Origin of the sequence: Pleomorphomonas oryzae DSM 16300 (assembly GCF_000422965.1) — a bacterium.
Lineage (GTDB): Bacteria > Pseudomonadota > Alphaproteobacteria > Rhizobiales > Pleomorphomonadaceae > Pleomorphomonas > Pleomorphomonas oryzae.
Genome location: NZ_AUHB01000003.1, coordinates 1 through 56,955, shown reverse-complemented (window position 1 = coordinate 56,955; position 56,955 = coordinate 1). Strand labels below are relative to the sequence as shown.

Annotated in this window: 53 protein-coding genes; 16 read left to right on the top strand and 37 right to left on the bottom strand. The window is 62.9% G+C overall.

Annotation, left to right across the window (positions count from 1 at the left end; all coding sequences use genetic code 11):
* Positions 1-162: 162 nt before the first annotated feature.
* The 19 genes from G522_RS25725 to G522_RS0105400 form a co-directional block, all read right to left on the bottom strand.
* Positions 163-1,074, bottom strand: coding sequence for a lysophospholipid acyltransferase family protein (locus G522_RS25725; RefSeq protein ID WP_051228361.1), 912 nt, complete (start codon positions 1,072-1,074; stop codon positions 163-165).
* A gap of 268 nt (positions 1,075-1,342) precedes the next feature.
* The gene (locus G522_RS0105485; protein ID WP_051228360.1) at positions 1,343-2,620 is read right to left on the bottom strand and encodes a TadE/TadG family type IV pilus assembly protein; all 1,278 of its coding nucleotides are present in this window, start codon (positions 2,618-2,620) and stop codon (positions 1,343-1,345) included.
* Positions 2,621-2,739: 119 nt separating this feature from the next.
* A complete protein-coding gene (locus G522_RS0105480; RefSeq protein WP_051228419.1) occupies positions 2,740-4,356 on the bottom strand; it encodes a ribonuclease J in 1,617 nt (538 codons plus the stop codon).
* Positions 4,357-4,573: 217 nt separating this feature from the next.
* Positions 4,574-5,335: a biotin--[acetyl-CoA-carboxylase] ligase gene (locus tag G522_RS0105475; RefSeq protein WP_051228359.1), complete on the bottom strand. Its 762-nt coding sequence runs from the start codon at positions 5,333-5,335 to the stop codon at positions 4,574-4,576.
* Positions 5,336-5,348: 13 nt separating this feature from the next.
* Positions 5,349-6,785, bottom strand: a complete 1,437-nt coding sequence (gene nuoN / locus G522_RS0105470) for an NADH-quinone oxidoreductase subunit NuoN (protein ID WP_425414050.1) — start codon at positions 6,783-6,785, stop codon at positions 5,349-5,351.
* A gap of 4 nt (positions 6,786-6,789) precedes the next feature.
* The gene (locus G522_RS0105465; protein ID WP_026790170.1) at positions 6,790-8,310 is read right to left on the bottom strand and encodes an NADH-quinone oxidoreductase subunit M; all 1,521 of its coding nucleotides are present in this window, start codon (positions 8,308-8,310) and stop codon (positions 6,790-6,792) included.
* A 2-nt stretch (positions 8,311-8,312) separates the two neighbouring features.
* The gene (nuoL, locus tag G522_RS0105460) at positions 8,313-10,406 is read right to left on the bottom strand and encodes an NADH-quinone oxidoreductase subunit L (protein ID WP_026790169.1); all 2,094 of its coding nucleotides are present in this window, start codon (positions 10,404-10,406) and stop codon (positions 8,313-8,315) included.
* A gap of 8 nt (positions 10,407-10,414) precedes the next feature.
* Positions 10,415-10,723: an NADH-quinone oxidoreductase subunit NuoK gene (gene nuoK / locus G522_RS0105455; protein WP_026783452.1), complete on the bottom strand. Its 309-nt coding sequence runs from the start codon at positions 10,721-10,723 to the stop codon at positions 10,415-10,417.
* 46 nt (positions 10,724-10,769) lie between these two features.
* The gene (locus tag G522_RS0105450; RefSeq protein ID WP_026790168.1) at positions 10,770-11,381 is read right to left on the bottom strand and encodes an NADH-quinone oxidoreductase subunit J; all 612 of its coding nucleotides are present in this window, start codon (positions 11,379-11,381) and stop codon (positions 10,770-10,772) included.
* 72 nt (positions 11,382-11,453) lie between these two features.
* Positions 11,454-11,942, bottom strand: coding sequence for an NADH-quinone oxidoreductase subunit NuoI (gene nuoI, locus G522_RS0105445; protein WP_026790167.1), 489 nt, complete (start codon positions 11,940-11,942; stop codon positions 11,454-11,456).
* 72 nt (positions 11,943-12,014) lie between these two features.
* Positions 12,015-12,257: a hypothetical protein gene (locus G522_RS0105440; RefSeq protein WP_026790166.1), complete on the bottom strand. Its 243-nt coding sequence runs from the start codon at positions 12,255-12,257 to the stop codon at positions 12,015-12,017.
* Positions 12,258-12,268: 11 nt separating this feature from the next.
* Entirely contained in the window at positions 12,269-13,315 is a 1,047-nt protein-coding gene (nuoH, locus tag G522_RS0105435; RefSeq protein WP_026790165.1) for an NADH-quinone oxidoreductase subunit NuoH, read from the bottom strand.
* A 10-nt stretch (positions 13,316-13,325) separates the two neighbouring features.
* Positions 13,326-15,422, bottom strand: a complete 2,097-nt coding sequence (gene nuoG, locus G522_RS0105430; RefSeq protein ID WP_026790164.1) for an NADH-quinone oxidoreductase subunit NuoG — start codon at positions 15,420-15,422, stop codon at positions 13,326-13,328.
* A 75-nt stretch (positions 15,423-15,497) separates the two neighbouring features.
* On the bottom strand, positions 15,498-16,787 hold the full coding sequence (nuoF, locus tag G522_RS0105425) for an NADH-quinone oxidoreductase subunit NuoF (RefSeq protein WP_026790163.1): 1,290 nt from the start codon (positions 16,785-16,787) through the stop codon (positions 15,498-15,500).
* Positions 16,788-16,818: 31 nt separating this feature from the next.
* Positions 16,819-17,910 carry an NADH-quinone oxidoreductase subunit NuoE gene (gene nuoE / locus G522_RS0105420; protein WP_026790162.1) on the bottom strand — a complete coding sequence of 364 codons (1,092 nt, stop codon included), beginning with the start codon at positions 17,908-17,910 and terminating at the stop codon, positions 16,819-16,821.
* Positions 17,910-19,094: an NADH-quinone oxidoreductase subunit D gene (locus G522_RS0105415; protein WP_026790161.1), complete on the bottom strand. Its 1,185-nt coding sequence runs from the start codon at positions 19,092-19,094 to the stop codon at positions 17,910-17,912. The genes nuoE and G522_RS0105415 overlap by 1 nt, the downstream gene beginning before the upstream one ends.
* Positions 19,095-19,106: 12 nt before the next feature.
* On the bottom strand, positions 19,107-19,724 hold the full coding sequence (locus G522_RS0105410; RefSeq protein ID WP_026790160.1) for an NADH-quinone oxidoreductase subunit C: 618 nt from the start codon (positions 19,722-19,724) through the stop codon (positions 19,107-19,109).
* Between the two features lie 23 nt (positions 19,725-19,747).
* Positions 19,748-20,326 (bottom strand): NuoB/complex I 20 kDa subunit family protein, encoded by a 579-nt coding sequence (locus G522_RS0105405; RefSeq protein WP_026790159.1) that lies wholly within the window; start codon positions 20,324-20,326, stop codon positions 19,748-19,750.
* Complete coding sequence (locus G522_RS0105400; protein WP_026790158.1) at positions 20,317-20,682, bottom strand: NADH-quinone oxidoreductase subunit A; 366 nt, start codon at positions 20,680-20,682, stop codon at positions 20,317-20,319. Before G522_RS0105400 ends, G522_RS0105405 begins: the two co-directional genes overlap by 10 nt.
* Positions 20,683-20,940: 258 nt before the next feature.
* On the opposite strand from G522_RS0105400, the gene G522_RS0105395 reads away from it, so the two are divergent.
* From G522_RS0105395 to sseA, 6 genes are all read left to right on the top strand, one after another.
* The gene (locus G522_RS0105395; RefSeq protein WP_026790157.1) at positions 20,941-22,179 is read left to right on the top strand and encodes a threonine ammonia-lyase; all 1,239 of its coding nucleotides are present in this window, start codon (positions 20,941-20,943) and stop codon (positions 22,177-22,179) included.
* 78 nt (positions 22,180-22,257) lie between these two features.
* Positions 22,258-22,731, top strand: coding sequence for an RDD family protein (locus G522_RS0105390; RefSeq protein ID WP_051228418.1), 474 nt, complete (start codon positions 22,258-22,260; stop codon positions 22,729-22,731).
* 158 nt (positions 22,732-22,889) lie between these two features.
* Positions 22,890-23,663, top strand: coding sequence for an arginyltransferase (locus G522_RS0105385; protein WP_026790155.1), 774 nt, complete (start codon positions 22,890-22,892; stop codon positions 23,661-23,663).
* Positions 23,664-23,817: 154 nt separating this feature from the next.
* The gene (locus G522_RS0105380) at positions 23,818-24,849 is read left to right on the top strand and encodes a cysteine synthase A (RefSeq protein WP_026790154.1); all 1,032 of its coding nucleotides are present in this window, start codon (positions 23,818-23,820) and stop codon (positions 24,847-24,849) included.
* Positions 24,850-24,862: 13 nt separating this feature from the next.
* On the top strand, positions 24,863-25,597 hold the full coding sequence (locus G522_RS0105375; RefSeq protein WP_026790153.1) for an alanyl-tRNA editing protein: 735 nt from the start codon (positions 24,863-24,865) through the stop codon (positions 25,595-25,597).
* A 21-nt stretch (positions 25,598-25,618) separates the two neighbouring features.
* Complete coding sequence (gene sseA / locus G522_RS0105370; RefSeq protein WP_036838286.1) at positions 25,619-26,464, top strand: 3-mercaptopyruvate sulfurtransferase; 846 nt, start codon at positions 25,619-25,621, stop codon at positions 26,462-26,464.
* Here sseA and G522_RS25720 read toward each other — a convergent pair.
* Positions 26,404-27,120: a DUF502 domain-containing protein gene (locus G522_RS25720; RefSeq protein WP_084632855.1), complete on the bottom strand. Its 717-nt coding sequence runs from the start codon at positions 27,118-27,120 to the stop codon at positions 26,404-26,406. The two genes, sseA and G522_RS25720, sit on opposite strands and share 61 nt — an antisense overlap.
* 245 nt (positions 27,121-27,365) lie before the next feature.
* Between G522_RS25720 and G522_RS0105360 the strand changes: the two genes are divergently transcribed.
* On the top strand, positions 27,366-28,178 hold the full coding sequence (locus G522_RS0105360) for a hypothetical protein (protein WP_156886837.1): 813 nt from the start codon (positions 27,366-27,368) through the stop codon (positions 28,176-28,178).
* A 10-nt stretch (positions 28,179-28,188) separates the two neighbouring features.
* Here G522_RS0105360 and G522_RS0105355 read toward each other — a convergent pair whose 3' ends face one another.
* Positions 28,189-28,473, bottom strand: a complete 285-nt coding sequence (locus G522_RS0105355; RefSeq protein ID WP_156886836.1) for a hypothetical protein — start codon at positions 28,471-28,473, stop codon at positions 28,189-28,191.
* Positions 28,474-28,795: 322 nt separating this feature from the next.
* Here G522_RS0105355 and rimO point away from each other — a divergent pair, with 322 nt between their 5' ends.
* The gene (gene rimO, locus G522_RS0105350) at positions 28,796-30,130 is read left to right on the top strand and encodes a 30S ribosomal protein S12 methylthiotransferase RimO (RefSeq protein ID WP_026790149.1); all 1,335 of its coding nucleotides are present in this window, start codon (positions 28,796-28,798) and stop codon (positions 30,128-30,130) included.
* 83 nt (positions 30,131-30,213) lie between these two features.
* Positions 30,214-31,140: an EF-hand domain-containing protein gene (locus tag G522_RS0105345; protein ID WP_026790148.1), complete on the top strand. Its 927-nt coding sequence runs from the start codon at positions 30,214-30,216 to the stop codon at positions 31,138-31,140.
* Positions 31,141-31,231: 91 nt separating this feature from the next.
* Here G522_RS0105345 and G522_RS0105340 read toward each other — a convergent pair whose 3' ends face one another.
* From G522_RS0105340 to nrdR, 5 genes are read right to left on the bottom strand one after another with little or no spacing between them, the layout of a single operon-like run.
* The gene (locus tag G522_RS0105340; RefSeq protein ID WP_026790147.1) at positions 31,232-32,446 is read right to left on the bottom strand and encodes an ArgE/DapE family deacylase; all 1,215 of its coding nucleotides are present in this window, start codon (positions 32,444-32,446) and stop codon (positions 31,232-31,234) included.
* A complete protein-coding gene (locus tag G522_RS0105335; protein WP_245586598.1) occupies positions 32,443-33,717 on the bottom strand; it encodes an allantoate amidohydrolase in 1,275 nt (424 codons plus the stop codon). The genes G522_RS0105340 and G522_RS0105335 overlap by 4 nt, the downstream gene beginning before the upstream one ends.
* A complete protein-coding gene (gene uraD, locus G522_RS0105330) occupies positions 33,714-34,223 on the bottom strand; it encodes a 2-oxo-4-hydroxy-4-carboxy-5-ureidoimidazoline decarboxylase (protein WP_026790145.1) in 510 nt (169 codons plus the stop codon). Before uraD ends, G522_RS0105335 begins: the two co-directional genes overlap by 4 nt.
* A gap of 51 nt (positions 34,224-34,274) precedes the next feature.
* On the bottom strand, positions 34,275-35,468 hold the full coding sequence (ribD, locus tag G522_RS25715) for a bifunctional diaminohydroxyphosphoribosylaminopyrimidine deaminase/5-amino-6-(5-phosphoribosylamino)uracil reductase RibD (protein ID WP_051228358.1): 1,194 nt from the start codon (positions 35,466-35,468) through the stop codon (positions 34,275-34,277).
* Positions 35,469-35,475: 7 nt separating this feature from the next.
* Positions 35,476-35,934 (bottom strand): transcriptional regulator NrdR, encoded by a 459-nt coding sequence (gene nrdR / locus G522_RS0105320; protein WP_026790144.1) that lies wholly within the window; start codon positions 35,932-35,934, stop codon positions 35,476-35,478.
* Positions 35,935-35,991: 57 nt separating this feature from the next.
* On the opposite strand from nrdR, the gene G522_RS0105315 reads away from it, so the two are divergent.
* Positions 35,992-36,546 carry a GNAT family N-acetyltransferase gene (locus G522_RS0105315; RefSeq protein WP_026790143.1) on the top strand — a complete coding sequence of 185 codons (555 nt, stop codon included), beginning with the start codon at positions 35,992-35,994 and terminating at the stop codon, positions 36,544-36,546.
* A 50-nt stretch (positions 36,547-36,596) separates the two neighbouring features.
* Here G522_RS0105315 and wrbA read toward each other — a convergent pair whose 3' ends face one another.
* Complete coding sequence (gene wrbA, locus G522_RS0105310; protein ID WP_026790142.1) at positions 36,597-37,196, bottom strand: NAD(P)H:quinone oxidoreductase type IV; 600 nt, start codon at positions 37,194-37,196, stop codon at positions 36,597-36,599.
* A gap of 218 nt (positions 37,197-37,414) precedes the next feature.
* On the opposite strand from wrbA, the gene G522_RS0105305 reads away from it, so the two are divergent.
* Both G522_RS0105305 and G522_RS0105300 read left to right on the top strand, forming a co-directional pair.
* The gene (locus G522_RS0105305; RefSeq protein ID WP_026790141.1) at positions 37,415-38,443 is read left to right on the top strand and encodes an LLM class flavin-dependent oxidoreductase; all 1,029 of its coding nucleotides are present in this window, start codon (positions 37,415-37,417) and stop codon (positions 38,441-38,443) included.
* 135 nt (positions 38,444-38,578) lie between these two features.
* A complete protein-coding gene (locus G522_RS0105300; RefSeq protein WP_026790140.1) occupies positions 38,579-38,767 on the top strand; it encodes a hypothetical protein in 189 nt (62 codons plus the stop codon).
* Between the two features lie 87 nt (positions 38,768-38,854).
* Here the strand turns inward: G522_RS0105300 and G522_RS0105295 are convergent, their stop codons facing one another.
* The 9 genes from G522_RS0105295 to G522_RS0105255 form a co-directional block, all read right to left on the bottom strand.
* Positions 38,855-40,033: an NAD(P)/FAD-dependent oxidoreductase gene (locus G522_RS0105295; RefSeq protein WP_026790139.1), complete on the bottom strand. Its 1,179-nt coding sequence runs from the start codon at positions 40,031-40,033 to the stop codon at positions 38,855-38,857.
* 222 nt (positions 40,034-40,255) lie between these two features.
* Positions 40,256-41,800 carry a methionine--tRNA ligase gene (gene metG, locus G522_RS0105290; RefSeq protein WP_026790138.1) on the bottom strand — a complete coding sequence of 515 codons (1,545 nt, stop codon included), beginning with the start codon at positions 41,798-41,800 and terminating at the stop codon, positions 40,256-40,258.
* Between the two features lie 86 nt (positions 41,801-41,886).
* Positions 41,887-42,939 carry a DNA polymerase III subunit delta' gene (locus G522_RS0105285; RefSeq protein WP_051228357.1) on the bottom strand — a complete coding sequence of 351 codons (1,053 nt, stop codon included), beginning with the start codon at positions 42,937-42,939 and terminating at the stop codon, positions 41,887-41,889.
* Positions 42,929-43,588, bottom strand: coding sequence for a dTMP kinase (tmk, locus tag G522_RS0105280; protein ID WP_026790136.1), 660 nt, complete (start codon positions 43,586-43,588; stop codon positions 42,929-42,931). The genes G522_RS0105285 and tmk overlap by 11 nt, the downstream gene beginning before the upstream one ends.
* Complete coding sequence (locus G522_RS25710; RefSeq protein ID WP_051228356.1) at positions 43,569-44,786, bottom strand: D-alanyl-D-alanine carboxypeptidase family protein; 1,218 nt, start codon at positions 44,784-44,786, stop codon at positions 43,569-43,571. Before G522_RS25710 ends, tmk begins: the two co-directional genes overlap by 20 nt.
* A gap of 70 nt (positions 44,787-44,856) precedes the next feature.
* Entirely contained in the window at positions 44,857-46,299 is a 1,443-nt protein-coding gene (locus tag G522_RS28845) for a septal ring lytic transglycosylase RlpA family protein (protein ID WP_156886835.1), read from the bottom strand.
* A gap of 323 nt (positions 46,300-46,622) precedes the next feature.
* The gene (gene parC / locus G522_RS0105265; RefSeq protein ID WP_026790135.1) at positions 46,623-48,884 is read right to left on the bottom strand and encodes a DNA topoisomerase IV subunit A; all 2,262 of its coding nucleotides are present in this window, start codon (positions 48,882-48,884) and stop codon (positions 46,623-46,625) included.
* Between the two features lie 90 nt (positions 48,885-48,974).
* Positions 48,975-49,451, bottom strand: coding sequence for a Cys-tRNA(Pro) deacylase (gene ybaK, locus G522_RS0105260; RefSeq protein ID WP_026790134.1), 477 nt, complete (start codon positions 49,449-49,451; stop codon positions 48,975-48,977).
* Positions 49,452-49,482: 31 nt separating this feature from the next.
* Positions 49,483-50,274 (bottom strand): alpha/beta fold hydrolase, encoded by a 792-nt coding sequence (locus G522_RS0105255; protein ID WP_036838281.1) that lies wholly within the window; start codon positions 50,272-50,274, stop codon positions 49,483-49,485.
* 156 nt (positions 50,275-50,430) lie between these two features.
* Here G522_RS0105255 and G522_RS0105250 point away from each other — a divergent pair, with 156 nt between their 5' ends.
* Together G522_RS0105250 and G522_RS25700 are read left to right on the top strand one after the other, a co-directional pair.
* On the top strand, positions 50,431-50,937 hold the full coding sequence (locus G522_RS0105250; protein ID WP_026790132.1) for a hypothetical protein: 507 nt from the start codon (positions 50,431-50,433) through the stop codon (positions 50,935-50,937).
* Between the two features lies 1 nt (position 50,938).
* The gene (locus tag G522_RS25700) at positions 50,939-52,165 is read left to right on the top strand and encodes a DUF2325 domain-containing protein (RefSeq protein WP_051228354.1); all 1,227 of its coding nucleotides are present in this window, start codon (positions 50,939-50,941) and stop codon (positions 52,163-52,165) included.
* A gap of 35 nt (positions 52,166-52,200) precedes the next feature.
* On the opposite strand, the gene G522_RS0105240 is transcribed toward G522_RS25700, so the two are convergent.
* Entirely contained in the window at positions 52,201-53,211 is a 1,011-nt protein-coding gene (locus G522_RS0105240) for a LacI family DNA-binding transcriptional regulator (RefSeq protein WP_026790131.1), read from the bottom strand.
* Between the two features lie 462 nt (positions 53,212-53,673).
* Here G522_RS0105240 and adhE point away from each other — a divergent pair, with 462 nt between their 5' ends.
* Together adhE and G522_RS0105225 are read left to right on the top strand one after the other, a co-directional pair.
* Positions 53,674-56,355 (top strand): bifunctional acetaldehyde-CoA/alcohol dehydrogenase, encoded by a 2,682-nt coding sequence (adhE, locus tag G522_RS0105230; RefSeq protein WP_026790130.1) that lies wholly within the window; start codon positions 53,674-53,676, stop codon positions 56,353-56,355.
* 204 nt (positions 56,356-56,559) lie between these two features.
* A partial coding sequence (locus G522_RS0105225) for a glyceraldehyde 3-phosphate dehydrogenase NAD-binding domain-containing protein (RefSeq protein WP_026790129.1) occupies positions 56,560-56,955 on the top strand: 396 nt, incomplete at its 3' end.

Here is a 56,955-nt window from a genome sequence, read left to right as displayed (position 1 = left end):
GCACCTAACGGCCGCCGTGCTCTAGGCGAGGTCCGCCCATAGAAAACAGTGGCAGCGGCCTTCGGTTCCGGAGTTTGCCCAGCCAATGGGGCGTCAATCAGAAAAAAGGCGGCAAAAGCTTGTCAATTCAAAGATTTGACATGAATGGGAGGTGAACGGTCGTTAGCTTCGGGCCTCACCGGCGAGCACCGCTTCCGACCATCTGCGCGTCGCCCACATCCATTGACCCGGTTCGCTGCGGATCCAGTTCTCGAATGTGGCATGGAGTGCGCGCGTTCCTTCGGCCACGTCGGCGTCCGGGTCATCGCTGTGGGACAGGTCGATCCTTTCCCCTTCGATGCAGAAATGCGCACCATCCACACGCCGGCAACGCGCCGCGACCAACGGCAGATCCAGATGACGGGCGAGCGTGACCGGCAGCTTGGACAGAGAGGAAGGGCCGCCCAAAAAGGGTGCTTGAATGCCAGTACCGTCCGGAAGATCGGCCATCATGGCAACCGCCGCGCCACCACGGGCAATCGAGCGGAGGCGTAGGACCGAGCCTGCGCCTGCCGCGACCAGTCCCGCAGGGTAGGCTTTTTCTCGCCTGGACCGGAAATAGGCCTCGGAGAGCGGATTCCGGAGGGAGCGATAAACGCCGGCAATCGGCTTACCTACCATTGCGCATCCAATTGCCAACAGCTCCCAATTGCCCTGATGCAACGAGCAGAACACAATCCCTTTTGCCCCTATCGCTTGAAGATCGGCGGTCAGCTTGTCGCTCATTGCGACCCGCTCCGGCTGGAGGGCGACCTCGGGTAGCAGAAGACCTTCAGCAAAGGTGCGGCCAAGATTTTCCCACATTTGAGATAGGATTGAGCTGCGCTCGCCTTCAGTCAGGTCCGGCATTGCAAAAGCCAGATTCCGCTCGGCCCGAAGATGGCGCGGATTAAAGCGGGCAAACCAGCGCCAGAGTCGGCCCATCAGTGCCGATGCCAGATCGACTCCGAGAAGTTGCAGCAAAGCCACGACCAAGCGTAGCGCCACGTACTCGAGCCAAAAACCGGCTTGCGTTTTGGCCTTCTGGTAATCCAACGCGCCTGAGCCTCTCTACGCATACCGCCAAGAAAAAGAATGGCGGCGTTCGTTGCCTGAATCGTGCGATGAGCTGTTATCCCATTTCCCGCCCTCCCTCCACCCCGTAGCGCCCCTCAGGCGACGGATGTGTCGGTGATCACTCATTTATGACCGAGGTTCTGGCAAATAGTCAGCCGACAGCCCCCTATGAGGGTCGACACATGGGTGTTTGCTGTACCCACGACGCTCTGTCTGGTGATCCCGTGACCTCGTGCCGGTCGCAGCCTTACTGGGCGATGCGGAGGGCCGATAGTTTGTCGCCGATAGCGCCGAAGGCCGTGATGATGCCGCTGGCGCTTGATGCGTTAAAATAATCGTCTGGAGAGCTGGCGCAGTTCCTCAGCACGGAGGCATTTCCTGAAATGACCAGCACGGTATAGATTGTTACACCCGCCGCCTTGGCCGCCGTGCAAACCTTCGACATTCGATCATCGACCGCCGACGAACTTGCGCTACCATTGCCGTCGAAGCGGTTTTCCGTATTGTCCCCGTCCGACAACAGGATGATCGCATCCTGATACTCGTAGTTGGAATCCTTGGCTGGCGCGGCAATCGGTGACGTCAGTTGCAGCGACTGCCAGGCCCAGACCAAGCCGATCGTCTGGTTGGTCGACCCTTTCGAGGTCATGGCCGTTACCGCTGCCTTGAGGCTATTCCAGTTGTTGGTCATCGGCGTCAAAGCGGAGAGGCAGGAACCATACTGGTCGACAAAGAACTTTGTCTTGTAGTTGTTGGGGTCTGGTACCGAAACGGAAATATCGTAGTTGAGATTGGGATCCTTCTCGCGATCTCCTACACAACCGTTCCACCTGGATTTGTCTGTGCCGTATGGATAAAGCTTGTCGCCCACATTACATGTGCTGGAACTGGGGTTGACACAAGTTCCATTCCAGTAAAGCCAACTGGCGTCCTTATTGCCCGTGCCGACGTTGACATCCCGGTTGAAGGGAATGATCGAGACGTAGATGTCACCGCTCGTCGTCGATTGCGACTGCAGTTGGTCGAGCAAGTTGTTCGTCGCCGTCTTGAGCGCGGACAGTTTCCCTGAATAAGCCATGGACCCCGTGTTATCGAGTGCCAACGCCACCCGCAGTCGTTTCGACGACCAAGCTGACTTTGATTGAACCGCCAACGTTTGCGAAGAGACGCCGATGAGGTTGAGGAACGTCATGGGGACCGTTCCGCTCGCGGATGCGGCGATGACTGCACCGTTGGTCTGGGTGAATGTGGCGGAAACGCTCAAACTGCTGGCTTTTCCGGATGGGAAGTTGACGTTGAACACCTCCCCCGCCCTTGTGTTGAGCTGGGTAGCGGTCAGCTTGGGCGCTTCTGAGGAGAGAGCCAGCACCGTCGCGTCAAGGGAATGCTGCATGAGCTCGCGCGCATCTGCCAGTCGCGCGTAGTCTACAGCCGCCCCCACGCCAACCAATAACGGCACAAGACAAACGGCGAACGTCATCGCCACGTTGCCGTCACGGCTGACCAGAAACCGACGAATTCCCATGGCTCCTCCTGAACCCATAGGATACCGCCAGCTGGCCTAACAACAGATTGCACCGATATTTAGAATTTACGGCAATCTGTCGATCTTGGCGTGAATAGCGGAGCGTCCGCCCTTTGGCGTCACTCCACTCTCAGCACCGTCACCTCGGTGATCGGCTTCTTGCCCCAGCGTTCGTTGGCGGCGGCACGGATTGACCGGCGTACCGCTTCGGCAACCAGGTCTTCGTCCTTGCGGCGGTTTTTGGGGATGGACAGAAGACAGCCATCGACGGCGGCGGCCAGCACGTCCTCGAAATCCGCGCCCTTGTTGTCTGTCTCCGGTAGACCGAAGCAGTTGAGCCCATACTCGCCAAGGATGTCGCCACGCCCATTCATCAGCAATGTGCAGACCACGACGCCGGCAAAGCTCATCTTGCGACGTTCAACGACACCGGATCCCTCGGGATCCCGGACCAGACTGCCGTCCTTGACCAGAATGCCGAACGGCACGTGACCGATTGCCTTGGGCTCGTCACCGGGCAACAGACGCAGCATTTCGCCATTTTTGGTGAGCGTCACGTTGGGCACACCAGCCTCGCGCGCCAACCTTTCGTGAGCGGCCAAATGCATGGCCTCGCCGTGCACCGGAACGGCCACCTTCGGCTTGACGAGGCGATAGAGCTCCATCATCTCATCGCGGCGAGGATGACCGGACGTGTGGACCAGCGCGTCGCCGTCGGAGACGATCTCGACGCCCTGCTCGACGAGCTTGTTCTTGATGGCGCCGACTGCCTTCTCGTTGCCCGGAATGGTGCGGGAAGAAAAGATCACCATGTCGCCGCGATTGAGCGTGATATTGCGATGATCGCCTGCCGCGATTTTTGCCAGAGCGGCGCGCGCCTCACCCTGGCTACCGGTTACGATGGCCATCACCTTGTCCGACGGCAGGTAGCCATAGGCTTCTTCGTCGCGGAACGGCGGCAGTCCCTCGAGCATGCCGAGTTCGCCCGCAACATCGAGCACGCGCTTGATGGCGCGGCCGACCACAACGACCTCTCGATCGTTCTTGGCCGCCGCTTCGGCGATCGAGCGGATACGGCCGAGGTTCGAGGCGAAGATGGTAACGGCCACCCGCTTCTTTGCCCGCGCCACCACCTCGGCGAGACCGTGCGCGACCTCGCCCTCGGAGGGGCTGCGTCCGGCACGGACGGCGTTGGTGGAATCGCAGATCATCGCGTCGACACCCTCGGCGCTGATCTCGGCCAGGCGCTTCATGTCGATCGGCTGGCCCACGCGCGGATCGTGATCGATCTTCCAGTCGCCAGTGTGCAGCACATTGCCCATGGGCGTGCGGATCAGCACGGAGGTCGGCTCGGGCAGCGAATGCGACATGGCAATCAGCTCGATATCAAACGGGCCGATCGAGAATCGCTGCCCCTGTTCGACGACGCTGGTCGGCACGCGCGGTGCGTTCGGTTCCATCTCGCGCTTGGCCGCGTGAAGGGCGGCGGCGAAGGGCGTCATGTAGACCGGCACGCCGAGCCTTGGCCACAGATCGTAGACGGCGCCGTAGTGGTCCTCATGGGCGTGGGTGATCAGAATGCCGACAAGATCGTCCTTGTAGGCTTCGATGAAGGAGATGTCCGGCAGCAACAGATCGACGCCCGGCAATTCCGGGCCGGCGAAGGATACGCCACAGTCGACCATCAGCCATTTGCGGTCAGCCTCGGGCCCGAGGCCATAGAGGGCGAGATTCATGCCGATTTCGCCAACGCCGCCAAGCGGCAGGAAAATGAGCTCGTCGGCCCCGCTCTTCTTTTTCGTCACAGACTATCTCCAATTCGCCGACCCCTGCCGGCGCGCAATCGTTCTTTTATCGGTCGGCTCTAGGTGGACGCGAAAGGCGGCCACGTCAAGAAAACTCTCGGAAAGAGCCGCCCCCAGACCGGATCACGTGCCGGGCAGGCAAAAGGCGTCAGGAATGGCCGAAGAACACGTCACCGGCGGAAATCGCCTCAACAGCTCCCTCGTGGCGGAGCAGCAATCGCCCCTCGCCGTCGAGGCCCAAGAAGATGCCAGTTATCTCGCGCGTCGGCAGGCGCACGGTAATGGCCTCGCCAACTCCGCGCGCGCGGCTGAGCCAAGCCTCGCGCAGAAGGGCGAAACTGCCCGTTCGCCACTCATCGAGCCGGCGCGCCATGGCCGCGGACAGGAGGGTGAACATCGCCTGGGGATCGGTGGGATAACCCACTTTGGCGAGATCGGTGGCATTGTAGAGCGTGACGTCGGGATGATGAGCGCAGTTGATGCCGATGCCGACGACCGCCACCCTGCCCTCAGGCGTCGCCGTCGCTTCGATCAGGATTCCACAGAGCTTGGCGCCGGAATAGAGAATGTCGTTCGGCCACTTGATGGCGAGATCGGCCCTGGCAAAAGGCGGCAGTGCCGCCGCGACGGCGTCGTGAACCGCAAGCGCGACCACCAGCGGTAGTTCGCCGAGCCGCACCTCCTCGACAGGATCGCGCAGCATCAGCGAAGAGTAGAGATTGCCCGGCTCCGACGCCCAGACCCGCCCGCGACGGCCACGTCCGGCGGTCTGGCGGCGAGCAACGATCCAGAGACCTGACGCCGCGCCCTGCTTGGCCCGTTCGAATGCCTCGGCGTTGGTCGAACCGACCGCGTCGAGGTGGATCGCCGTATAACCCGCGGGACAGACAAGTCCCGGACCTTCGTTCATCGTACCGATCGCCTCAGAACAGCGTGCGGGCAGCCGCCAGTGCCGCGTCGCCAAGCGGCCCCAGCACCAGTGCAAAGGCAGCGACGAACAGGCCCGAGATGCCCAGCACGGCCTTCATCTCGCCGCCCATCGGCTCGAAGGCGCCCTTCGGCTCGTCGAGGAACATGATCTTGACAATGCGGAGATAGTAGTAGGCGCCGACCACCGAGCTGAGAATGCCGATCACCGCGAGCCAGTAGAGACCGGCGTTGATCGCCGCGGCGAACACGAAATACTTGCCGAAGAACCCTGCAAACGGCGGGATACCGGCCAGCGAGAACATGATGATGCCCAGGAGGTAGGCCACCACCGGGTTGGTGCGCGACAGTCCGGCGAGGCTGTCGATGTCCTCGGTCATCGCACCATCACGACGCATGGAGAGGATCACCGCAAAGGCGCCGGCGGTCATGGCGAGATAGGTCGCAAGGTAGATAAGGATGCCGTAGATGCCCGCCTCAGAACCGGCAGCGAGGCCGACCAGCGCGTAGCCCATGTGACCGATCGACGAGTAGGCCATCAGACGCTTGATGTTGCGCTGACCGATGGCAGCGAAGGCGCCGAGGATCATCGAGGCCAGCGACATGAAGGCGACGATCTGCTGCCATTCGGTCTTGACCGGCCCCAGCGCTTCCATCACCACGCGAACGAACAGCGCCATGGCGGCGATTTTCGGGGCAGCAGCGAAGAACGCAGTCACCGGAGTCGGCGCTCCTTCATAGACGTCTGGCGTCCACATATGGAACGGCACGGCCGACACCTTGAAGGCGATGCCGGCGGCGACGAAAACGATGCCGAAGGTGAGGCCGAGCGACGCTTTACCGCCGGCGGCCGCCGCAGCGGCGATGCCCACGAAATCAACGTGGCCAGTGAAGCCATAGATCAGCGACGCGCCATAGAGCAGCATGCCCGAGGAGAGAGCCCCCAGCACGAAATACTTGAGGCCCGCCTCGGTCGAGCGGCCATCGTCGCGATGGAAGGCGGCGACGACATAGAGCGCCAGCGACTGGAGCTCCAGGCCGAGGTAGACGGCGATCAGGTCGCTGGCCGAGATCATCAGCAGCATGCCGATAGTGGCGATGACAATCAGCACCGGCAGTTCGAAGTGGAAGAACTTCTCCGCCACCGCAAAACGCTGCGTCATGATCACTGCCAGCGCCGAGCCGATCAGCACCAGCACCTTCAGGAAGCGACCGAACCCATCCACTACAAAGGCGCCATTGAAGGTGGAGCCGTCGCGGCCAATGACGACGGCCACGATTGCGACGACAAGCAACAGTGCCGACAGACCTGATACCAGGCCGGCCCGCCGTTCGCCGCCGTAGGCGCCGATCATAAGCAGCAAGAGAGCACCGGCGGCCAGCAAAAGTTCCGGTCCGGCAAGGGCGAAGTCGGGAAGTGCGGTCATATCTATGCCCTCAGCGGATCAGCGGCATGGCCGACGCGGTCTGGCCGGCGGCGTCGAGCGCCGCATGAACGGAGCGGAGAAGTGAATCGAGCGATGCGGACGTGGTGTCGAGGATCGGCAGCGGATAGACGCCGAACAGGATCACCAGCACGACGAGCGGCGCCAGGATGGCGATCTCGCGCGGACTGAGATCGAGCATCGCCTTGAGATTGGCCTTGGTGAGCGCACCCCAGACGACGCGGCGAAACAGCCAGAGAGCATAAGCCGCCGACAGGATGACGCCGAGCGCTGCGAAGGCAGCCACCCAGGTGTTGACCTGGAAGGCGGCCGACAAGGTCAGAAACTCGCCGATGAAGCCCGACGTGCCGGGCAGGCCGACGTTGGCCATGGTCATGACCATGAACACCGTGGCATAGACCGGCATGCGGTTGACGAGGCCGCCATAGGCCGCGATCTCACGGGTATGCAGGCGGTCGTAGACGACGCCGACGCAGAGGAACAGCGCGCCGGACACCAGACCGTGGCTGAACATCTGGAACACCGCGCCCTGCAGGCCCTGGGTATTCAGCGTGAAGATGCCCATTGTGACGAAGCCCATGTGGGCGACCGACGAATAGGCGATCAGCTTCTTCATATCCTCCTGCACCAGCGCCACCAGCGAGGTGTAGACGATGGCGACGACGGAGAGGGTGAAGATGAAGGGGGCGAGATCGGCCGAGGCCAGCGGGAACATCGGCAGCGAGAAGCGCAGGAATCCGTAGCCGCCCATCTTCAAGAGGATGGCGGCCAGCAGCACGGAGCCGGCCGTCGGCGCCTCGACGTGGGCGTCCGGCAACCAGGTGTGCACCGGCCACATCGGCATCTTCACCGCGAAGGAGGCGAAGAAGGCAAACCACAGCCACCACTGCATGGTCGCCGGGAACGGATGATTGACCAGCTCGGTGATATCGGTGGTGCCGCTCTGCCAGTACATCGCCATGATCGCCAGCATCATCAGCACCGAGCCGGCCAGCGTGTAGAGGAAGAATTTGTAGGATGCGTAGACGCGGCGCTGGCCGCCCCAGATGCCGATGATCAGGAACATCGGAATCAGGCCGCCCTCGAAGAACACATAGAACAGCACGAGGTCGGTGGCGCAGAACACGCCGACCATCAGCGTCTCGAGCACCAGGAAGGCGATCATGTACTCCTTGACGCGAACCTGCACCGACTCCCAGCTCGCCAGGATGCAGAAGGGCATCAGGAAGGTGGTGAGCAGCACGAACAGGATCGAGATGCCGTCGACGCCCATGCGATAGGCGAAGAAGCTGCCCGACCAGCCGGCCGTCTCGGTCAACTGGAACCCAGGGTTCTTCGGATCAAAGCCGGTCCAGATGCCGATCGACACCAGGAAGGTGGCGACGGTGGTGATCAGCGCCACGCGCCGGATGTTGAGGATCGCGGCCCCGTCCTGCGCCCGGATCATCAGGATGAACAGGGCGCCTGCCAGCGGCAGGAACGTGGTCAGCGTCAGAAGCGGCATTCCGCTCATACTCATTGTCCCCCGGCGAACATGGCCCAGGTGATGAGGGCGGCAACGCCGATCACCATGGCAAAGGCATAATGGTAGACATATCCGGTCTGCAGCCGCACGACGCGGGCGGTCACGTCCTGCACGCGGGCAGCGATCCCATTGGGACCTAGACCGTCGATGATGGCGCCGTCACCGGTCTTCCAGAACAGGCGGCCGATGGCAAAGGCCGGCCGGACGAAGATCAGGTCGTAGAGCTCGTCGAAGTACCACTTGTTGAGAAGGAACTTGTAGAGCCCCGGCAGCGCGGCGGCGAGCCGCTTGGGCAGCGCTGGGTTCAGAATGTAGAACCAATAGGCGATGGCAAGCCCGACCAGCATGGCCAGGAAGGGTGACGCCTTCACCAGGAACGACACGTCGTGCATGGCATGCAGGATGTGATTGTCCGGGCCATAGAACAGCGAGCCCTTCCAGAACTCCGCCTGCTCCTCGCCGACGTAATGGCCGTAGAAGACCATGCCGGCGAGCACCGCGCCAAGCGACAGCACGCCGAGCGGGATCAGCACGACGAGCGGGCTTTCGTGGGCGTGGTCGTAGACATCCTTGGGGGCGCGGCTCGCACCGAAGAAGGTAAGGAAGACCAAGCGCCAGGAATAGAAGCTGGTGAAACCGGCGGCAATCACCAGGAGCACGGCCGCAAAACCCGACACCGGATTGTGGCCAGCGAAGGCGCTCTCGATGATGGCGTCCTTGGAGAGGAAGCCGGCAAAGCCGATCTCCGTTCCGGGAATGCCGACGCCTGTGATGGCCAGCGTGCCCAAGGTCATCGCCCAGAAGGTGAGCGGGATCTTGTTCCGGAGGCCGCCCATCGAACGCATGTCCTGCTCGTGATGGCTGGCCATGATCACCGAACCGGCCCCAAGGAACAGCAGAGCCTTGAAGAAGGCGTGGGTGAACAGATGGAAGATGCCCGCGCCGTAGGCACCGACGCCGAGCGCCACGAACATGTAGCCGAGCTGCGAACAGGTCGAATAGGCGATGACGCGCTTGATGTCGTTCTGGACGAGACCGACGGTGGCCGCGAAGAAGGCCGTGACGGCACCGACCAGCGTGACGACGGTGAGCGCTGTCGGGCTGAGATCGAACAACGGCGATAGTCGCGCCACCATGAACACGCCGGCGGTCACCATGGTCGCCGCATGGATGAGGGCGGAGACCGGTGTCGGGCCTTCCATGGCGTCCGGCAGCCAAGTGTGCAGCAGGAACTGGGCGCTCTTTCCACACGCACCCATGAAGAGCAACAGGCAGATCACCGTGATGGCGTCCCAGTTGCCCCAGAGGAAGTGGATGGTCTTGCCTTCGACGGTGGCGACGTTGGCGAAGATGTCGGTCAGGCTGATGGTGCCGAACATCATGAAGATGCCGAAGATACCCAGCATGAAGCCGAAGTCGCCGACGCGGTTGACGACGAACGCCTTGATGGCCGCGGCCGACGCCGACGGTTTCTTGTACCAGAAGCCGATCAGCAGATAGGACGCGAGACCGACGCCTTCCCAACCGAAGAACATCTGAACGAGGTTGTCGGCGGTCACCAGCATCAGCATGGCGAAAGTAAACAGGCTAAGATAGGCGAAGAAGCGCGGACGGTCCGGATCCTCGGCCATGTAGCCGATCGAATAGAGGTGGACCAGCGACGACACGGTGGTCACGACGACCAGCATGACGACGGTCAGCGTGTCGACGCGGAAGGCCCAGTCGACCTGCATCGCACCGGAATGAATCCAGCTCAACACCTGGATCGACTGTGTCTCGTGCTCGCTGAAACCCACCGAAATGAAGGCGACCCAGGAGAAGACCGCCGAAACGAACAGCAGGCCGGTGGTCACCAGCTCGGCGATACGCGAACCCGGCGCTGCCGGCTCCACGGCGTGATGGTGGTCGTCGTGGCCGCCATGGGCGTGGTCGTCGTGCTGGGCGTGGACAGCGTGGTCGCTGTGATGGCCATGGGCATCATGGCCACCCTCCGGCGCCGGTACGGTGGCCGCCGCGCCGAACAGCGCAATGGCGCCGGCAATGAGGAAGCCGATGAGTGGAAGGAAGACGATGAGGGAATACATCTCTTGCGTCAGCCCTTCATCACGTTGATGTCTTCCACCGCGATGGAGCCGCGGTTGCGGAAGAATGCGACCAGAATGGCAAGGCCGATGGCGGCCTCGGCGGCGGCGACCGTCAGCACGAACAGGGCGAACACCTGCCCGACGAGATCACCGAGGAAATGCGAGAAGGCGACAAGGTTGAGATTGACCGCGAGAAGGATCAACTCGACGCTCATCAGGATGACGATAACGTTCTTCCGATTGAGGAAGATGCCCAGCACCCCGAGCGTGAACAGGATCGCCGCGACCGACAGATAGTGCGCAAGACCGAGCGTCATGGGGTCAACCTTCCTTGTCCGGAGAAGAAACGGTGCGAGTGATCGGTCACAGTCCCCTCCCCGGCTCGACATGCTTGACTTCGATGGAGGTAGCGCGAGTGCGTGCCACCTGGACAGATACGTTCTGGCGCCGGACATAGGCGCGATGGCGCAGCGTCAGCGTAATGGCGCCGATCATCGCGACTAGCAGCACGAAGCCGGCGACCTGGAAGAAGTAGACGTAGCGCGTGTAAAGGAGCTGACCGAGCGCCAGCGTGTTGGAAACCTGCGCCGGGTCGGGGATCGGGGCCGTGGCGGTCGCGGTCGCCTCGGGGGCGAACACCCAGGCACCGGCCACCATCAGGAGCTCGGCGAGGAAGATCAGCCCGACCAGCATGCCGATCGGCAGGTACTGCATGAAGCCCTGTCGGAGCTCGACGAAGTCGACGTCGAGCATCATCACCACGAACAGGAACAGCACCGCCACGGCGCCGACGTAGACGACGATCAGCAGCAGGGCCAGGAATTCGGCGCCGGCCAGCATGAACAGGCCGGCCGCGTTGACGAAGGCGAGGATCAGGAACAGCACCGAATGCACGGGGTTGCGTGAGGAAATCACCATAACCGCCGAAGCGATGGTGATCGCCGCAAACAGATAGAAGAACAAGGCCTGTATCATCTCGCTTCGTCCCCGATGCGCCTCACGGCGCGTCCAATCCCGTCAGTCTCTCTGTTCGAGCATCGCAACCGATCAGCGGTAAGGCGCATCAGCCGCGATATTGCGAGCGATCTCGCGCTCCCATCGGTCGCCGTTCTCGAGCAGCCGCTCCTTGGAGAAGTAGAGTTCCTCACGCGTCTCGGTGGCGAACTCCAAGTTCGGCCCCTCGACGATGGCATCCACCGGACAGGCTTCCTGGCAGAAGCCGCAGTAGATGCACTTCACCATATCGATGTCGTAGCGCGTGGTACGGCGTGTGCCGTCGTTGCCACGCGGGCCGGCCTCGATGGTGATAGCCTGCGCCGGACAGATCGCCTCGCAGAGCTTGCAGGCGATGCACCGCTCCTCACCGCTCGGATAGCGACGCAACGCATGCTCGCCGCGAAAGCGCGGGCTCATGCCCACCTTCTCGAACGGGTAGTTGATGGTCGGCTTCGCCTTAAAGAAGTAACGCATGGCGAGGAAGAACCCCGACACGAACTCCTTGAGGAGGAAGGACTTTGCCACCTGGCTGAGTTTCATCGCACCCATTCCTTCATTCCAGGCCGGCACTCGCTGTTGAGCGAAGCCTGCCGAAATCACGTTTCGTCGCCGTCAACCCGGCGCCGGAAGCCCTGTTCCCGCCACCGACACGCCCAGCCACCAACCGAGGGCGGCGAAGACGATGGCGTTGACGACGAACAGGACCTTCATCAAAAGGTCCGCCCGTCGCGGCTCAATCCATCCCGGCCGGCGCTCCAGCGCCCGCCTGATCACCGATCCGATCACGCCGTAGTCGACGAGACCGACACCGATGCCGACTGCCGCCCCAACCACGCCTGCGAGCGACAGATCCATCACAATCTCCCTCAGGCACCCCAGCCGGTCAGCTGCAGCACGCCGGCCACCAGCACGACGTAGATGAGCGATAGCGGCAGGAACACCTTCCAGCCGAGGCGCATCAGCTGGTCATAGCGGTAGCGAGGGACCATCGCCTTGGCCATGGCGACGAAGAAGAACATCAGGAGTGCCTTCAGCAGGAACCAGACGATGCCCGGAACCCAGGTGAACGGCGCGACGTTGATCGGCGGCATCCAACCGCCCATGAACAGCAGCGCCATCATGGCGCACATGGTGCAGATGGCGACGTATTCGCCGAGCATGAACATCATGTACGGCGTCGAGCCGTATTCGACCATGTAACCGGCAACCAGCTCGGACTCAGCCTCGGCGAGGTCGAAGGGCGGGCGGTTGGTTTCCGCCAGCGCTGACACGAAGAAGACCACGAACATAGGCAGAAGCGGCAGCCAGTACCAGTTCAGGAAGGACAGCCACGGCAAGCCGATCATGGTGGCAAGGCCGGTCTCCTGCGAACGGACGATGGCCGAGATGTTCAGCGAACCGGCGCAGAGCAGCACGGTGATGATGACGAGGCCGATCGACACTTCATAGGACACCATCTGAGCGGCGCAACGCAGAGCCGACAGGAAGGGGTATTTCGAATTCGACGCCCAGCCGCCCATGATGGCGCCATAGACGCTGAGCGAGGAGATGGCGAGAATGAACAGCACGCCGACATTGATGTCGGCAATCACCCAGCCGTCGGCCACCGGAACCACCACCCAGGCCAGCAAGGCGAGCGTGGTTGTGACCAGCGGCGCCAGCAGGAACAGGCCCTTGGCCGACCCCGAGGGAATGACCGGTTCCTTCAGAACGAACTTCAGGAGGTCGGCAAAGGACTGGAACAGGCCGAACGGGCCGACCACGTTGGGACCACGGCGGATCTGTACCGCCGCCCAGATCTTGCGATCGGCCAGTAGGATGAAGGCGACGACGATAAGCAGCAGCACCAGGAGCAGCACGCTCTGAGCGGCGATCACCACGACGGGCCAGACGATATCGGACCAGAAGCTCATGGGGCGTCTCTCATTCCGCTGCGATGGAGTGCCCGGAGCGGGCAAGCGCCGAACACTCGGCCATCACCTTGGAGGCACGGGCGATCGGATTCGTGAGGTAGAAGTCGGCAATCACCGGAACGAAAGGTTCCGGCCGGACGATACCGCCGAGCGCGGCAAGCGTCGCGATGGCCTGCGGATCGGCTGCCGGGATCGTATCGATCGCGGCAAACTCGGGATAAGCCGCATAGAGCTTGGCCCGAAGCTGCGACAGACTATCGAACGGCAGCCTGCGACCGAGCGCTTCCGACAGGGCACGCAGCACGGCCCAGTCCTCGCGGGCTTCGCCCGGCGGGAAAGCGGCGCGGTTGGCAAGCTGGACGCGTCCTTCGGTGTTGATATAGGTGCCCGACTTCTCGGCGTAGGTGGCACCCGGCAGGATCACATCGGCGCGGTGGGCTCCGGTGTCGCCATGGCTACCGATGTAGACCACGAAGGTGTTCGGTCCGAGGTGCTGAGCGCCAAACTCATCGGCGCCGAGCAGGAACAGAACGTCGAGCTCGCCCTTGGTCGAGGCGTCGATCATGCCAGCAACGTCACGACCGCCCTCGCCCGGCACCAGACCGAGATCAAGCGCGCCGACGCGCGAGGCCGCAGTGTGCAGCACCGAGAAGCCGTTCCAGCCGTCGACGATAGCGCCAACATCGGTCGCGAGCTTGGCAGCCAGCGACAACAGCGCGAGGCCATCGTGACGGATGAGAGCGCCCTGCCCGACAATGATGAGCGGCTTCTGGGCTGCCTTCAGCACGTCCAGGGCAGCAGCATCGAGATGCTGAAGAGCGGCCGGGTCATTGCCAAGGTGGATCTGCGGATAGGTCAGGTCGACCTGGGCACCAATCGTATAGACTGGCAGCTTGCCACCGCTTGCCCGCCAGCGCTTGCGAATGCGAGCATTCATCACCGCCGCCTCATGGCGAGGATCGGCGCCGATCATCAGGATGGCGTCAGCCTCCTCGATGCCGGCGATGGTGGCATTGAACACATAGCTGGCGCGGCCGAACTTCGGATGCAGCGCCGTGCCGTCCTGACGGCCGTCCACCGAGGCGACGCCCAGCGCGGTCATCAGTTCCTTCAGCGCGAACATCTCTTCGACAGAGACAAGGTCGCCGACAATGGCACCCATGCGACCTGCAGATGTCGAGTTGACGCGGGTGGCAATCGCCGCGAAGGCATCGCCCCACGAAGTCGCATGGAAGCGGCCATCGGCCTTGACGTAGGGGCGATCAAGTCGCTGCGTCCTGAGGCCATCCCAGATGAAGCGCGTCTTGTCGGAGATCCACTCCTCGTTGACCGCCTCGTTGAGCCGCGGCAGCACGCGCATGACCTCACGACCGCGGACATCGACCCGAATTGCCGAGCCGACAGCATCCATCACGTCGACGGATTCGGTCTTGGAGAGTTCCCAGGGACGCGCATGGAAGGCATAGGGCTTGGAGGTCAGCGCACCGACCGGGCAAAGATCGATAACGTTGCCCTGCAGTTCCGACGACAGCGCCTTCTCGAGATAGCTGGTGATTTCGGCGTCTTCACCGCGCGAGATGAGCCCCATCTCGGCGATACCGGCCACTTCCGTGGTGAAGCGCACGCAGCGGGTGCAATGAATGCACCGGTTCATCGACGTCTTGACGAGCGGGCCGAGATACTTGTCCTCGACGGCGCGCTTGTTCTCGATGAAGCGCGAACCGGAGACGCCGTAGGCCATCGCCTGGTCCTGCAGGTCGCATTCGCCGCCCTGATCGCAGATCGGGCAGTCGAGCGGATGGTTGATCAGCAGGAACTCCATCACGCCCTCGCGGGCTTTCTTGACCATGGGCGAATTGGTCAGCACCACCGGCGGCTCGCCGTTGGGACCGGGCCTGAGGTCGCGCACGTTCATGCCGCAGGACGCGGTCGGCTTCGGCGGACCACCCTTCACCTCGACGAGGCACATGCGACAGTTACCGGCGACCGACAGGCGCTCGTGGTAGCAGAAGCGCGGGATCTCAGCGCCCGCCGCCTCGCATGCCTGCAGCAGCGTCAGCTCCGGAGCCACATCGATCTCGATCCCGTCGACGATCAGTTTTGCCATGTCGACCCAACCCTCGCTGGAGCCGCGCCGCCCATAGCCGGCGGCCGCCCGTCAAACTCGATCAAACCCGTCCACTCACTCGGCAGCCATGCCGTGCCGAGACACATAATCGTCGATCCGCGCCTCGATCACCGGGCGGAAGTTGCGGATCAGCGCCTGCACCGGCCACGCCGCGGCATCGCCAAGGGCGCAGATGGTGTGCCCCTCGATCTGCTTGCTGACCTGGAACAGCATGTCGATTTCCTCGCGCGCGGCGTTGCCCTGCCGCATGCGCTCCATGACGCGCCACATCCAGCCGGTGCCTTCGCGGCACGGCGTGCACTGGCCGCAGCTCTCGTGGCGGAAGAAGTAGGAAATACGCGAAATGGCGGCGATCACATCGGTGGACCTGTCCATGACGATCACGCCGCCGGTGCCGAAGCTCGACCCGATGGCGCGCATGCCGTCGAAGTCCATTTGCGCGTCCATGATCTGGTCGGCACGAACGATGGGACAGGACGCGCCGCCGGGGATCACCGCCAGGAGATTATCCCAGCCGCCTCGCACGCCGCCGGCATGCTTTTCGATCAGCTCGCGGAAGGTGATGCCAAGCTCTTCCTCGACGACACACGGCGTGTTGACGTGGCCGGAGATCATGAACAGCTTGGTGCCCTTGTTGTTGTCGCGGCCGAAGCTCGAGAACCAGGATGCACCGCGCCGCATGATGGTCGGCGTCACGGCGATGGACTCGACGTTGTTCACCGTCGTCGGGCAACCGTAGAGGCCGACATTGGCCGGGAACGGCGGCTTCATGCGGGGCTGGCCCTTCTTGCCCTCAAGGCTTTCGAGCAGAGCCGTTTCCTCGCCGCAGATATAAGCGCCGGCACCGTGATGAACGAAGACGTCCATGTCCCAGCCCGAGCCGCAGGCGTTCTTGCCGAGAAGACCGGCATCGTAGGCCTGGTCAACGGCGGCCTGCAGCCGCTCGCGCTCGCGGATGAACTCGCCGCGCACATAGATATAAGCGGCATGAGCGCCCATGGCGAAACCGGCGATCAGGCAGCCCTCAACGAGGGTATGCGGGTCGTGGCGTAGAATGTCGCGATCCTTGCAGGTGCCCGGCTCGGACTCGTCGGCGTTGACCACCAGATAGTGCGGCCGGCCATCCGACTGCTTCGGCATGAACGACCACTTGAGGCCGGTCGGGAAACCGGCGCCACCACGCCCGCGCAGGCCGGACGCCTGGATTTCCTTGATGATGAAATCCCGCCCCTTGGCCAGAATATCCCTGGTGCCGTCCCACTGGCCGCGCTTCAGCGCGCCCTGCAGGCCCCAGTCATGGCGCCCGTAGATATTGGTGAAGATGCGGTCCTTGTCCTGCAGCATGACTGAGGTTCCCAGGGTCTTCGGTTCGATCTCAAACGGGCTTGCCGTTATCCTTGCCGGACGGCCGCCAGCCACTCGCCAGCTTGGTGGTCTGCTCGATCCACTTGTCGCGGAGAGCGCGGCCACGGAAGCTGCCGAGATGCTGATCGACCCATTTGAGGTTCATTTCGTTCCAGCCGGCGATCTGGTCGTAATGGTAGACGCCGAGCTTGTGCAGCATTTCCTCAAGCTTGGAGCCGACGCCCCAGATCAGCTTGAGGTCATCAGGCTTGCCGTCACGCGCCGCTTCGAGCAGAGCCGGCTTGTATTGGTCCGGTACCTTCTCGCTGTCGGCCTGCCCCTGCGCCTCAACCACCTTCGGGATGGGCTGTGCCGCAGCCGGCTTGGAATCAGCCGCCGGAGCGGGGGCAGGAGCTGGAGCCGGGGCGGGTGCAGGCGCCGCAGCAGCCGGCGAGGCTGGCGGCGGTGTCAGCTCCTCGCGGTCGAAGGCGCGGTATTTGCCGATCACCGAGCCGTCATAAAGCGCGGAGTCGGTCAGCGCCGTATCGCCTTGCTCAGGGGCAGAGAAGAAGCGACCATTCTGCGGGCCGGGCGCCGGCAGGTTGCCGCCGGCGAGACCATCAAGCAGAGCATTGAACGTCTCGGCCGTCAGGTCCTCGTAGGTATCCTTGCCCACGGTGACCATCGGCGCATTGACGCAGGCGCCGGCACACTCGACCTCTTCCCAGGAGAAGTCACCATCGGCCGACAGCTCGAAGGGATGGGCGGCAAGCCGGTTCTTGCAGATGGTGATGAGCTCATCAGCGCCGCGCAGGCGACAGGGCGTGGTGCCGCAAACCTGGACATGCGCCTTGCGACCGACCGGCGACAGCTGGAACTGCGTGTAGAAGGTCGCCACTTCCAGGACGCGGATTTCAGCCATGTCGAGAAGCTTCGCTACGGCCTCGATCGCCGGCCGACTGACCCAGCCCTCCTGATCCTGAGCGACCATCAACGCAGGAATGACCGCCGACGCCTGACGTCCTTCAGGATAACGAGCGATCACCTTCTGCAGATAGGCGGCGTTCTCCTCGGTGAAGGCGAAGCTTTCCGGCTGTTCGGGATGAAGACGACGGACGGACATCAGCGATCCACCTCACCAAACACGATATCGATCGAGCCAAGCACGGCCGATACGTCGGCCAGAAGATGGCCGCGACAGAGAAAATCCATGGCCTGAAGATGGGCAAAGCCGGGGGCGCGGATCTTGACGCGATAGGGCTTGTTGGTGCCATCCGACACCATGTAGACGCCGAACTCGCCCTTCGGCGCTTCGACGGCCGCATAAACCTCGCCTTCGGGAAGGCGGAAGCCCTCGGTGTAGAGCTTGAAGTGATGGATGAGCGCTTCCATCGAACGCTTCATCTCGCTCCGGCGCGGCGGCGCGTACTTGCCCTGCAGGGTCAGCACCGGCCCCTTCTCAACCTTCAGAAGGGCAACGCACTGCTTCATGATGCGGGCTGACTGCCGCATCTCTTCCATGCGGATGTGGTAGCGATCGTAGCAATCGCCGTTCTTGCCGACCGGAATATCGAACTCGAGCTCGTTGTAGATCTCGTAGGGCTGGGACTTGCGAAGATCCCAGGCTGCGCCGGAACCACGCACCATCACGCCCGAGAAGCCCCACTTCCAGGCATCTTCCAGGCTGACTACGCCGATATCGACATTGCGCTGCTTGAAGATGCGGTTTTCCGAAAGGAGCGCGTCGAGGTCGGCGACGGTCTGAAGGAAGGGATCACACCACGCCTCGATGTCGGCAACGAGCTGATCCGGCAGGTCCTGATGGACGCCGCCGGGACGGAAATAGGCGGCGTGCATGCGCGAACCGGACGCACGCTCGTAAAAGAGCATGAGCTTTTCGCGCTCCTCAAAGCCCCAGAGCGGCGGTGTCAACGCGCCAACGTCCATCGCCTGTGTCGTCACATTGAGAAGGTGCGACAGGATGCGGCCGATTTCGGAATACAGCACACGAATGATCTGCGCCCGGCGCGGCACGATGATGTCGGCCATGCGCTCGATGGCGAGGCAATAGGCGTGCTCCTGATTCATCGGAGCGACATAGTCGAGGCGATCGAAATACGGCAGAGCCTGCAGGTAGGTGCGAGCCTCGATCAGCTTCTCGGTGCCACGATGCAACAGTCCGATATGCGGATCGACGCGCTCGACTACCTCGCCGTCCAGTTCCAGCACCAGGCGCAACACGCCGTGGGCCGCCGGATGCTGCGGGCCGAAGTTGATATTGAAATTTCTGACCTGGGCTTCAGCCATCGATCGCGCGCCTCAGTTCGTCTTGACCTTCTCGTCGCCCGGCAGCACGTAGGTCGTGCCCTCCCAAGGCGACAGGAAGTCGAAATTACGGAATTCCTGGTTGAGCCGGACCGGCTCGTAGACAACGCGCTTCTGGGCATCGTCGTAGCGGACTTCGACATAGCCGGTCATCGGGAAGTCCTTGCGGAGCGGATGGCCGTCGAAACCATAATCAGTCAGCAGGCGCCGCAATTCCGGATGATCGGAGAATAAGATGCCAAGGAGGTCGTAGGCTTCGCGCTCGAACCAAAGAGCGCCGGGAAATACCGCCGTGATGGAGGGTACCGGCGTCTCCTCGTCGGTGGTCACCTTGAGGCGGACGCGGGCGTTTCGGGTCGGCGAAAGCAGGTGATAGACAACGTCAAACCGCTCGGCACGCTCGGGGTAGTCGACGCCGCAAATGTCGATGATGCTGATGAAGCCGAGGTCCGGCGCATCGCGCAACCGCGTTACCACATCGACGATACGCTCACGCACAACGACCGCCGTCACCTCGCCATAGGCAACGTCCACCGAAAGCGCATCGGTTCCGAGGGCGCTGCCGACAGCCTGGGCCAGTTCGCCAGTCAGTTGGTTCAGGGCTTCGCTCATGTTTCACCCAGCCTTGTTGTCGCTCAACGCTCGATCGTACCGGTGCGCCGGATCTTCTTCTGAAGCAGCAGCACGCCGTAAAGCAGCGCCTCGGCGGTCGGCGGACAGCCGGGCACGTAAATGTCGACCGGCACGATGCGATCGCAGCCGCGGACCACCGAATAGGAATAGTGGTAATAGCCGCCGCCGTTGGCGCAGGAGCCCATGGAAATGACGTAACGCGGCTCCGGCATCTGGTCGTAGACCTTGCGGAGCGCCGGAGCCATCTTGTTGGTCAATGTACCGGCAACGATCATCACGTCGGACTGACGCGGCGAACCACGCGGGGCGAAGCCGAACCGCTCGACGTCATAGCGCGGCATCGACACCTGCATCATCTCGACGGCGCAGCAGGCAAGGCCGAAGGTCATCCACATCAGCGAGCCGGTACGCGCCCAGTGGATCAGCTCCTCGGTCGACGTGACGAGCCAGCCCTTGTCGGCCAGCTCGTCGTTGATGCCGGTGAAGAAACCGTCGTCGGAGCCGATCGGCTTGCCGGTGCGGGGATCGATAATGCCCTTGGGGGCGGGCGATACCAACGTCTCTCTCGGGCTCAGTCCCATTCCAGCGCCCCCTTCTTCCATTCATAGGCGAAACCGATGGTCAACACGCCAAGGAAGACCATCATCGACCAGAAGCCGAACAGCCCAACCTGCTTGAAGGCCACGGCCCAGGGGAACAGGAAGGCGACCTCCAGGTCGAAGATGACGAACAGGATCGACACCAGATAGAAACGCACGTCGAATTTCATGCGGGCGTCGTCGAAGGCGTTGAAACCGCACTCATAGGCCGACAACTTTTCCGGATCGGGATTCTTGAAAGCCAGCAGGAAAGGCGACACCAGAAGCGCCAGACCGATGGCCAGGGCTACGCCGAGGAAAATGATCACCGGCAGGTAGTCCCGAAGGAGTTCGTCCATTGTGACCTCGTTGGTTCGGAAGCCAACCCATTTGCGCAACGCAACAATTTGCCGAGGAGTCGCGCGGGGTCGCCGAATTGCTTGTGGCACGGTTAGCGGATAGACCTTCACTTCGCAAGGGCGTCGAAGGTTCCTTTCTAAGGTTTATTACGCTCAGGGGTATCCCAGAGACAACCCCATAATCCTGACTAGAAAACGCATGTTTTCACAAGGTCGTTACCCTGCCCTCGTCCATCCGCGGCTGAGGCGGGAAAAAGCATGGAAAAACAAATGGGCGACGCCGACAAGCCGATCACTCTTGAGCGCATTCGGGCCGCGAGGGAAGCGATTTCTGGTCAGGTGATGCATACCCCGTTCCTGCCGGCGCCGCGTTTCGGCCGACTGACGGGAGCGGAGGTGTTCGTCAAATACGAGAACCTGCAGGTGACTTCGGCCTTCAAGGAACGGGGCGCGCTCAATCGCCTTCTGACACTCACCGCTGACGAGCGGCGGCGCGGGGTCATCGCCATGTCGGCCGGCAATCACGCACAGGCCGTCGCCTATCATGCGGTGCGGCTCGGCATCGCGGCAACCATCGTCATGCCGGTGACAACCCCGCATGTGAAGGTGGCTGCAACGGCCGGCTACGGTGCCCGCGTCGTCCTCGAAGGCGAGACGGTGACCGAGGCCGCTTTGGCCGCCGAGCGCATCGGCGCGGACGAGAATCTTGTCTTCATCCACCCCTATGACGATGCGGACGTCATCGCCGGCCAGGGCACGCTGGCGCTGGAAATGTTGGAAGAGCGCCCCGACCTCGACGTCATCGTGGTGCCGGTGGGTGGTGGCGGCCTGATCGCCGGCATGGCGACGGCGGCCAAGGCGCTGAAGCCGGAGATCCGCGTGATCGGCGTCGAGACGCGCATGTATCCGTCGATGTGGGCAGCCGTGAAGAACATCGATGCCATGACGGGCGGCGCGACGCTGGCCGAGGGTATCGCCGTCAAAGTCGCCGGGAAAAGAACGCTGCCAGTGGTACGCGACCTCGTCGATACCATCGTGCTGGTCGACGAGAGCCACCTCGAACGGGCGGTCAATGCCTATCTCACGCTTCAGAAAACCATGGCCGAAGGCGCCGGCGCCGCCGGTCTGGCTGCGATGTTCGCGGAACCCGACCTGTTCCGCAGCCGAAAGGTCGGCCTCGTGCTATCGGGTGGCAATATCGATCCACGCATCCTTGCGTCGATCATGATGCGCGAGCTGGCCCGCGAGGAGAAGATCGTTGCCATCCGTCTCGCCATTCCCGATCGCCCCGGCACGCTGGGCGCCATTAGCACGCTGATCGGCGACGCCGGCGGCAACATTCTTGAAGTGTCGCACCGCCGTACCGTGCTGGAGATTCCTGCCAAGGGCGCCTCGCTCGACATCACATTCGAGGCACGCGACGGTCACCACGCCGAAGAGATCATCTCGGGGCTTAGGGCAAAGGGCTATGGCGTCGAACGAAAATCAGCGGAATAGGCCACAGTCCGGGCACGGATACATTGAAGTCGCAGACCGCATTCCCATATGCGGCTGATCATTCCCGAGGAGACTTCCATGTCCAACCGGACCTATGACGCCGCCGACTACATCTATGACGAAGGCCGGCCCGGTCCCCGCGCCGTCAGCGGCATCCGCACGCGTCGTATCTTCGCCTTCCTGATCGATGCCGTCATCATCGCCATGCTCACCGTGGCCGCCGCCATCGTGGTGGCTTTCCTCGGCCTCGTAACACTCGGCCTTGGCTGGCTGCTTTACCCGATCCTCTGGCCGGCGGTGGCGCTCGTCTATTGCGCCTTCTCGCTCGGCGGCCCCCACTCGGCAACGGTGGGCATGCGCACCCAGGGTATCGAGGCCCGCTTCATGGATGGCAGCCGCCTCAATCCCGGCGTCGCCGCCGTCCACGCGGTCTTGTTCTATTTCTCGATATCGATCCTGACGCCCTTGGTGTTGCTGGTGTCGCTGTTTACCGAGAACAAGCGTCTGCTGCACGACATCGTACTCGGCATCGTCTTCGTCAACCGGTACTAAAACGAGCATTTTCGCTGGCGCGGGGCAGCATTTGGCGCGGAGAAGCCGCCGAGTGGCAGACGTGGCATGCTTAGGCGCACTACTTCCGTTGATCTTGGTATCTCGCCAGAGCGAGCGAAAAATGCCAAGATCGGTGGAACAAACCGACGCATGAACCCATGACGCAACACCCGACCGACGCGCCTCAATTCTTTCTGACCGCGCCGTCCGCTTGTCCCTATCTGCCGGGCAAGACGGAACGGAAGGTGTTTACGCATATGGTGGGCGAACGCGCCGCTGCGATGAATTCCATCCTGAGCCATGGCGGCTTCCGCCGCAGCCAGAACATCGCCTACCGCCCCGCCTGCGAGGATTGCCGCTCCTGCATCTCGGTGCGCGTGCGCGTCGACGATTTCCGCCCCGACAAGAGCCAGCGGCGCAACTACACGCGCAACAGCCATTTGATCGGCGCCGAGCTGCCGCCGGCGGCAACCGGCGAGCAATATTCGCTCTTTCGCTCCTATCTCGACACCCGTCACGCCGACGGCGGCATGGTGGACATGACCGTTGGCGATTACGCCGCCATGGTGGAAGAAACCCACGTTACGACCATGATGATCGAATACCGACGGCGCGGTATCAACACGTTCTTGAACGGCATGGGCGACGGCCCGCTGATCGGCGCCGCCTTGACGGACGTGCTGATCGACGGTCTGTCCATGGTTTACTCTTTCTACGAGCCCGACATGCAGAGCGACGGGCTCGGCACATTCATGATTCTCGACCATATCGAGCGAACGCGGCGGCGCGGCCTGCCCTATCTCTATCTTGGCTATTGGGTACAAGGCTCGCGCAAGATGGACTATAAGCGCCGCTACAAGCCCCTGGAATATTTGACGTCCACCGGCTGGGCGATTCTGCCCGACGAGCCGATCGACACAGAAGCCATATAGCGATTGTTCTGGCGCCTGGAGCAGAAGCCGTTCTATTGACCCGGCGTTTCGCTCCGATTTTCCGCGTCCACTTTCGCTGGAAAGCCTGCACCTTTTGGGTGGGTGCCCAAGCTTTTTCGGCCGATTTGGGCCGGCCGCACCCCTGGAGGCCTCAATGACCGGCAGCATTCTCGACACCATCGGCAATACGCCGCTGATCCGCCTTCGCCGAGCCTCCGAGGCGACCGGCTGCGAGATTCTGGGCAAGGCGGAATTCATGAACCCCGGCCAGTCGGTGAAGGATCGGGCCGCGCTCTACATCATCCGTGACGCCATGGCGAACGGACGGCTGCAGCCAGGTGGCACGGTCGTCGAGGGTACCGCTGGAAACACGGGAATCGGTCTGGCGCTGGTGGGCAGTGCTCTTGGGCTGAAGACGGTGATCGTGATCCCCGAGACTCAATCGCAAGAGAAGAAAGACTATCTTCGCATGGTGGGGGCCGAGCTGGTGGAAGTGCCTGCCGTTCCCTACCGAAACCCCGACAACTACGTGAAGCTGTCCGGCCGCCTTGCCGACCAGCTTGCGAAGACAGAGCCGCGCGGCGCGATCTGGGCCAACCAATTCGACAATGTCGCCAACCGGCAGGCGCACATCGAGACAACGGCGCGCGAGATCTTCGAACAGACCGACGGCAAGGTCGATGGGTTCATCTGCGCAGTTGGGTCCGGCGGTACGCTGGCCGGCGTTGGCATGGGCCTCAAGGCGCGGAAGCCAGATGTGAAGATCGGCCTTGCCGATCCCCATGGCGCTGCGCTCCATTCCTGGTATACAACCGGCGAGCTCAAGGCCGAGGGATCATCAATTACCGAGGGTATCGGCCAAGGCCGGATCACTGCCAATCTGGAGGATGCGCCGGTCGATTTTTCCTATCGCATCTCCGATGAGGAGGCCGTTGCGGTGCTGTTCGACCTAGTGGAGCACGAAGGGCTCTGTCTGGGCGGCTCGTCCGGCATCAACGTCGCCGGTGCCATGGCTCTCGCCCGCGAACTTGGCCCGGGACATACCATCGTCACCGTGCTTTGCGACGGTGGCGCACGTTATGCGTCGAAGCTCTACAACCCGACATTTCTGAGAAGCAAAAACCTGACGGTGCCGAAATGGCTTGATGCTCCGAGGAAATTCAGGCCGCCGTTCGAGGCGGCGTGACGGAGGAAATGCGATGACCGAGGCTCTGTACCTCGAGAACCCCTATCTGGAACTCGTCGAGGCCACGGTGACCGCCGTCGGCACGGATGGGGGGCTTTATGTCGACCGATCGATCTTCTATCCGCAAGGCGGCGGTCAGCCCGGAGACAGCGGGTCGGTAGAGTGGGGAACCGGGTTAGAGACGAACATTAAGAACGCCGTCTATAGCTCTGACAGATCTTCGATCGTGCTGATTCCGGAGAGCGGACAGGACTTGCCGCAGCTCGGCCAGACGATCATACAGCATGTCGATTGGGAGCGTCGCCATGCCCTGATGCGAATGCACACGGCCATGCATCTTTTGTCGGTGGTGCTCCCTTATCCGGTTACCGGCGGTCAGGTCGGCGTCGACGAGGGGCGTCTCGATTTCGATCTTCCTGATGGCGAAACGGTCGAGAGGGTGTCGGCGACGGAGGCCCTCAACGCGCTGATCCGTGCCGACCACGCCGTCACGACCGAGTGGATCACCGACGACGAGCTTGCGGCCAACCCGGGGCTCGTCAAGACCATGAAGGTGAAGCCGCCGACAGGCGCCGGCCGGGTGCGCCTCGTCCGCATCGGCGCTGATATCGATCTGCAACCCTGTGGCGGCACGCACGTCAAATCGACAGGTGAGATTGGCGAAATGCATATCGCCAAGATCGAAAACAAAGGTCGCATCAATCGCCGCGTCCGTCTGCGTTTCGGCCCACCCGCCGAAGCCGCATGACCCAATCTCTGGGAGATCCCGATGCCAGTGCACCCCGATAGCCATTTCGTCACTGCCGATTGGCTCTTGCGCCATATCGATGATCCCGATGTGATCGCAGTCGATGGTTCCTGGCATATGCCGGCAGCTGGCCGCAGTGGCCGTGCCGAGTATCTGACCGGTCATATCCCCGGCGCGGTGTTCTTCGACCTCGACGCCATTGCCGATACGGCGTCGCCGCTGCCGCATATGCTGCCGACGCCCGAGGCTTTCGCCGCCGCGGTCGGTGCGCTCGGCATCCGCGATACCCAGACCATCGTCGTCTACGACAGCATCGGTCTGTTTTCGGCGGCGCGCGTCTGGTGGAGTTTTCGCATCATGGGGGCGCGTGACGTCGTCCTGCTCGACGGCGGCCTGCCCGCCTGGAGCGCCCAGGGATTACCGCTTGAAGCCGGCGAGCCGACCCGCGCGCCCCAAGTCTTCACGCCGCATTTCAATCCAGCGGCTGTCCGCAATTTTGAAGAGGTAAAGGCTACGCTCGGCGGAAATGCTCAGATCGTCGACGCCCGGTCAGCCGGCCGCTTCCACGGCCGTGAGCCCGAACCGCGCGCCGGTCTTCGATCCGGCCATATGCCCGGCGCCGTCAACCTGCCTTTCGGTGAGACAATTGAGGCTGGCCGGCTCAAGTCGGCGACCAATCTGCAGGCGCTTTTCGCCGCTCGCGGCATCGATCCGAACAAACCGGTGATCGCGAGCTGCGGCTCCGGCGTATCGGCTGCGGTGATTGCACTCGCCCTCGACGTGGTCGGGGCACGCGACGTTGCCATCTATGACGGCTCGTGGACCGAATGGGGCGGACGCTCCGACGCGTCGGTGGTTACCGACTGACGGGGGCTGCCCTTCGACAGGCTGCGGATCAGGCTCTCAGCCGCATCCGCCGATTGGGCTGTGACAAGGCCAAAGGATATGACGAACTTGGCAGCGTCCTCGACCGTCATGTCGAGGATGATCACATCCTCGCGCCTGATGAACACCAGATAGCCACCGGTCGGGTTGGGCGTGGTCGGCACGTAGACGGTGAGCATGTCGTCTCCGCCTTCCAGCCGTTCGGCCACTTCGCCACGTGCCGTGCCAGCGACGAACCCGATCGTCCACATGCCGGCGTGGGGAAAGCGAACCAAGGCGGCCTGCTTGAAGGCGTTGCCCTTGTCGGCCAGCACCGACGAGAAAATCTGCTTCAGCCCCTTATAGAGGTTGCGCACCAGGGGCATGCGGTCGACCATCTCTTCCGAGAAGGAAAAGATCGAGGCGCCAACGATATTGGCCGTTAGAAAGCCGATCAGCGTAATGACGAAAACGGCAACCACCAGACCATAGCCGGGAACTCGGAAAGGCAGATAGGTGTCGGGGTTATATGCCACCGGCAGATAGGGCTTCACCCAACTGTCGATCCACGACACCATCGACCAGGTGATATAAATGGTGATGCCGGCCGGGCCGGCTACCAGAAGACCGGTCAGGAAGTAATTCCTAAGTCTCGTCACGCCCCCAGTCCTTCCGTTTCGTCACTCGGCCACCGCCCCATATTGCCCGCACATGAGCAACAAGTGAAGTTTTCCATTCAATCGGACTTCCCTTTCAGGTCGTCGATGACAAAACCGTGAAACACCCGTGGGTAAGCACACCAACAAAGGTCGGCAGCGACTCATTGTCCTTGAGTGAATCGGCTTCCTCATCCTTTATGGAAGAGACTGGCCGAAATGCGGCCTTTCGGCGTTGGGGTGTTCTCGTGAACGGCGAGCGTGACGACAGATATGGCGGCGGAAGCGGGGTGCCCGGTTCCGGCTCCTTTGCGTTGTCGATCTGGCTCGCAATTGCAGGATTGGCGGTGCTGTTTGCCGTGGTCGCCCTCGTCTATGGCAATCCAGCCCACGAGGTCGTTGCCCAACCGCCGCGACCGGTCGCGTCCGGCGGCGGCGCAACGCTGCTGCGGGGGACGGCCATGCCGGAGGCTGCCTCCGCTGCAACAACCTCTAGCGGCCGCAGCGATATGGTGGGGGCTCCAGCTCACGATTCCGATGTCGCCACCGAGATCGCCAAGGTACGGATCGAAAATGCGGCGCTCCGGCAGGCAACCGAGCTGCTGCGAGGCCAGATCGAAGCCTTGTCGGAACGGGTCGGCAAGATCGAGGGTCATTTATCGGAAATGACGGGGAGCATTGGCACCCCCGCCAAGCCCAAGTCCGAGGTGGCTTCGGCTCTACCCTCATCGACGCCCAACTTCGACGATCTCGTGCCACCCGATACCAGCTCTCAAAGCGAGGCGGCCTATACGCAATTTGGTATGGAGCTTGGCGCCTACGGCGACCTCACCACGCTGAAGAAGGCATGGTCGGACCTCGTGAGGCAATATCCAGCGCTGTTCGAAGGGCTTGATGGTCTCGCCACCATCCGCGACCGCAGCGGTCGCACCGAGCTGCTACTGATCGCCGGACCGTTCCGCAATGCCGCCGAAGCGGCAGAGCGATGCGGAAAGGCCGAAGCGTCTGGGCTCAAGTGCCTGCCGGCCTTTTATTTGGGCCAGCAGCTTTCAATGCACTGAAAACCCGTCCTCAGGGCGCCTTGGCCGAACAGGCCGCCGCCGGATCGACGGAGTAGGGATCGCAAGCCGGAGCCGCCGTTGCTGGGGCGGGCTTGAAGGCAGCATCCGTTTCCTGGATGAGCGCCTGAGCAGCTTCAGTCTGCTGCTGGCGGGCTGCCGACAGGGCCATGACGGTCGAGTTATCTTCCGACGGCATTCGATAGCCATGGGCCTGCGCAGCCAATGCTGCGGCGAGCGCCGCCTGCTGGTCGGCATCACGAACGATCGGCTTCTCTGCCTTGGGGGTACTCGCCAAGGACAGAAAATCAGACGGTCCGCCAGCGCAGCCCCCTAGGGAAAGGGTTGCGAGCAACGCAGCGACGGCCGCGAGGGATTTGGAAGAACGGGAGGTCAGAAAACGCATGAAGCCTCGGTATTCTCGTTATTGCCCGGATTATACACTAGCACTGAAGTCTTAGCGATTTCCTTTTCACAACGCCGCAAAAGGTGATCGCCGCGTGAAGATCCACGTTACCATTGAAGCCGCGACAATCAGGCGATTTGATGCCGACCATCTTGACGGCGTCCGAAAAGCTCTCCATGCATCTCGGCCTCAAAAGCTCAGGATTTCGCCGTAAATGACCACCGATGCCAGCTCCGACGCCGCTCCAAAAATCTCCTTCGTCAGCCTCGGCTGCCCGAAGGCGCTGGTCGACAGCGAGCGCATCGTCACGCATCTGAGATCGGAAGGTTATGAGATTGCTCGCCGGCACGACGGTGCCGACGTGGTCATCGTCAACACTTGCGGCTTCCTCGACAGTGCCAAGGCCGAGAGCCTGGATGCCATCGGCAAAGCCATGTCGGAGAACGGCAAGGTCATCGTCACCGGCTGCATGGGAGCCGAACCCGAGCAGATCCGCGACGCCTTCCCCGGCGTGCTGGCCATCACCGGCCCACAGGCCTACGAGAGCGTCATGAGCGCGGTGCACGAGGCCATTCCGCCGGCCCATGATCCTTTCGTCGATCTCGTGCCGCCGCAAGGCGTCAAGCTGACGCCGCGCCACTATGCCTATCTGAAGATCTCCGAGGGCTGCCATAATCGCTGCAGTTTCTGCATCATCCCCAAGCTCCGGGGCGACCTTGTGTCCCGGCCGGTGGTCGATGTGCTGCGCGAAGCTGAGAAGCTGGCCAACGCCGGCGTCAAGGAACTGCTGGTCATCTCACAGGACACCTCGGCCTACGGCGTCGACATCAAATATCAGACGGGTATCTGGAAGGACCGGGAGATCCGCGCCCGCTTCTTTGATCTCGCCGAGGCTCTCTCGGAATTCGGCATCTGGGTCCGTCTCCATTACGTCTACCCCTACCCGCACGTCGACGAGGTCATCTCGTTGATGGCCGAGGGCAAGGTGCTGCCCTATCTCGATATCCCCTTCCAGCATGCCTCCCCCAACGTTCTGCGCGCCATGCGACGGCCGGCGCACCAGGAGAAGACAGCCGAGCGCATCGCCAAATGGCGGGAGATCTGTCCGGACCTCGCGATACGCTCGACGTTCATCGTCGGCTTCCCCGGCGAGACGGAGGAGGATTTCGAGATGTTGCTCGATTGGCTCACCGACGTGAAGCTCGAGCGGGTCGGCTGTTTCAAGTACGAGCCGGTGAAGGGCGCCGCCGCCAACGATCTCGGCCTGCCCTTAGTCCCGCCGGAGGAGCAGGAGCGTCGCTGGCATCGCTTCATGGCGCATCAGCAGGGTATCTCGGCCAAGCTTCTGCAGCGCCGGGTCGGCAAACGTATTCCCGTCATCATCGACGAGGCCAACGGCACGATCGCCAAGGGGCGCTCCAAGTGGGACGCACCGGAAATCGACGGCTCTGTTCACCTGCAGAGTCGGCGCCCGATGCGGGTCGGCGACATCGTCACTGCCAAGATCGAGCGGGCCGACGCTTACGACCTCTGGGGAACGGTGGGCTGAATGCCGGCGGTCAGGACCGAGTTTGGCTTGTAACTACCCAGAAAACCTAGAAAATCGGGATACAATAATCTCTGCCTGACTTTATGGACGGACACGTCAAAAGGCTGACGCGCGATTCTGCGCGCCTCCCAACCTGGGAGTATATCGAAGCCATGAGTGTTTCCTCCCTAGCCTCCTCCTCGTCTTCCCAGTCGCAGTTGCAGTCGCTCTTTGCCAAGGTCGACACCGACAAGAGCGGCGGCGTAACAGCTGAAGAATTGACGGCCGCCGCAAGCAGCACTGGGTCGGACGCCCTGTCCTCCGCCGTGTCGAATCTTGTGTCCAAGGCCGACACGGACGGCGACGGTGCCCTCTCGGGGGCGGAATTCGAAAGTGCGTTCAATCAGCTTTCGAGCGAGATGCAGTCAACGCTGATGTCCGTTCAGGAGAATGCCAACGCCGGCCCCTCCTTCTCCGATCTCGACACCGATGGTTCCGACAGCCTGAGCCTGGAGGAATTTTCCGCGGGTGCTCCCGACGGTTCTTCCTCCGATACGGCGGCGCTGGAGCAGCTCTACGCGGCGATCGACACCGACAGCAGTGGTTCGGTCAGCCAGGCTGAGTTCTCGACTTTTGCCGAGAGCATGTCATCGGCAACGACCACTGCTTCCACCGATACCTCCTCCACCACCGACAGTGCGTCAACGGGGAGCACGAGTTCTGCTGGCGGCACGTCCGCGGGCAGCTCGTCATCCAGCAGCGACACCTCGTCGTCCAAGGAAGTCGAGAGCGAAACTATCGTCTACAACCCGGACGGCAGCACGACGACGACCATTACCTATTCAGACGGCTCCAGCACCGAGACGACGACAAAAGCATCGCCTAACTCTGCCGCCGCTCGGAAGAATGAAAGCGACAACACAACGCAAGCCGCACAAAGCAACCCAGCCGTTGGGGCCGCCATTTCGGCCTACGAGGCGGTACAGTCGGGCGGTACCGATGCCAGCCAGAGTCTCGACGTCGCCGCTTGAGCCCGCTGCTGGAAAGACGCAAGCCCGGACGGGAGATAGCTGTCCGAGTGTCTGGATATCAATAAGGTACGCCGAACTGAACGGCGTACCTTCAAATGGCCAGGAAATCTCTCAGCGTCAGCGCAATCACCTCGGTTGCGGCCTTGAGATCCGGGAGCCGCACATGCTCGTCGGCCGCGTGGGCGTTGGCCTCCAGGATGGAACGCGGGCCGGCACCGTAGAGAACGGTTGGAATGCCGGCGGCTGAATAGTGGCGGGCGTCCGTGTAAAGCGGCACGCCGGTCGGCTCGACAGCGACGCCGAGCACGTCTTTGGCGTGGCGCGAAATGGCCGCCACCAGACGGTCGGCGCCGGGCAGCTCACGAAGCGGCTCGGCCAGCATGATGCGCCGGCACTCCACTTCCAGCCCGTCGACATTGGGTGTGGCTGCTTCGATCAGCGCGATCAGCTTCTCTTCAACCTCGGTACCGACCTCCTCGGGAATCAGGCGACGGTCGAGACGGAGCGCCACACGGTCGGGGACGACGTTGGTGTTGATGCCACCGGAAATCAGGCCGACGGTGAGCTTGGGAGAACCGATACCCTTCTGAGCCGATACCGTGCCGCCAAGGCGATGGCGTTCCTCATAGAGCGCCTTCAGAATGGGAACGGCGTGTTCCAGCGCATCGACGCCGGTCTCAGGCATGGCCGCATGCGCCTGTTTGCCGCGGATGATGATCTCCATATGCAGCACGCCGTTATGGGCCGTTGTGATGGCGTAGGAGAAGCCGGCGGAAATGGCGTAGTCGGGTTTCGACAGGCCCTGCTCGATCAAAAAGGCGGGACCAACAAAGCCACCCGCTTCCTCGTCAAAGGTCAGATGCAGTTCCACCGTACCATCGAGCGGCAGCCCGGAGGCCATCAGCGCCTTCAGCGCAAAGGCATAGGTGGCAAAGTCGGACTTCGATACGGCAGCTCCACGGCCGTAGATCGCACCGCCCTTTTCTTCGGCTCCGTAAGGCTGCATCGTCCAGCCGGACCCCGGCGGCACCACGTCGCCATGGGCATTGAGGGCGATCACCGGCCCCTTCCCCGCCCCGAAAACATGACGGACGATCAGGTTGGTCACCGAGCGCATGCCGTTTTGCCGCACGAAGGGTTCGGGAACGGGATGCCGTTCAACACGGAAGCCAAGAGCCTCGAGGCAGCCGGCAGCCGTCTCGGCGATGGGGGCGCAATCACCAGGCGGATTGTCACTTGGCACTTTCACCAAGGCTTTCAGGAAGTCGACCTCAGCGGCAAAGGCGGCTTCGATGATGGCTTTCATATCCGGTCCCCTGAAGATGCGGCATCCGCCGCCAGCCGCTCGACGGCCTTGATCAACGCTTCCACGGCAAGGCCCATGTCGTCAATGGTCGCAAACTCGGCCGGGTTGTGGCTGATGCCGCTACGGCAGCGCACGAACAGCATGCCGACGTCGGTGAGGTGGTGCATGGCATGGCCATCGTGGCCGGCGCCGGAGGCAAGCCGCCGTTCCCCGAGGTTGAGATCACGCGCGGCACCGACGAAGGCCTCCTGCAAACGTGGGGCGCAGGGTGTCGTCGGGCTCTCGTAGAATTTTTCCATGGTCACCGTGACACCGCGCCTAGCCGCGACCGCCCGAAAGCGCGTTTCCAATTCGGCGATGGCCGCCAGGCGCGGCGCATCGGCATCGGCGCGGATGTCGAGCGTGAAGACCACTTCGGCGGGAATGACGTTGACGGCGCCGGGCTTTGCCGCGAGACGGCCGACGGTGGCCACCATCTGGTGAGCGTTGCCGGCACGCGCCACGTCCTCGATGGACAGCATCATCTCGGCGGTCGCTGCCAATGCGTCGCGCCTGAGGGCCATCGGTACGGTGCCGGCATGGCCCGCCTCGCCCATGACGGTGATGGAAAAGCGTGACTGGCCGGCGATGGAGGTGACAATGCCGATCGGCAATCCCGCAGCTTCCAGCACCGGTCCCTGTTCGATATGGACTTCGAGATAGGCAAGCGTTTCCTCGCGGGCATAGGCAGCGGAGGTGACAGCCTCCGGATCGCCCCCGAACGCAACCAGTGCATCGCGCAGAACAACGCCATCGGCGTCGCGAGCGTCGAGGTCGGAGGGTACGAGGCAGCCGGCCACGGCCGAACTGGAAACCAGGGTCGTCGGGAATCGAACGCCCTCCTCGTCGCCGAAGGCCAGCACATCGACGCCGAAGGGCAGTTGGATGCCACGCGCCTTGATTTCCTCCACGGCGAGAATGCCGGCCACAACGCCGAGCATGCCGTCATGTCGACCGGCGTTCACTACCGTGTCGATATGCGAGCCGATCAGCAGGCGTTTGTTGCCCGCCCTGCCCGGCGCCGTCGGCATCGCGCGACCACGCACCGTGCCAAGCGCATCGAAACCGACATCGAGGCCGGCCGCCCGCATCCAGGTCGCGACATGATCCGCCGCCGCGCGATGAGCCGGGGAGAGATAGAGGCGGGTGAGGTTACCGTCGCCATCGGTCAGCGCGGCGAGCTCGGCGAGCATGGCTTCGGCGCGGGTACCGAGTTCCCCAGGCGTCCTCAAGATGCGACCCGATCCTCGATGCGGAAGCGGAAGATGCGGACGATCTCATCCAGTGCGCGCTCGAACTCCGTCTCTGGGCTATTGCCGAGCCGCTCCTCGAAGGACGCGAGAATGTCGGCCTTGGTCGCCCCGCGCACCGCGAAAATGAAAGGAAAGCCGAAGCGCTCGCGATAGGCGGCATTGAGGGTTTCGAAGCGGGCGAATTCCGCGGGCGACAGCGCGTCGAGCCCAGCACCGGCTTGCTCGCGGCGCGAGTCGTCGGCGATGGACTTCGCTTTGGTGGCAAGGTCGGGGTGGGCTCGGATCAGCGCAAGCTTGGCCGCACGGCCGGCCGCGCGTAGCGTCTGTTCGAAGGCGGCGACAATGGCGTCGCGATTGGCGAAGGGGCGCGTTTCCTCGGCAGCCTCGGCGACCCAGGGGGAATGTTCGGCAACGTCGCCGAAAGTGGCCATGAAAGCCTTGGCACCCAGGCCGTTCACGTCCTGGACAGTCATCGGAAGGGTCATCGCGGTCCCCAATCGAGCTTACAAATCATTAACTGCAAGAGGTTGGCAAAATCACAGAGGTTCCGCAATAGGCCTGCGGATGGGCCTTACGGGCAGGCGAATGTCGTGGATGGAGGTGCGGCCGTCGATGCGGGCAAGATGCAGCAGCCGATCGTCGCCAAACGACCTGCCAGCGACGATGCGGAAGGCGCCACCATCGGAAAGCTCAGTGAGCGGCAGGTCGGGCACCTCGCCGCCGGCCGATTCTCCGGAGACGATCACCGTGGCTTCATCCACCATGCCGGCCTCAAGCAGCGACCGCGACAGACGAGCTCCGCCCTCGGCCAGCACCGAGGCGATGCCGAGCCCGCCCATCTGGAACAGGACGTCGGCGAGATCGATGCGGCCGGAGGCCTCGCGTTCCGCCGTCAGCACTAATACGCCGCGCTGGAACAGCGCTTTCACCCGGTCCTCCGGTGCGTCGGGCGCCACGAAAATCCAGGTCGGAGAGCTGCGAGCCAACGCGACGACGTGGGAGTCCACCGGCGTACGAGCCTCGGCATCGACGACCACACGGACCGGCGAGCGCGCCTCGCAGCCCGGCAACCGGGCTGTGAGACGAGGATCATCGGCGATAATGGTTCCGCTGCCGACCATCACGGCGTCGTGCTGGAGGCGCAGGCCGAAGCCATGCGCACGGGCGGCGGCGGTGGCGATGGGCCGCGTGCCCTCGCCGGTCCGCTCCACGCAGCCGTCGGCGCTGAGCATCAGGCGCAGATGAACGTGTGGCCGATCGAGGCGCGAGCGGGCGATATGTCCGGCGTGCAAGAGGGCCGCCTCGCCGGCATGGACGCCGCTCGTCACCCGGATGCCGTTGCGCTCCAGGATGGCGAGGCTACGACCGGTGTATCGAGGATCGGGATCCTCGATACCGACCACAACGTGAGCCACGCCGGCATTGACCAACGCCGTGACGCAGGAGGGTGACGGGCCACCGTTGAAACAGGGCTCGAGCGTGACATAGAGCGTGGCGCCACGCGCCCTGCCTCCCGCGGCCGCCAGCACCAGTGCCTCGGCATGCGGCCTGCCGCCAGGCGCCGACACGGCACGGGCGATGACTTCGAACCCCTCCGGCCCCTTGTGCACCAATATCGCGCCTACGGAGGGATGCGGCCGAGCAACGCCGGCATTACGCCAGCCCAAGGCAATGGCGGCAGCCATGAAGCGGCGATCGAGTTCGGTCGGCTGGCCGCGGGCCACCGTCATGGACGCCTCACTCGGTATCGGCGTTGAGTTCGCCGAGCAGGCTCTCGAAATCCTTGGCCTCGCGGAAGTCGCGATAGACGGAGGCGAAGCGCACATAGGCGACGTCGTCCAGCGTCTTCAGCCCTTCCATGACCAGGCGGCCGATCAGGCCCGCCTCGATCTCGCTCTCGCCCATGCTTTCGAGCTGGCGAACGATGCCGTTGACCATCCGCTCGACCCGCTCGCTCTCGACCGGGCGTTTGCGGAGCGCGATCTGTACCGAACGCATCAGCTTGTCACGGTCGAACGGCACCCGCCGTCCAGAGCGCTTGATGACGGTCAGCTCGCGCAGTTGCACGCGTTCGAAGGTGGTGAAACGGCCGCCGCAGGCGATGCAGACACGGCGACGGCGGATGGCGGTGCCATCCTCGGTGGGCCGGCTGTCCTTCACCTGGCTGTCGTCATTGCCGCAATAAGGACACCGCATGAGGCTCACTCTCCGTCGAATCTGATAAAGCGGCACTATATCGATGCGGGGTGGACGATGCCACAGATCCGAAGGACACGGGCGCCGGAGATCGAGACCGACCGGCTCATCTTGAGAGGGCACCGGCGGGACGACTTTCCTGCTCTGGCGGCCATGTGGGCCGATCCGGAGGTGACGCGGTTCATCTCCGGCCGACCGGCCACCGAGCATGAAAGCTGGATGCGCTATCTGCGTTACGCCGGCCACTGGATCGTCATGGGCTACGGCTTCTGGGCGGTGATGCGGAAGGATACCGGTGTCTTCATCGGCGAAATCGGCTTCTCCGACTTCAAACGGCCAATCGACCTGCCGGTAAAAGGGCTTCCCGAAGCCGGCTGGGCTTTCGTGCGGTCGGCCCATCATCAAGGATATGGCAGCGAAGCGCTTGAGGCCTGCCTCGCCTGGGCCGACAAGGTGGCGCGCTTTCCGCTGACGACTTGCATCATCGAGCCGGACAACGCGCCATCGATCCGGCTGGCCGAACGAGCGGGCTATGCCGAGCTGAGCACCATCGTCGGCACAGAAGGAACTCCGGTCGGTCTTTACGAACGCGCCCGTCCCAAAACAAAATAGGCCCCGGAACCGTGAAGGATTCCGAGGCCCAATGACTGTAAGGGCTGCGATCAGCCGAACAGCTTGGCCGCGATCTTGGCAACGTGGGCGCCCTGGTAGCGAGCAGCCTCCAGCTCGATCTCGGACGGCTGGCGCGAGCCGTCGCCATCGGTGATCGTCGAGGCGCCGTAAGGCGAGCCGCCCTTGACGGCTTCGACGCCCATCTGTCCCTGGAAGGCATAGGGAAGGCCGACATAGGCCATGCCATGATGCAGGAAGGTGGGGATCAGGCCGAGGATGGTCGACTCCTGGCCGCCGTGCTGGGTGGCCGACGAGGTGAAGGCCGAGGCGACCTTGCCGACCAGCTTGCCCTGCGCCCAGAGCGCACCGGTCTGGTCAAGGAAATTGCGCATCTGCGAGGCGACAGTACCGTAGCGCGTACCGGCGCCGATGATGATCGCATCGTAGTCGGCAAGTTCGTCCGGCTTGGCGATCGGAGCCGCCTGATCAACCTTGTAATAGGAGGCCTTGGCGAGGTCTTCAGGCACCAGTTCCGGCACGCGCTTCAGGTCGACGGTGGCACCGGTCGACCGGGCGCCCTCGGCAACGGCGTTGGCCATCGTTTCGATGTGACCGTAGGCGGAATAGTAGAGTACAAGAACCTTGGCCATTTCAAATATTCCCCGATCAAGGCCGGCGCAGCCGGCGAAGGCGATGACTTGAACTTATCTGCTCAAGCGGCTACGCAAAGCCACGTAATGCGCGACACATTTTTCACCCAGGGTGAACAATCCGCCTCTATCGCGGTTGGACTTTGGCATTCACATTAGTCGAAACCGGCAGCGACGCTTAGGTCGCGCTTTCGCCTCTCTCACCCCAGGGATCGATCATGGAATTCGGTATCGACAGCTTCGTCTCGACCACCTGGACCCCGGCCAGCAAGGCCGGCGACGCCAAGCGCATGGCGAGGCTACTCGAAGAGATCGAGGCGGCGGAGAAGGCTGGACTCGACGTTTTCGCTATCGGTGAACACCATCGCGAGGAATATCTTGCCTCCTCGCCAGCGGTCATCCTGGCGGCAGCAGCGGCGCGCACCAAAGACATTCGCCTCGCCAGCGCCGTGACGGTGCTCAGCTCGGACGATCCGGTGCGGGTGTTTCAGCAGTTCGCCACGCTGGATCTCATTTCCAACGGTCGGGCGGAAATCATCGTTGGGCGCGGCTCGTTCATCGAGTCCTATCCGCTGTTCGGCTTTGACCTCAGCCATTACGATGAATTGTTCACCGAAAAGCTCGATCTGCTGCTGACCATCCGCGACAACGTCAATGTGAAGTGGTCAGGGAAACATCGCGCCGCACTGACCGGGCAAGGCGTCTATCCACGGCCGGTGCAGAATCCCCTGCCCGTCCGGATCGGTGTCGGCGGGACGCCGGCCTCGTTCGTACGCGCCGGGCTGATGGGGCTGCCGCTGGTGGTCGCTATCATCGGCGGCGAGCCGCATCGGTTCCGGCCGCTGATCGATCTCTACCGCAGGGCGGGCGCCGAAGCCGGCCATCCGCCGGAAAAGCTCAGCGTCGGCGTCCACGCGGTCGGCTTTCTTGCCGACACTGCCGAAGAGGCGGCCGATATTTACTGGCCGGGCTACGAGCGCACTTTCTCGAAAATCGGCCGTGAGCGCGGTTGGGGACCGACGACACGCGCTCAGTATGATGCCCTCCGCGGGCCGACAGGCGCGCTGATGATCGGCGGCCCGAACGAAATCATCGCAAAAGCCCGTCATGTCGACGAGGCGCTGGGCGGCGTCGACCGCCTGACCCTTTTGCTGCAGGGCGCGGAGCTTCCGCATGAGGCGGCGCTACACTCCATTGAATTGCTTGGCAACAAGGTGAAGCCGGCGGTCAATGGCGGCACAGCCTGATCGCACTCTGCGCCAACGATGGCGGACGCGCATCCGCCATCGTTCAGATCTGAAAGATGGTCTGCGAAATCGGACAATATGAATCGTTTTTTTGAGCGCCTATATCGATCTCCGACACAGCGTTCGGAGGCGATCATGCTGGATATCCTGACTTTCTTCATCACTCGCGAAGGCATCCGCCGCCCTATGTCGGCGCATACGGCCGAGGCCGACCAGCGCTTCTACGACACCGCGGCGCCGCTCGCCGGCAAGATGCATGCGGCCAGACAGCGGCTTTCCCGCTGGAGGCACCGTTTGCCCAAACGTGAGACGGCCGGTAGCTGACGACAAGATCGAGTCCGCCCGGCGCGGCCCAATCACCGATCGAAGGGCGGAACGAAGACCGGCGGCGCAAGTCGCCGGTCTTTCGCTTCAGACGATGTTCTTTTCCCGGACTTGCCGTCCATCGCGAACGCGGACAGGTGACAGTTCCGACAGATCGAGGCTGCGATAGCCACCATAGATCACCAGCTCGGAGAGACCGCGGCCGACAGCTGGCGCCTGCTGCAAGCCATGCCCGGAGAAGCCATTGGCCAGCAGAAGATTCGGCAGTTCCGGCATAGCACCGAGCAGCACATTATCGTCGTGGGCACACATGTCGTAGTAGCCTGCCCAAGCGGCACCTGGCTTGATGCGCTCAAAAGCGGGAACCCGCGTGGCGATGGTGGGCCAGATGTGATCCTCGAACAGGTTCCAGTCGACATCGAAATCGTCCTGAACCTCAGGATCGTCCTCGCCCGACGGCGCCCAACCGCAGATGAAGCCGTCGCTGTCGCCGCGCACATAGGTGCCATTGGGATCGATCAGCAACGGACAGCGTTCGATCCGGTCCTCCGACTTGAAAGTGAAAATCATCCGCTTCTTCACCTCGATCGGAATATCGATGCCGGCCGTGGCAGCAAGCCTGCGACCGTCGGCGCCTGAGGCATTGATCACCGTGCCGGCGGAGATCACGTCGCCATCTTCAAGACGCACACCCGTCGCCTTGCCGCGCTCGATCTCGATGGCGGCGGCGCGAGCGGGCCGATAGTCGACGCCGAGCGATCGGGCCTTCTTCCGAAAGCCCTGCATCATGCCGTAGCCATCGAACCACCCCTCGCCGCTGCGACCGAAACAACCGGCCGAGAGATCATCGACGCTGAGCCAGGGGAAGGTTGCCGCCAGATCGTCCGGCTCGAGGAACGCGATGTCGGCACCGAGTTCGACCTGTAGCCTGTGGTTCTCTTCGAGCGTTTCCCGGCCGGCACCGGTGGCCAGAAACAGGTAGCCGTCTTCGTGGAAGCCAATGTCCGGCCGGTCACCATCCACATCGAGGAGATCGCCTATATGCCGAATGAATTCAATTCCATACAGGGAGATCTTAATGTTCACCGCCGTGGAGAACTGCTGACGGATCGAAGCCGCCGACAAGGCCGACGCGCATTTGCGATAGGAGGGGTCTTTCTCCAGCACCAGCACCTTGCCGGAAAAATCGGAATTGGCAGCCAAATGATAAGCAGCCGACGACCCCGTCACGGCGCCGCCGACGATCACGACATCATAGTGAGCCATTTGAGAACCTGGTTGCTTTCGGGGCGCGCAAGCTGCCCTGTGAAGCCATCAGAAATTTCCCTTAGGGCGGTGTCAAGCGGGCGGTAGCCCAACGCACCGGCAGGCGCTGCACAAACATTGCGCCAGTGCCTCAGCACTGGGCTTTGTTTGGCAAAAGGCGGTTTAGTCCCGTGGAATGCCCCAGGCGATGGCGTTCGCCCGGGGCTTCTTCCGCTCATTACGTCAATCGGTCGTCTTTTCCACATAGCGCGGGAAAATGCCGACTGGGGCCGGCAGCGCAACACCGCCGGCAAGCGCGCCGCCCTCGCCCAGGCTGTCGAAGGCGCGTCGATCCGCCGGCACCGCCAAGAGGTCGAGCAGCTTCTCCATCGACGCCGGCATCACCGGCTGGATCAGGATGGCGACGTTCCTGAGCAATTCCGCCGTCACCCACATGATGGTGGCGAAGCGCGCCTCATCGGTCTTGCGAACCGTCCACGGCGCCTCGGCGTCGAAGTAGCGGTTGGCCTCGCCGAGCACCGCCCAGATGGCGTTGAGAGCCTGATGGATCTGCTGTCCCTGGATCGCCTCGCGACAGACCGGAAGCAGACCATAGACGCTCTTGAGGATGGTCTGGTCGGCCTCCGTCAGCGGACCTGGCGTCGGCAACACGCCGCCGAGGTTCTTGGCGATCATCGACAGCGATCGCTGCGCCAGATTGCCGAGATTGTTGGCGAGATCGGCGTTCATACGGCCGACGATAGCCTCATGGCTGTAGCTGCCGTCCTGGCCGAAGGAGACCTCGCGCAGGAAGAAGTAGCGCACCGGATCGAGCCCGTAGGCGTCCACCATGTCCTTCGGCCCGACGACGTTGCCGAGCGACTTCGACATCTTCTCGCCGCGGTTGAACAGAAAGCCGTGGGCGAAGATACGCTTCGGCAGCGGCACGCCGGCGCTCATCAGGAAGGCCGGCCAGTAGACGGTATGGAAGCGGACGATATCCTTGCCGATGATATGCAGAGCCGGCCAGAATTTCTGGAACAGCTCGCTGTCGGTGTTCGGATAGCCGAGTGCCGTAATGTAGTTGGTGAGTGCATCGACCCAGACATACATGACATGCTTGTCGTTGCCCGGCACCGGAATGCCCCAGTCGAAGGTCGTGCGCGAGATCGACAGATCCTTGAGCCCGCCCTTGACGAAGCTCATCACCTCGTTACGGCGCTCGTCCGGGCCGATAAAGTCCGGCTGATCCTCGTAAAGCTTCAGGAGCTTTTCCTGATAGGCGCTCAAGCGGAAGAAATAGCTCTCCTCCTCCACCCATTCGACAGGCGTTCCTTGCGGACCGAGGCGAATGCCATCGTCGGAGACGACGATCTCTTCCTCGCCGTAATAGGCTTCGTCGCGCACCGAATACCAACCGGCATACTTGTTGAGATAGATGTCGCCGTTGGCCTCCATTGCCTTCCAGATGGCCTGGCAGGCAATACGGTGGCGCTCTTCGCTGGTGCGGATGAAGTCGTCGTTGGAGAGGTTCAGGAGAGTGGCCATCTCCTGGAAGCGGGCCGAGTTGCGGTCGGCGAGCTCGCGGGCGGTGATGCCCTCCTTGCGCGCCGTTTGCAGCATCTTGATGCCATGCTCGTCGGTGCCGGTCAGGAAGCGGACATCATAGCCGTCGAGCCGCATGAACCGCGCCATCACGTCGGTCGCCATCGCTTCGTAGGCGTGGCCGATATGAGGAGCCCCATTGGGGTAGCTGATCGCGGTTGTGATGTAGAACGTCGGTTTCATGAGTTCGCTTCAGGGTTTCGATGGTGCCGGACGGAAGGTCGCAAGACGCGTCCAAAAGGAACGCCGGCGGCACATCTTGTGAATAGCTACTTAGCTACGCATCCCGCAAGGCTTTGCATCACCGAAATTACCGCCTGCCGGCGATCGAGGTTGATGCCATCGGTCTCCGCGACGATGCGATTGACCGTCTCCCAGGCCATGGCATAGCCGTTGAGGCGATCGACGCCGCCCCTCAACGTCAGGCGCATGTGTTCGGAAAGCCAGCCTCGCGCCAGATCGGCGCAAAGGTCGAAACTGTCGGCACCCTTGCGGCCGGCGACCGCATCAGCAAAGCGATAGAGGCGCGGCCGGTCGAGACGGGGAAAGCCGTCGGTGAGCGATCGAAACTGGCGATAGACCTCAAGGCCGTCGTTTTCGATGCATTCGATTGCCCGGCGCACCGAGCCTTCAGCCAGCGCCGCCAGCGCCGGCTTGTCACCCTCGGGGACCGAAAGCCCAAGCGACGTCAGTGCCGCATCGAGATCATCCGGGCCGAGAGGATCGAGGGACAGGCGACGGCAGCGTGAGCGGATGGTCGGCAGCAGGCGCCCCGGGGCATGCGAGAGCACAAGGAACAGCGACCGCTTCGGCGGCTCCTCCAGCATCTTCAGCAGCGCATTGGCGGCCGAGACGTTCATGTCGTCGGCGGCGTCAACGATGGCGATACGATAACCGTCGACGCCAGCGGCGTTGCCGAAGAACGTCACCGTCTTGCGGATCTCATCGACGGTCAGCTGCGTCTTGACCTTCTTTGCCTTCTCGTCCCAGGGACGGCGAAGGTGCAACAGATTGGGATGGGCCCCGGTTGCCACCATGGCAGCGACGCGTTCGCTTGCCGGCAGCAAACCGGCGGCAGGTGGTGGGGCCTTCGCCGGGTCGGGATGGCTCAGGACGAAGCGAGCGAAGCGGAAGGCCAGCGTCGCCTTGCCAATGCCCTTGGGGCCGGTCAGGAGAATGGCGTGGTGCAGGCGACCGCCAGCGTAGCCCTCATGCAGCTCAGCGGCGGCGACAGAATGGCCGATCAGCTCCGTCTGCTCGCGCGGCAGTGGCAACCCCTCAAGCCAATCGGCCTCGGTGGCACGATCGTCCTCAATGGCCACGAGCGCCCTCCCCGAGGAGCCCGAAGCGGTCTGCCACCAGCGCCAGAATTTCGGCAGACACCACGTCCTTGTCCCGACTGCCATCGATAACGGCGCAGCGATCCGGGAAGCGATCGGCAAGCGCTAGAAATCCGCGCCGCCGCTCCTCATGCACAGCAATGGCATCGCTTTCGAACCGATCGGCCCCCTCAGAGCGATGACCGACTCGCGCGAGTCCGACCGACACGGGAACATCGATGATGATGGTCAGATCGGGAATCGTGAAACCGATGGCGGCGTCGACAAGCTCGTCGACGACATCGGCAGGCAATCCGCCGGCCGTGCCCTGGTAGACACGGCTGGAGTCGGCGAAACGGTCGCAAATGACGAAGGCACCGCGCGCGAGCGACGGTTCGATCAACTCGGCAACGTGGTCGATACGGGCCGCGGCGAACAGATAGGCTTCTCCCAGCACCCCGAGCGGCTTTGCCCGGCCGGACAGGAGAAGGCCGCGAATGGTCTCCGCCGCCGGTGAGCCACCGGGCTCGCGTGTCAGGACCACGTCGAGGCCACGCTCTTCCAAAGCCGCAGCAAGGCGCTTCGACTGTGTCGACTTGCCGGTGCCCTCTCCGCCCTCGAAGGTGATGAACCTACCCCTGGTGCCGGCCACGCAATGCTCCCAAGTTCACGATATCCTCGATCGATATAGACCCGATCGTCTTGTACCACCAGCCGGCGAACATCTCTGTGAAGCCATCCAGCGCCCGATCTCGGATCTCACCGCGGGCGACATCGGCGGCGGCCGCGAGCGGAACCGACTGATAAAGGCGGTTGTCGACCCGAACTTCCAGACGGGCAATGGGCATGCCGCGCGTGATAGGTGCCGACACCGGACCGTCGTAGACGACGGTGAGGCGAAACTTCGAACGGTCACCGGTCGGCAGCGTCAGATTCACCGGCGCGCCGCCGGCCGAAATCACCGGAACGTCCGGCATATTGCCGCCGAACACCTTGACCCGGCCTATCTCTGCGCCCGACGGATAAATCTCGAACCGACCATATTCCGAGAAGGCGCCATCGATTAGCGCCTTGAGATCCTTGTCGCGATCGGCGAGCGAGGTATAGCCGCTTGCCACGACGGTCACGCGACGGTCGCCGCGATCGGCCGACAACAAGGCGCCGAAACCATCGGCTTCGTCGAAGGCCAGCATCATGCCGTCAACGCCGGCCAACTCCTTCACAAAGCGTGTCTTGTTGGTCTGGTTGATCTTGTTCCAGAGAAATTCCGGCTGGCTATAGAGCGCGTAGCGGTCGGGATAGGTCGTCCTGATGTGGCCGGCCAACACCAGCATATCGGACAGCGTGGTCTTGGCTTGGGGATCGGGGTAGCCGGTCGGACTGGTAAAGTGGCTGTTCTTCAGGCCGACGCGAGCAGCATAGGCGTTCATGCGATCGGTGAAGGCCGCCTCCGAGCCGGTTAACCCTTCGGCCAGCGCAATGGCCGCATCGTTGGCATAGTCGACGACGAGGCCGCGCAGAAGGTCTCCCACCGGCACAAAGGACTTCACGGCCGCGAACATGGTGGTGACGCGGGCCGGCGCGCCACCGGTACGCCAAGCATGTTCGCTGATGGGATAGAGGGTGGCCTCGGTGACCTCACCCGTTTGCAGAGCCTCGAAGACGATGGCAGCGGTGACCAGCTTGGCGAAATTGGCCGGGGCGAACGGCTTGTCTTCGTCCTTGGCAATCAGCAGAGAACCGGTGGTCTCGTCGTGCAGGGCAACACGCGGCGCGACGCTCTCAAGAGCGACCGACGGACCGGGCATCAGGGCAGCGAACAGAAGGAGCGGCAGAAGGAACCCACGCATGACGACGAAACCGGACCTCCCGCTTCCGGCGCCAACGACGCCGGATATCCCTCGTCGCGCGGAACGCCGGTCAGCGCAGGAGACGGGCTCCGTCGATGCCGGCGGCTTCAGCCGCTGCGATCACTTGGTCAGGCGCCGCCGTCAGCGCGGTGAGGCGCATCAGCTTCATGTTGCGTCCGCTGACGGTAATGTCGGTCACAACCGGCGTACCGTAAGCTGACAGCAGTGCGCTTACCTTGGCGACGTTATCCGGATTGCCGAACACACCCAGTTGGACGATCGGCCCAGAGGTCTCGTGAGCGGCAGCCGGCTTCGAGCCAGCCATACCTTCGAGCTTGTCGACAAGTTCCGAAAGACCGGTGCCGGCTTCAACGCCATCCACCGCCTGATAGGCCTGCGATACGCGATCGGCAGCGTAGCCCGACGCATTGGGCGGCAGCGGCGGCAGAGCGACATCGCCGAACATGACGGTCGGCTGATAGGTGTTGGTGCCCGGATCGGAATAGCTCATGCGGGGCTGCGGAATGGGCACCGTCGAAGTGAAGGCAGCCGGCGTGACAGCGGCCGGCATGGCAGCTGCGGGAGCGAGAGCGGCGACTTGCGACTGGGCCACGAAGTCGGCCGGGTCGGCCGATGCGATGGTCACGTAGTCGAAGGTTTCGACCGGACGGGGCAGCGGCACGACGTCGATGGCCGGCGCCGGAGTACCGGCGATCTCGGCCGGCGCGGCCGCGGCCATGACTGCTGGGGTGGGAGCGGGCATTACCACCGGGGCGGCCTTCGATGCGTTCGAATCGCCGAAGACGTTCATCACGGACTTCACGCCCGGCAGGGACTCGACGGCGGCGAGCATGACGTTCGGCTTGTCAGCCTGCTGCTGTTCGAGAGCCGGGCCGCGATAGGAGGCGAGAAGGAAGGCGGTATCGTCGCCCTCGGTCGACGCCGGGCCGACATATTCAACGCGAATCTTGGCGACACCGGCGGTTTTGACGCCAAGCATGTCAGCGGCGCGTTGCGACATGTCGAGAACGCGATTGGAATGGAACGGTCCGCGATCGTTGACACGAACGATCACCGAACGACCGGTGGCAAGGCTGGTCAGCCGCGCATAGGAGGGCAGCGGCATGGTGGGATGAGCGGCGGAAATCGACGCGCTGTCGAACACTTCGCCATTGGCCGTGCGACGGCCGTGAAAATCGGTGCCGTACCAGCTGGCGAGGCCCACGACCTTATAGTCGGGATCGATCCTTGGTACGTAGGTCTTTCCAGCGATCTGGTAGGGTTTGCCGACCATGGCGCGGCCACCACCCTTCGGCACCGGCTCTCCCATGCCCACGACACGCGGGCTCGGGGCGACACCATACCGGGGATCGATTTTTGCCTTGGCGGATTTGAGAGGGGCCTGGTCGGTAGTCCCGCAGCCCGCCACGCCGATCGCCAGAACCAGCGATGTGGACATCACTGTTAGGAGCGTTTTCGTCGTCGAGCGCGTGCCGTTTCGCCCTGCAGTCATTCCGTACGCCTTGCCTTTCGAGCACTCACCATCACTGCCACCCCGGCAGGCCAACAGCCTTCCGGAGCCCTCCAAGACGGAGCGCTGCACTGATGTGCATTGCTCACTTTAGAACGCCATCCCTAAGGTCTTGTTAAAGATGAGATGGCGGCTCGACGATGAATCCCCTGGTCAATCCCTAGCGTCCGATCCCCCATGCAGGAAATCGGCAGCGTGGAAGTTGTACATTCGTTCGGCAGGTCCGTAAAGGCAGCAAAGGCTGTGTCGAGGAGATTTCATACACACCAAATGTAGTATTGAACCGTTATAACCCGACCGACTCGTCAGAGTCCGCGTGGGCCGAAACTGTTCGATTTTGGGAATCCCAACGGCGGCAGCCGTCCTGCGGTCGCCCGGTCACCAATCCAATCGGCAAGATCGGTCATCGACCGCTGGAACACCCGTCCTGACGTATCGGTCCAGATGAGCCCACTATCGGCGGCAAACACCCTCACGTCGGAAACGCCGCCATCCTTGAACCTTTGAAGACGTACGCCCTTGCCGCGGCCCATCTCAGCCACCTGAGCGAGGGGGAAGATCAGGAACTTGCGGTTCTCGCCGATGATGGCGACATGATCGCCTTCCGCCGGAACCATCAGCTTCGCCTTCTGACCGGGTGAAACGTTCAGAAGCTGCTTGCCCTTGCGCGTGGTGGCGATGAGCTCCGCCTCCGGCGTGACAAAACCGTAGCCGTCGGACGAAACCACCAGGAGCTTGCGATCGGGCTTATGCACGAAGACGTCGACCACATCGGCGCCATCCTCCATGTCGACCATCAGCCGGATCGGTTCGCCGGCCGAGCGCCCGCCAGGCAGCTTATCGGCTCCGAGGGTGAACACCTTGCCGTTGTCGGCAAAGACGATCAGCTTGTCGGTGGTTTCCGCCTTGAAGAACAGCTTGAGGCTGTCGCCGGCCTTGAACTGCAGCCCCGAAACGTCGGAGATGTGGCCCTTCAGCGTGCGAATCCAGCCCTTCTCGGAGACGACGACAGTGATCGGCTCGCGCTCGATCAGCGCCTCCATCACATCGTCCACCGCGTGAGCGGGCCCGTCGCCAAAAGTGGTGCGGCGCTTGCCGATCTTGCTGTCGGGGCCGAATTCCTTCTTCACCTCACCGATCTGCCAGCGCACCGTCTTCCACTGCTTCTTCTCGGATCCGAGCAGGTCCTCGATCTCGGCCTTTTCCTTGGAAAGCTCGGCGTGTTCCTTGCGGATCTCCATTTCCTCGAGCTTGCGCAAGTTCCGAAGGCGCATGTTCAGCACGGCGTCGGCCTGCGTTTCGGTGAGGCCGAACGCACGAATCAATTCCGCCTTGGGCTCATCCTCCTCGCGGATGATGCGGATCACCTCATCAAGATTGAGGTAGGCGATGATGAAGCCTTCGAGCAGCTCCAGGCGGGCGTTGATCTGGTCGAGCCGATGCTGCGACCGGCGGATCAGCACCTCGCGACGATGAGCGAGCCACTCGATCAGCACCTGCCGCACGCCGAGCACGTTGGGCACCTGGCCGCGCGACAGCACATTCATGTTCATCGGGAAGCGGCTCTCGAGTTCCGACATACGGAACAGCGCTTCCATCATCATCTTGTCGTCGACGTTGCGCGACTTGGGAACGATGACGACGCGGACGTCAGTGGTCGACTCATCGCGCACGTCTTCGATCAACGGCACCTTACGGTCAGTGATCAGCTCGGCGATCTTCTCGATCAGCTTGGCCTTCTGCACCTGATAGGGGATTTCGGTGACCACCACCTGCCACGTGCCGCGATCGAGATCCTCGCGGTGCCAGCGAGCACGCACGCGGAAGCCACCTCGCCCCGTGGTGTAGGATTCGAGAATGCTCTCCCTGCTCTCGACGATAATGCCGCCGGTGGGGAAATCCGGCCCGCGGATCGGACCCGCGTCGCGATCGACAAGGCCTTCCACCGGCGTGTCTGGCGCGTCGATCAGCTTGATGGCCGCGTCGCAGATCTCGGCAACATTATGGGTCGGAATATTGGTCGCCATGCCGACGGCGATGCCGGCCGAGCCGTTGGCGAGGAGGTTCGGGAAGGCGCCGGGCAGAACCACCGGCTCCTTATCCGCCTGGTCGTAGGTCTCGCGGAAGTCGACCGCATCCTCATCGAGCCCGTCGAGCAGCAGGCGGGCGACCTCGGTCATGCGCGCTTCGGTGTAACGCTGAGCGGCAGCGCTATCACCGTCGATGTTGCCGAAGTTGCCCTGCCCGTCGACCAGCGGATAGCGCTGGGAGAAATCCTGGGCGAGACGCACCATGGCCTCGTAAACCGCGCCATCGCCATGCGGATGGTATTTGCCGATGACGTCGCCGACCACACGGGCGCATTTCTTGAAGGCGTTGCCGGGATCGAGGCGCAGAAGACGCATGGCGTAGAGAATGCGTCGGTGCACCGGCTTCAGGCCGTCACGCACATCGGGCAGCGCCCGATGCATGATGGTCGACAGTGCGTAGGCGAGATAACGCTCCTCGAGCGCCTCTCGCAGATTGATCGGCTCGATGCCGTCGGAGGGAATCAGTTCCTTGCCCATGGCACGATGGGTAGAATCACCCCCGCCCAAGTGCAACAGAATGGCAAGCGGTTATCCGCCGTTGTGCACGTTTTGTCCACGTATCAGTGATCAATCGGCCACTAGCGGCGCCGCCTTGGCGTCGAGTGCCTTCACTGCGTCGGCTGGCTTGAGCTGCACCTGCAGACCGCGCTGGCCACCGTTCATGTAGACGGTCGCGTGGACAAGTGCCGCTTGTTCAAAGGCGGTGGGGACGCGCTTTTTCTGGCCGAAGGGCGAAATGCCACCCACGTGGTAGCCAGTGACACGTTCGGCTTCGGCCGGTTTCATCATATTGGCCGATTTGCCGCCGAAGGCCGCCGCCAGCTTCTTCATGCTGACCTCGTGGTCGGACGGCACGACGACGCAGACCGGCTTGCCGTCCACCTCGGCCATCAGCGTCTTGAGAACACGGAACGGCTCGGCGCCGATCGCCTCCGCCGCCTGCATGCCGATACGGTCGGCGTCGGGATCATAGTCGTAGGTCACCGTCTCATAGGCGACGCGCGCCTTGTCGAGAAACTGGGTGGCGCGGGTGGTGCGGGACATCGGAAAAGCCTTGTCTTCATCAAGGGCGCGGTCAGGCGGGAAGGCCGGCCAGAAAAGCGGGAAGCCGACGATTGACGGCAATCGCCGCTTCGACATGCGGCAGGTGGCCGGTGTCGGGAATAACGAAGCGCTCGCCACCGACAGCGGCAAGACGTTCCTCATCGAGCGGGTTGACGGCATCGCCCTCGCCCCAGACGACAAGACGCGGCAGACCGGCCTCAGCGACCGCGCGGAAAGCGGCATCCGCCTCGGCGGAGATCGCCGTCATCTCCGAGGCAATGTGCGAGAGGGCAGCCCGCCGGCCCGGCTTTTCCAGCTCATCGAGCATGTAAAGCGCCAGACGCCGGTTGGCGAGGCTCTTCCTGACGAACAGGCGCTGGAGCAAATGCTCGGTAGCCTCGACGTCGGTCAGCGTGGGCAGCGTTTCGACGAAAACGCGCGGCACCGGCCGGCCCAGGCCCGAGGCAGCCAGTGCCGTCAGCGATCGGACGCGATCGGGATAGCGGGCCGCAAATACGCCTGAAACCGCACCGCCGAGCGAGTGGCCGACCATGTCGACGCGCTCGACGCCCGCCGTGTCGAGCGCCCTCAGGATGGCATCGGCAAAGGCGGCGGCCGACGGTGTTGCTCCTTCCGGCCACGGCGAAGCGCCGTGCCCCGGCAGATCGAGCGACCAGACGTCGGCGACCGCCGAGAGTGCCGGCTGGTTTGCCGTGAAGGTGCGGCGATCGGCGCCAAAACCGTGAACGAGCAGCAGCGGCGCCCCGTTCCCCCCTGAATGATGGAGACGGACCTCGAAAGCGGCGGAAGACAGAGTGGACAATCGCAACTCCGGACGGATGCGCAGATGGCGGCAGATTGGCGGTTCGTTCCTTCAAGGGCAAGGACAAACCGAAGCGGTCTAGTCACTTTCACTTATACTTGACTCATATACTCAAGTTATGTTCCCTGCCGGTAAACCCATCACCGGAAGCCGACCATGAATGCGCCTCATCTTCCGCCCGAAAGCTGGCTCGCCCAGGACGTTGAGGACCTTCTGGTTCTCATCTGTTTTATCGGTGACGAGAAACGCCAGAAAACCAAGCGTGAAGGAGCATTCTCCGACCGATCGGACGCCCTCGCCTGCCGCCGCCTGACCGAGCGCTGCGCTTTGGTGCCTCGCCCGCGTACACCCGGCGGCTATGCGGCAAGCCTCATCGGCATGTCGAGGCTCTACCGGTTCCTGCATGCTCCGATGGGGATCGCGCCCGGAATGCCGGTGGACCGTGAAGTGGTGGTGCGGCGCGCCGTGCTGGAGGCACTCAACCCTCCCGACCGCCACGAAGTGGAAGCACGCATGTGCGCCGAACTAGTGGAGATTCGCGCCGGCATCTTCCGGTGCGCCCATGCCGGCCTGTGCGCCGGGCGGGGCTGCCCGTTCGAGCTGGAAGTCTCGGCCGAAGCCGTCGACCGAGCGCTCTGCGCGTTGCTGCCTGAGGGGAACTGACATGCTCGGCAAGCCCGTGTTCTCATTGCCGGGGCCGGTCGAGCCGGCCACGTCGCTATCCTCTTTCTCTCCGGAAAGGCCGCTCCGACCGGTTCGCCGGGAGCGCCTGAAAATCTGGGAGCTTGCCAAGAGTTGTCATTGCGTAACCCTCGGCACCTGCCTGACTCTGACCGAGCTGCGCAAGACGGCGAAGCGGCTGGGGCTTTTCAACGGCATCGAGCAGATGACGGACTATGAGCTGCACGGCGCTTTCGTGCACGTCCTATCGACCCGCAATCGTGCCTCCAGCGCCGTTCAGAAGCTGCTCGATATCAATCACGCCGGCGCGGTGCGCAAGGCGTCGCGCTGCAGTTCGGAGGAGGAACTCTCGGCCTTTTGGGACCGCGAGGTGGCCGAGGGCCAGATCGCCGGCGCTTTCTGGGCGGTGATGAGCCATGTGCATCTCGGCGGCGCATTGGAAGTGCGCGTTTTCGGCGAGGTGCACATGATGTCGCATCTTTGTGGCGCTTCGCATCGCGGCGATGCCCGCGCCCGCTCCCAGGCCGAACAGCAGTGTGCCGCGCTCGCTCGCCGGCTGGAGCAAACCAACGCCGGCCATCTTGACGCGCTGGCGACCCGCGACCGCGAGATCGAGCGGCTGAGGCAGTTGGTAACCGGCATTGAACCTTTTGTGCGGGAGGCGGCGACGCTGCGCTCCCGAGTTGCCGAACTGGAAAATGGTGAAGAAGCGACCCGCCTCGCCAACAAGGCCGACGACCTCGCCCGCCGACTCGATCTTGCTCTGCGCCGCAACGATCGGCTCATCACCGAAATCGACACCATGACCGGCCGGCTCGCCGTCGCCGAGGCGAGAATCGCCGATCTTTCCAGCCAAATAGCCGCGGCCTCGCCCTGCCCTGCCGGGGCCTGCGCCGCGGATTGCCCGTTCAATCTTGAAGGGCGTTGCATCGCCTATATCGGCGGGCGACCGCGCACCGTGTCGCGCATGCGCGACCTGGTCGAACGCTGCCGCGGTTCGCTGATCCATCATGATGGCGGCGCCGAGCAGTCCGCCGAGACGCTGGATGGCGTGCTCGTTCGTGCCGACGTCGTGATGTTCCCGGTCGATTGCGTCAGTCATACCGCCGTCGAGAAGCTGAAGACGATCTGCGGCCGCATGAACAAGACTTATCTGCCGCTCTCCTCGGCAAGCTACTCGTCATTCGCCAGCGAGTTGGCCAGAGTGTAGGCGAAAGGCCGACTTACGCCCCTGCCGATGTCATCTTATTCCACCGGCTCATCGACGAGGCCGGTCACCGGTGCCGTGGAGCCACGGACGATCAACCTGCCGGACAGCATGACCTTGCGGGCCGGCGCCTTGGGTGCCTTCAGGCGATCGAACAGCAACGTCATGGCCATGCGACCGATGTCGCCGACCGGCTGCTCGATGACGGTGAGGCCCGGACCGACCAGTTCCGACCACGTCTCGTTGTCGAAGCCGGCAATCGCCACGTCGTCAGGCGTCCTGAGGTCCAGCCGCCGCATTGCCTTGACCACACCCAGCAACATGGCGTTGCTCGATGCGATGACGCCATCCGGCCGGTCCGCCCGGGAAAACACCTTGGTGATCTCGCGCTCTGCCGCTTCCGCATTGGGAGCCACGAAAAAGGCCTCCGACGACAGGCCAAGCGACGCGGTGGCCGAGAGATAACCGAGGTGGCGGTCGACTGCCGTCGACGAGGTATTGCCGAACAGGCCGACGATGTGGCTGCGGCCTATGGTTTGAAGATGGCGAACCAAAGTTACCGTCGCCTGATGATTGTCCAGCACGACGCTGTCGTGGCGGCCGACCGGCCCGCCACGATCGACCAGCACCACCGGAAACGGCAGATCGTCATCGGCCAGTCGTTCGAGACTGCCGCGAGTCGGAGCCCAGATAAGGCCGGTGACGCGCTCTTCTTCCATCAGCCGCAGGTACATCGCCTCGCGCTCGGCGCTCTCGTCGGTGTTGCAGAGAATGACCCGCATGCCCGAACGATAGGCCTCGTCCTCCACCACACGGCTCAACGCCGTGAAGAACGGGCTGCGAATGTCGGCCACCATCAGGCCGATGGTTTGGGAGTGTTGAGAGCGCAGCCGACGGGCCGAAAGGTTAGGCCGATAGCCGGTCGCCGCGATAGCTTTTTCCACCCGCTCGCGCAGCTCCGGGCTGACCGGACCATTGCCGAACACGCGAGAAACAGTGGCCACCGATACACCGGCTCTTTGGGCCACATCCTTGATACCAATCGCCATTTTTTGAAGGTCCCACGACCTCACCAAGGCTTCTCGATAGCGTCCTCCCCCGCCTCTGAAACCACTGAAAAGGATTACACGAAGCTTGCTCAGCGGCACCAATTTGAAATCAGTAGTTTTTCTGATAAGATTCGCGAATGGTTTAGGAACCCTCAGGAAGACAGCGGCAAAATACAGCGGATCTTGTGGATTTCACCTTTTCTATCAACGCCCTTTAGAAGAATTTTGGTCAGTCTGTAGTACCACTACGCACTGCAAACTTAATCGGTTCAATGCTTGACCATTGGACTGAAAACGATCCCATATGCAGCAGGACACAACAGAGTGGACCGTCGAAAGGTCCTCCACCAACCGCCTCGCCCTCTGGGTCAGAAAGCCCGACCGACGAAGCCAAAAGCGGCCAACGCCGGCGGAACGAACAGAACACCTTCGGGACGAATGCTTGGAAGACAGGAGAAGAACATGCCAATCAACAGCCCGGCAGATCTCGACGCACTGGTTTCCCGCGTCAAGCGCGCCCAGCAAATCTATGCGACGTTCTCCCAGGAGCAGGTCGATCTGATCTTCCGTCAGGCAGCCTTCGCCGCCGCCTCGGCCCGTATCCCGCTCGCCATGCAGGCCGCCGAAGAAACCGGCATGGGTGTGGTGGAAGACAAGGTCATCAAGAACCACTTCGCCTCCGAGTACATCTACAACAAGTACAAAGACGAGCCGACCTGCGGCGTGCTCGAGGAAGACGAGCTCGGCGGCACCATCACCATTGCTGAGCCGATCGGCCTGATCTGCGGCATCGTGCCGACCACCAATCCGACCTCGACTGCCATCTTCAAGGCGCTGATCTCGCTCAAGACCCGCAACGGTATCGTCTTCTCCCCCCATCCGCGCGCCAAGAAGTCGACCTGCGCCGCCGCCAAGCTGGTGCTTGATGCCGCGGTCGCCGCCGGCGCCCCGGCCGACATCATCGGCTGGATCGATACCCCGTCGGTCGAGCTCAGCAACGCCCTGATGCGTCACCCCGACGTCAACCTGATCCTGGCCACCGGTGGCCCGGCGATGGTGAAGGCGGCCTACTCCTCCGGCAAGCCCGCCATCGGCGTCGGCGCCGGCAACGCGCCGGTCGTCATCGACGAATACGGTGACATCAAGCGCGCCGTTGCCTCGATCCTGATGTCCAAGACCTTCGACAACGGCATGATCTGCGCCTCCGAGCAGGCCGTGATCGCCGTCGACAGCGTCTATGACGCGGTTCGCGAGCGCTTCCAGAGCCACGGCGGCTACATCCTCTCCGGCAACGAGCTGGGCGCGGTGCGCAACGTGGTGTTCCCCGGCGGTCACCTGTCTCCGGACGTCGTCGGCCAGTCAGCCGTCAAGATCGCCGCATCTGCAGGCATCGCCGTTCCCGCCGACACCAAGATCCTGATCGGTGAAGTCGAAAGCGTCGAGGAGAGCGAGCCCTTCGCTCACGAGAAGCTGTCGCCGACGCTGGCTCTCTATCGTCGTCCGGACTTCGAGGCTGCCGTCGACGCCGCCGCAGCGCTGGTCGCCCTGGGCGGTATCGGTCACACCTCAGTGCTCTATACCGACCAGGACAACCACAAGGAGCGCATCTCTCGGTTCGGCGACAGGATGAAGACGGCCCGTATCCTGATCAACTCGCCGGCGGCCCTCGGCGGCATCGGTGACCTCTACAACTTCAATCTGGCGCCGTCTCTGACGCTCGGCTGCGGTAGCTGGGGTGGCAACTCGATCTCCGACAACGTCGGTCCGAAGCACCTCATCAACCGCAAGACCGTCGCGAAGCGAGCCGAAAACATGCTCTGGCACAAGCTCCCCAAGTCCATCTACTTCCGCCGCGGCGCCGTTGCCGAAGCGTTCAAGGATCTAGAGGGCAAGAAGCGCGCGCTGGTGGTCACCGACCGCTTCCTGTTCCTGAACGGCTATGCCGACGGCGTCATCGAGCTTCTGAAAAAGCACGGCATGGACGTCGAGACCTATCACGACGTCGAGGCCGATCCGACGCTGTCGGCCGTCCGCAAGGGCACCGAGCGCGCGATGTCCTTCAAGCCGGACGTGATCGTCGCCTTTGGCGGTGGCTCTGCCATGGATGCTGCCAAGATCATGTGGGTGATGTACGAGCATCCGGAAGTCCACTTCGAGGACCTGGCGCTGCGCTTCATGGATATCCGCAAGCGCATCTACAAGTTCCCCAAGCTGGGCATCAAGGCCGAGCTGGTCGCCATCCCGACCACCTCCGGCACTGGTTCGGAAGTGACGCCGTTCGCCGTCGTCACCGACGACTCCACCGGCATGAAGTACCCGCTCGCCGACTACGAGCTGACGCCGAACATGGCGATCATCGACGCCAACTTCGTCATGCACATGCCGAAGTCGCTGACCGCCTTCGGTGGTATCGACGCCGTCACCCATGCGCTCGAAGCCTACGCCTCGGTGCTGGCCAACGAGTACTCCGACGGACAGGCCCTGCAGGCCCTGAAGCTGCTGAAAGAGTATCTGCCGGCCTCCTACAAGGAAGGCGCCAACGATCCGATCGCTCGCGAAAAGGTGCATAACGGCGCCACCATCGCCGGCATCGCCTTCGCCAACGCCTTCCTGGGTGTCTGCCACTCCATGGCCCACAAGCTCGGCGCGGCTTTCCACCTGCCGCACGGCCTGTCGAACGCGCTGCTGATCAGCAACGTGATCCGCTACAACGCCAACAACAACCCGACCAAGCAGACGGCCTTCTCGCAGTATGACCGTCCGAAGGCTCGGGCCCGTTACGGCGAGATCGCCCAGCACCTCGATCTCGGTGGCGAGCGCACTCAACAGCGCGTCGACAACCTGATCGCCTGGGTCGATGGTCTGAAGAAGCAGCTCGACATTCCCGCCTCCATCCAGGCAGCGGGTGTGCCGGAAGCGGAATTCCTGGCCAAGGTCGACAAGATCGCCGTCGAGGCCTTCGATGACCAGTGCACCGGCGCCAACCCGCGCTTCCCGCTGATCTCGGAGCTGAAGCAAATCCTGGTCGACAGCTACTACGGCCGGGCCTACGTCGAGCCCACCGACCGCGTCGAAGCGGCTGAGACGGTTCAGCCCGTCGAAGCGGCCAAGCCCGCCAAGGGCGGACGCAAGGCGGCCGAGTAAGAGTGACACTTAAGAAACGGAGGCGGGGCAACTCGCCTCCGTTTTACTTTGGGATGCCTTCAAACCTTCTGAAGTGACATCCGCGAACCATCGGCGTAGACCGACTTCATCCGATTTCGGAAGCGCTTATCGGGAAGGCCGCAAAGTTCTCCGCAAGGAACGATCGGCATCTCGAAAGATAAATAACCTGATTGGGAGATGAACATGGCAGTCAAGGTCGCCATCAACGGCTTTGGTCGTATCGGTCGTAACGTTCTGCGCGCGATCGTCGAGTCCGGTCGCAAGGACATCGAGGTTGTCGGCATCAACGACCTCGGCCCGGTCGAGACCAATGCCCACCTGATCCGCTTCGACAGCGTACACGGCCGCTTCCCGCATGAAGTGACTACCGGCGCCGACTGGATCGACGTCGGCACCGGCAAGATCAAGGTCACCGCCATCAAGGACCCGACCACGCTGCCGTGGAAGGACCTGGGCGTCGACGTCGCTCTCGAGTGCACCGGCATCTTCACCGCCAAGGACAAGGCGTCGATGCACCTGACGGCCGGCGCCAAGCGCGTGCTGGTCTCGGCCCCCGCTGACGGCGCCGACCTCACCGTC

What these genes read in the sequence shown, in the direction of transcription:
- G522_RS0105485 (WP_051228360.1), bottom strand. Translation starts at nt 2,620, where the DNA reads ATGGGAATTCGTCGGTTTCTGGTCAGCCGTGACGGCAACGTGGCGATG.
- G522_RS0105480 (WP_051228419.1), bottom strand. Translation starts at nt 4,356, where the DNA reads ATGAATCTCGCCCTCTATGGCCTCGGGCCCGAGGCTGACCGCAAATGG.
- G522_RS0105475 (WP_051228359.1), bottom strand. Translation starts at nt 5,335, where the DNA reads ATGAACGAAGGTCCGGGACTTGTCTGTCCCGCGGGTTATACGGCGATC.
- G522_RS0105465 (WP_026790170.1), bottom strand. Translation starts at nt 8,310, where the DNA reads ATGAGCGGAATGCCGCTTCTGACGCTGACCACGTTCCTGCCGCTGGCA.
- nuoL (WP_026790169.1), bottom strand. Translation starts at nt 10,406, where the DNA reads ATGTATTCCCTCATCGTCTTCCTTCCACTCATCGGCTTCCTCATTGCC.
- nuoK (WP_026783452.1), bottom strand. Translation starts at nt 10,723, where the DNA reads ATGACGCTCGGTCTTGCGCACTATCTGTCGGTCGCGGCGATCCTGTTC.
- G522_RS0105450 (WP_026790168.1), bottom strand. Translation starts at nt 11,381, where the DNA reads ATGATACAGGCCTTGTTCTTCTATCTGTTTGCGGCGATCACCATCGCT.
- nuoI (WP_026790167.1), bottom strand. Translation starts at nt 11,942, where the DNA reads ATGAAACTCAGCCAGGTGGCAAAGTCCTTCCTCCTCAAGGAGTTCGTG.
- G522_RS0105440 (WP_026790166.1), bottom strand. Translation starts at nt 12,257, where the DNA reads ATGGATCTGTCGCTCGCAGGCGTGGTTGGGGCGGCAGTCGGCATCGGT.
- nuoH (WP_026790165.1), bottom strand. Translation starts at nt 13,315, where the DNA reads ATGAGCTTCTGGTCCGATATCGTCTGGCCCGTCGTGGTGATCGCCGCT.
- nuoG (WP_026790164.1), bottom strand. Translation starts at nt 15,422, where the DNA reads ATGGCAAAACTGATCGTCGACGGGATCGAGATCGATGTGGCTCCGGAG.
- nuoF (WP_026790163.1), bottom strand. Translation starts at nt 16,787, where the DNA reads ATGCTGCAGGACAAGGACCGCATCTTCACCAATATCTACGGGCGCCAT.
- nuoE (WP_026790162.1), bottom strand. Translation starts at nt 17,910, where the DNA reads ATGTCCGTCCGTCGTCTTCATCCCGAACAGCCGGAAAGCTTCGCCTTC.
- G522_RS0105415 (WP_026790161.1), bottom strand. Translation starts at nt 19,094, where the DNA reads ATGGCTGAAGCCCAGGTCAGAAATTTCAATATCAACTTCGGCCCGCAG.
- G522_RS0105410 (WP_026790160.1), bottom strand. Translation starts at nt 19,724, where the DNA reads ATGAGCGAAGCCCTGAACCAACTGACTGGCGAACTGGCCCAGGCTGTC.
- G522_RS0105405 (WP_026790159.1), bottom strand. Translation starts at nt 20,326, where the DNA reads ATGGGACTGAGCCCGAGAGAGACGTTGGTATCGCCCGCCCCCAAGGGC.
- G522_RS0105400 (WP_026790158.1), bottom strand. Translation starts at nt 20,682, where the DNA reads ATGGACGAACTCCTTCGGGACTACCTGCCGGTGATCATTTTCCTCGGC.
- G522_RS0105395 (WP_026790157.1), top strand. Translation starts at nt 20,941, where the DNA reads ATGGAAAAACAAATGGGCGACGCCGACAAGCCGATCACTCTTGAGCGC.
- G522_RS0105390 (WP_051228418.1), top strand. Translation starts at nt 22,258, where the DNA reads ATGTCCAACCGGACCTATGACGCCGCCGACTACATCTATGACGAAGGC.
- G522_RS0105385 (WP_026790155.1), top strand. Translation starts at nt 22,890, where the DNA reads ATGACGCAACACCCGACCGACGCGCCTCAATTCTTTCTGACCGCGCCG.
- G522_RS0105380 (WP_026790154.1), top strand. Translation starts at nt 23,818, where the DNA reads ATGACCGGCAGCATTCTCGACACCATCGGCAATACGCCGCTGATCCGC.
- G522_RS0105375 (WP_026790153.1), top strand. Translation starts at nt 24,863, where the DNA reads ATGACCGAGGCTCTGTACCTCGAGAACCCCTATCTGGAACTCGTCGAG.
- sseA (WP_036838286.1), top strand. Translation starts at nt 25,619, where the DNA reads ATGCCAGTGCACCCCGATAGCCATTTCGTCACTGCCGATTGGCTCTTG.
- rimO (WP_026790149.1), top strand. Translation starts at nt 28,796, where the DNA reads ATGACCACCGATGCCAGCTCCGACGCCGCTCCAAAAATCTCCTTCGTC.
- G522_RS0105345 (WP_026790148.1), top strand. Translation starts at nt 30,214, where the DNA reads ATGGACGGACACGTCAAAAGGCTGACGCGCGATTCTGCGCGCCTCCCA.
- G522_RS0105340 (WP_026790147.1), bottom strand. Translation starts at nt 32,446, where the DNA reads ATGAAAGCCATCATCGAAGCCGCCTTTGCCGCTGAGGTCGACTTCCTG.
- uraD (WP_026790145.1), bottom strand. Translation starts at nt 34,223, where the DNA reads ATGACCCTTCCGATGACTGTCCAGGACGTGAACGGCCTGGGTGCCAAG.
- ribD (WP_051228358.1), bottom strand. Translation starts at nt 35,468, where the DNA reads ATGACGGTGGCCCGCGGCCAGCCGACCGAACTCGATCGCCGCTTCATG.
- nrdR (WP_026790144.1), bottom strand. Translation starts at nt 35,934, where the DNA reads ATGCGGTGTCCTTATTGCGGCAATGACGACAGCCAGGTGAAGGACAGC.
- G522_RS0105315 (WP_026790143.1), top strand. Translation starts at nt 35,992, where the DNA reads ATGCCACAGATCCGAAGGACACGGGCGCCGGAGATCGAGACCGACCGG.
- wrbA (WP_026790142.1), bottom strand. Translation starts at nt 37,196, where the DNA reads ATGGCCAAGGTTCTTGTACTCTACTATTCCGCCTACGGTCACATCGAA.
- G522_RS0105305 (WP_026790141.1), top strand. Translation starts at nt 37,415, where the DNA reads ATGGAATTCGGTATCGACAGCTTCGTCTCGACCACCTGGACCCCGGCC.
- G522_RS0105300 (WP_026790140.1), top strand. Translation starts at nt 38,579, where the DNA reads ATGCTGGATATCCTGACTTTCTTCATCACTCGCGAAGGCATCCGCCGC.
- G522_RS0105295 (WP_026790139.1), bottom strand. Translation starts at nt 40,033, where the DNA reads ATGGCTCACTATGATGTCGTGATCGTCGGCGGCGCCGTGACGGGGTCG.
- metG (WP_026790138.1), bottom strand. Translation starts at nt 41,800, where the DNA reads ATGAAACCGACGTTCTACATCACAACCGCGATCAGCTACCCCAATGGG.
- G522_RS25710 (WP_051228356.1), bottom strand. Translation starts at nt 44,786, where the DNA reads ATGCGTGGGTTCCTTCTGCCGCTCCTTCTGTTCGCTGCCCTGATGCCC.
- G522_RS28845 (WP_156886835.1), bottom strand. Translation starts at nt 46,299, where the DNA reads ATGACTGCAGGGCGAAACGGCACGCGCTCGACGACGAAAACGCTCCTA.
- parC (WP_026790135.1), bottom strand. Translation starts at nt 48,884, where the DNA reads ATGGGCAAGGAACTGATTCCCTCCGACGGCATCGAGCCGATCAATCTG.
- ybaK (WP_026790134.1), bottom strand. Translation starts at nt 49,451, where the DNA reads ATGTCCCGCACCACCCGCGCCACCCAGTTTCTCGACAAGGCGCGCGTC.
- G522_RS0105250 (WP_026790132.1), top strand. Translation starts at nt 50,431, where the DNA reads ATGAATGCGCCTCATCTTCCGCCCGAAAGCTGGCTCGCCCAGGACGTT.
- G522_RS25700 (WP_051228354.1), top strand. Translation starts at nt 50,939, where the DNA reads ATGCTCGGCAAGCCCGTGTTCTCATTGCCGGGGCCGGTCGAGCCGGCC.
- G522_RS0105240 (WP_026790131.1), bottom strand. Translation starts at nt 53,211, where the DNA reads ATGGCGATTGGTATCAAGGATGTGGCCCAAAGAGCCGGTGTATCGGTG.
- adhE (WP_026790130.1), top strand. Translation starts at nt 53,674, where the DNA reads ATGCCAATCAACAGCCCGGCAGATCTCGACGCACTGGTTTCCCGCGTC.